Origin of the sequence: Salipiger marinus, from assembly GCF_900100085.1 — a bacterium.
Taxonomy (GTDB): domain Bacteria; phylum Pseudomonadota; class Alphaproteobacteria; order Rhodobacterales; family Rhodobacteraceae; genus Salipiger; species Salipiger marinus.
Genome location: NZ_FNEJ01000019.1, coordinates 56158 through 107155, shown reverse-complemented (window position 1 = coordinate 107155; position 50998 = coordinate 56158). Strand labels below are relative to the sequence as shown.

The 50998-nt window shown below is 67.6% G+C and carries 45 protein-coding genes, 1 tRNA gene and 1 pseudogene (1 of these 47 cut by a window edge); 17 read left to right on the top strand and 30 right to left on the bottom strand.

Features of this window, described 5'->3' with window-relative positions; genetic code table 11:
• Positions 1-287, top strand: a pseudogene (locus BLR51_RS27810) (hypothetical protein); the annotation flags it as partial.
• Between the two features lie 6 nt (positions 288-293).
• Here the strand turns inward: BLR51_RS27810 and BLR51_RS19210 are convergent.
• From BLR51_RS19210 to BLR51_RS19195, 4 genes are all read right to left on the bottom strand, one after another.
• A tRNA-Arg gene (locus BLR51_RS19210) sits at positions 294-370 on the bottom strand.
• A 183-nt stretch (positions 371-553) separates the two neighbouring features.
• Positions 554-3091 (bottom strand): penicillin-binding protein 1A, encoded by a 2538-nt coding sequence (locus BLR51_RS19205; RefSeq protein WP_089849998.1) that lies wholly within the window; start codon positions 3089-3091, stop codon positions 554-556.
• Between the two features lie 139 nt (positions 3092-3230).
• Positions 3231-4442 (bottom strand): N-acetylmuramoyl-L-alanine amidase, encoded by a 1212-nt coding sequence (locus tag BLR51_RS19200; protein WP_089849996.1) that lies wholly within the window; start codon positions 4440-4442, stop codon positions 3231-3233.
• 65 nt (positions 4443-4507) lie between these two features.
• Complete coding sequence (locus tag BLR51_RS19195; RefSeq protein ID WP_089849995.1) at positions 4508-5653, bottom strand: pyridoxal phosphate-dependent aminotransferase; 1146 nt, start codon at positions 5651-5653, stop codon at positions 4508-4510.
• A gap of 68 nt (positions 5654-5721) precedes the next feature.
• Between BLR51_RS19195 and BLR51_RS19190 the strand changes: the two genes are divergently transcribed.
• The gene (locus tag BLR51_RS19190; protein WP_089849992.1) at positions 5722-7062 is read left to right on the top strand and encodes a M48 family metalloprotease; all 1341 of its coding nucleotides are present in this window, start codon (positions 5722-5724) and stop codon (positions 7060-7062) included.
• The gene (locus BLR51_RS19185) at positions 7062-7871 is read left to right on the top strand and encodes a DsbA family protein (RefSeq protein WP_375342692.1); all 810 of its coding nucleotides are present in this window, start codon (positions 7062-7064) and stop codon (positions 7869-7871) included. The genes BLR51_RS19190 and BLR51_RS19185 overlap by 1 nt, the downstream gene beginning before the upstream one ends.
• Positions 7872-7902: 31 nt before the next feature.
• Here the strand turns inward: BLR51_RS19185 and BLR51_RS19180 are convergent, their stop codons facing one another.
• The 4 genes from BLR51_RS19180 to hemA all read right to left on the bottom strand — a co-directional run bounded on the left by BLR51_RS19180 (position 7903) and on the right by hemA (position 13554).
• Positions 7903-9189 (bottom strand): sensor histidine kinase, encoded by a 1287-nt coding sequence (locus BLR51_RS19180; protein ID WP_089849990.1) that lies wholly within the window; start codon positions 9187-9189, stop codon positions 7903-7905.
• A gap of 5 nt (positions 9190-9194) precedes the next feature.
• The gene (gene ispG, locus BLR51_RS19175; RefSeq protein ID WP_089849988.1) at positions 9195-10331 is read right to left on the bottom strand and encodes a flavodoxin-dependent (E)-4-hydroxy-3-methylbut-2-enyl-diphosphate synthase; all 1137 of its coding nucleotides are present in this window, start codon (positions 10329-10331) and stop codon (positions 9195-9197) included.
• Positions 10332-10458: 127 nt separating this feature from the next.
• A complete protein-coding gene (locus BLR51_RS19170; RefSeq protein ID WP_089849986.1) occupies positions 10459-12084 on the bottom strand; it encodes a helix-turn-helix domain-containing protein in 1626 nt (541 codons plus the stop codon).
• A 246-nt stretch (positions 12085-12330) separates the two neighbouring features.
• Complete coding sequence (gene hemA, locus BLR51_RS19165) at positions 12331-13554, bottom strand: 5-aminolevulinate synthase (RefSeq protein WP_089850015.1); 1224 nt, start codon at positions 13552-13554, stop codon at positions 12331-12333.
• Between the two features lie 245 nt (positions 13555-13799).
• On the opposite strand from hemA, the gene BLR51_RS19160 reads away from it, so the two are divergent.
• Positions 13800-15173 carry a M20/M25/M40 family metallo-hydrolase gene (locus tag BLR51_RS19160; RefSeq protein WP_089849984.1) on the top strand — a complete coding sequence of 458 codons (1374 nt, stop codon included), beginning with the start codon at positions 13800-13802 and terminating at the stop codon, positions 15171-15173.
• A 216-nt stretch (positions 15174-15389) separates the two neighbouring features.
• Entirely contained in the window at positions 15390-15926 is a 537-nt protein-coding gene (locus BLR51_RS19155) for a hypothetical protein (protein ID WP_089849982.1), read from the top strand.
• Positions 15927-15935: 9 nt separating this feature from the next.
• Here the strand turns inward: BLR51_RS19155 and BLR51_RS27470 are convergent, their stop codons facing one another.
• On the bottom strand, positions 15936-16808 hold the full coding sequence (locus BLR51_RS27470; RefSeq protein WP_089849981.1) for a glycosyltransferase family protein: 873 nt from the start codon (positions 16806-16808) through the stop codon (positions 15936-15938).
• Between the two features lie 82 nt (positions 16809-16890).
• Here BLR51_RS27470 and BLR51_RS19145 point away from each other — a divergent pair, with 82 nt between their 5' ends.
• Positions 16891-17649 (top strand): hypothetical protein, encoded by a 759-nt coding sequence (locus tag BLR51_RS19145; protein ID WP_089850014.1) that lies wholly within the window; start codon positions 16891-16893, stop codon positions 17647-17649.
• Between the two features lie 400 nt (positions 17650-18049).
• Here BLR51_RS19145 and BLR51_RS19140 read toward each other — a convergent pair whose 3' ends face one another.
• From BLR51_RS19140 to fabD, 3 genes are all read right to left on the bottom strand, one after another.
• A complete protein-coding gene (locus tag BLR51_RS19140; protein ID WP_007800270.1) occupies positions 18050-18283 on the bottom strand; it encodes an acyl carrier protein in 234 nt (77 codons plus the stop codon).
• 223 nt (positions 18284-18506) lie between these two features.
• Positions 18507-19244, bottom strand: coding sequence for a 3-oxoacyl-ACP reductase FabG (fabG, locus tag BLR51_RS19135; RefSeq protein WP_089849979.1), 738 nt, complete (start codon positions 19242-19244; stop codon positions 18507-18509).
• Positions 19245-19363: 119 nt separating this feature from the next.
• Complete coding sequence (fabD, locus tag BLR51_RS19130) at positions 19364-20305, bottom strand: ACP S-malonyltransferase (RefSeq protein WP_089849977.1); 942 nt, start codon at positions 20303-20305, stop codon at positions 19364-19366.
• Positions 20306-20465: 160 nt separating this feature from the next.
• On the opposite strand from fabD, the gene BLR51_RS19125 reads away from it, so the two are divergent.
• The 4 genes from BLR51_RS19125 (at position 20466) to BLR51_RS19110 (ending at position 25378) form a co-directional block, all read left to right on the top strand.
• Complete coding sequence (locus BLR51_RS19125) at positions 20466-21662, top strand: cytochrome b/b6 domain-containing protein (RefSeq protein ID WP_089849975.1); 1197 nt, start codon at positions 20466-20468, stop codon at positions 21660-21662.
• Positions 21663-21806: 144 nt separating this feature from the next.
• Positions 21807-22841, top strand: a complete 1035-nt coding sequence (pyrC, locus tag BLR51_RS19120; RefSeq protein ID WP_089849973.1) for a dihydroorotase — start codon at positions 21807-21809, stop codon at positions 22839-22841.
• 172 nt (positions 22842-23013) lie between these two features.
• A complete protein-coding gene (locus BLR51_RS19115; RefSeq protein WP_089849972.1) occupies positions 23014-23697 on the top strand; it encodes an orotate phosphoribosyltransferase in 684 nt (227 codons plus the stop codon).
• 193 nt (positions 23698-23890) lie between these two features.
• Positions 23891-25378 (top strand): replicative DNA helicase, encoded by a 1488-nt coding sequence (locus tag BLR51_RS19110; protein ID WP_089849970.1) that lies wholly within the window; start codon positions 23891-23893, stop codon positions 25376-25378.
• Positions 25379-25457: 79 nt separating this feature from the next.
• Here BLR51_RS19110 and BLR51_RS19105 read toward each other — a convergent pair whose 3' ends face one another.
• The 10 genes from BLR51_RS19105 to iscR form a co-directional block, all read right to left on the bottom strand.
• Complete coding sequence (locus BLR51_RS19105) at positions 25458-26678, bottom strand: cysteine desulfurase (RefSeq protein WP_089849967.1); 1221 nt, start codon at positions 26676-26678, stop codon at positions 25458-25460.
• Positions 26671-27258: a YIP1 family protein gene (locus tag BLR51_RS19100; RefSeq protein WP_110506217.1), complete on the bottom strand. Its 588-nt coding sequence runs from the start codon at positions 27256-27258 to the stop codon at positions 26671-26673. Before BLR51_RS19100 ends, BLR51_RS19105 begins: the two co-directional genes overlap by 8 nt.
• Positions 27255-27743 (bottom strand): YIP1 family protein, encoded by a 489-nt coding sequence (locus BLR51_RS19095; RefSeq protein WP_089850009.1) that lies wholly within the window; start codon positions 27741-27743, stop codon positions 27255-27257. Before BLR51_RS19095 ends, BLR51_RS19100 begins: the two co-directional genes overlap by 4 nt.
• Positions 27743-29020, bottom strand: coding sequence for a SufB/SufD family protein (locus BLR51_RS19090; protein ID WP_089849965.1), 1278 nt, complete (start codon positions 29018-29020; stop codon positions 27743-27745). The genes BLR51_RS19095 and BLR51_RS19090 overlap by 1 nt, the downstream gene beginning before the upstream one ends.
• A gap of 2 nt (positions 29021-29022) precedes the next feature.
• Complete coding sequence (sufC, locus tag BLR51_RS19085; protein WP_089849963.1) at positions 29023-29775, bottom strand: Fe-S cluster assembly ATPase SufC; 753 nt, start codon at positions 29773-29775, stop codon at positions 29023-29025.
• Positions 29776-29794: 19 nt separating this feature from the next.
• Positions 29795-30394 carry a hypothetical protein gene (locus BLR51_RS19080; RefSeq protein ID WP_230796843.1) on the bottom strand — a complete coding sequence of 200 codons (600 nt, stop codon included), beginning with the start codon at positions 30392-30394 and terminating at the stop codon, positions 29795-29797.
• Between the two features lie 84 nt (positions 30395-30478).
• Positions 30479-30673, bottom strand: coding sequence for a hypothetical protein (locus BLR51_RS19075; protein WP_230796844.1), 195 nt, complete (start codon positions 30671-30673; stop codon positions 30479-30481).
• Positions 30674-30686: 13 nt separating this feature from the next.
• The gene (gene sufB / locus BLR51_RS19070) at positions 30687-32207 is read right to left on the bottom strand and encodes a Fe-S cluster assembly protein SufB (RefSeq protein WP_089849958.1); all 1521 of its coding nucleotides are present in this window, start codon (positions 32205-32207) and stop codon (positions 30687-30689) included.
• 49 nt (positions 32208-32256) lie between these two features.
• Positions 32257-33300, bottom strand: a complete 1044-nt coding sequence (locus BLR51_RS19065; RefSeq protein ID WP_089849956.1) for a cysteine desulfurase family protein — start codon at positions 33298-33300, stop codon at positions 32257-32259.
• A gap of 169 nt (positions 33301-33469) precedes the next feature.
• Positions 33470-33931 carry a Fe-S cluster assembly transcriptional regulator IscR gene (gene iscR / locus BLR51_RS19060; protein ID WP_089849955.1) on the bottom strand — a complete coding sequence of 154 codons (462 nt, stop codon included), beginning with the start codon at positions 33929-33931 and terminating at the stop codon, positions 33470-33472.
• Between the two features lie 164 nt (positions 33932-34095).
• On the opposite strand from iscR, the gene BLR51_RS19055 reads away from it, so the two are divergent.
• The 3 genes from BLR51_RS19055 to BLR51_RS19045 are packed head-to-tail and all read left to right on the top strand — an operon-like array spanning position 34096 to position 35576.
• On the top strand, positions 34096-34749 hold the full coding sequence (locus BLR51_RS19055; protein ID WP_089849953.1) for an alpha/beta hydrolase: 654 nt from the start codon (positions 34096-34098) through the stop codon (positions 34747-34749).
• Positions 34750-34764: 15 nt separating this feature from the next.
• On the top strand, positions 34765-34995 hold the full coding sequence (locus tag BLR51_RS19050) for a hypothetical protein (RefSeq protein WP_089849951.1): 231 nt from the start codon (positions 34765-34767) through the stop codon (positions 34993-34995).
• Positions 34992-35576: an HD domain-containing protein gene (locus BLR51_RS19045; RefSeq protein ID WP_230796847.1), complete on the top strand. Its 585-nt coding sequence runs from the start codon at positions 34992-34994 to the stop codon at positions 35574-35576. The genes BLR51_RS19050 and BLR51_RS19045 overlap by 4 nt, the downstream gene beginning before the upstream one ends.
• A 3-nt stretch (positions 35577-35579) precedes the next feature.
• Here BLR51_RS19045 and BLR51_RS19040 read toward each other — a convergent pair whose 3' ends face one another.
• Positions 35580-36470 carry a LysR family transcriptional regulator gene (locus tag BLR51_RS19040; RefSeq protein WP_089849949.1) on the bottom strand — a complete coding sequence of 297 codons (891 nt, stop codon included), beginning with the start codon at positions 36468-36470 and terminating at the stop codon, positions 35580-35582.
• Between the two features lie 123 nt (positions 36471-36593).
• Here BLR51_RS19040 and BLR51_RS19035 point away from each other — a divergent pair, with 123 nt between their 5' ends.
• Positions 36594-37400 (top strand): VOC family protein, encoded by an 807-nt coding sequence (locus BLR51_RS19035; RefSeq protein WP_089849947.1) that lies wholly within the window; start codon positions 36594-36596, stop codon positions 37398-37400.
• Here BLR51_RS19035 and BLR51_RS19030 read toward each other — a convergent pair.
• The 7 genes from BLR51_RS19030 to BLR51_RS19000 form a co-directional block, all read right to left on the bottom strand.
• The gene (locus tag BLR51_RS19030) at positions 37397-38635 is read right to left on the bottom strand and encodes an Hsp70 family protein (protein ID WP_089849945.1); all 1239 of its coding nucleotides are present in this window, start codon (positions 38633-38635) and stop codon (positions 37397-37399) included. The genes BLR51_RS19035 and BLR51_RS19030 overlap by 4 nt on opposite strands.
• 79 nt (positions 38636-38714) lie before the next feature.
• Positions 38715-40013 carry a DEAD/DEAH box helicase gene (locus BLR51_RS19025; protein ID WP_089849942.1) on the bottom strand — a complete coding sequence of 433 codons (1299 nt, stop codon included), beginning with the start codon at positions 40011-40013 and terminating at the stop codon, positions 38715-38717.
• Positions 40014-40471: 458 nt separating this feature from the next.
• Positions 40472-41866, bottom strand: a complete 1395-nt coding sequence (gene lpdA / locus BLR51_RS19020) for a dihydrolipoyl dehydrogenase (protein WP_089849939.1) — start codon at positions 41864-41866, stop codon at positions 40472-40474.
• A 138-nt stretch (positions 41867-42004) separates the two neighbouring features.
• A complete protein-coding gene (locus BLR51_RS19015; protein ID WP_089850003.1) occupies positions 42005-42586 on the bottom strand; it encodes a DUF924 family protein in 582 nt (193 codons plus the stop codon).
• 135 nt (positions 42587-42721) lie between these two features.
• Entirely contained in the window at positions 42722-44023 is a 1302-nt protein-coding gene (locus BLR51_RS19010) for an MFS transporter (RefSeq protein WP_089849937.1), read from the bottom strand.
• Between the two features lie 238 nt (positions 44024-44261).
• Positions 44262-45311 (bottom strand): tRNA preQ1(34) S-adenosylmethionine ribosyltransferase-isomerase QueA, encoded by a 1050-nt coding sequence (queA, locus tag BLR51_RS19005; protein ID WP_089849935.1) that lies wholly within the window; start codon positions 45309-45311, stop codon positions 44262-44264.
• Between the two features lie 5 nt (positions 45312-45316).
• Positions 45317-48544 carry a YhdP family protein gene (locus BLR51_RS19000; RefSeq protein WP_089849933.1) on the bottom strand — a complete coding sequence of 1076 codons (3228 nt, stop codon included), beginning with the start codon at positions 48542-48544 and terminating at the stop codon, positions 45317-45319.
• A 147-nt stretch (positions 48545-48691) separates the two neighbouring features.
• Between BLR51_RS19000 and BLR51_RS18995 the strand changes: the two genes are divergently transcribed.
• From BLR51_RS18995 to BLR51_RS18985, 3 genes are all read left to right on the top strand, one after another.
• Entirely contained in the window at positions 48692-49156 is a 465-nt protein-coding gene (locus tag BLR51_RS18995) for a peroxiredoxin (protein ID WP_089849931.1), read from the top strand.
• Entirely contained in the window at positions 49153-49968 is an 816-nt protein-coding gene (locus BLR51_RS18990) for a ferritin-like domain-containing protein (RefSeq protein WP_089849929.1), read from the top strand. The genes BLR51_RS18995 and BLR51_RS18990 overlap by 4 nt, the downstream gene beginning before the upstream one ends.
• A gap of 197 nt (positions 49969-50165) precedes the next feature.
• Positions 50166-50998: the 5' portion of a M23 family metallopeptidase gene (locus tag BLR51_RS18985; RefSeq protein ID WP_089849927.1), read on the top strand. The gene runs 469 nt beyond the window's last position; only the first 833 of its 1302 coding nucleotides appear in the window; its start codon is at positions 50166-50168; its stop codon lies off the right edge, out of view.

Below are 50998 nucleotides of genomic sequence, written 5' to 3'. Positions count from 1 at the left end.
GGTCCCACAAGGCGGCGGCGCAATGGTTCAGCCGCGCCTGCTCAGACGCCGGGCTCGCCGAGCTGAGCGCGCACGGGATCCGGAAACACCGGGCCGCGATCTTCAAGGAAAACGGCGCAACCAACGAACAGCGCATGGCGATCTTGGGTCACGAGACCGAGGCGGAGGCCACCAGATACAGCCGCTCGGCAGACCTGCGAAAGATCGTTTCCGGAACAGAAGTTCCAACTCGGTCCGATCCAAGTTCCAACTCGGTCGAATTATCCAAGGAAATCAAGGGCCGTTAGGGGAAGTGGTGCACCCGACAGGATTCGAACCTGTGGCCTCTGCCTTCGGAGGGCAGCGCTCTATCCAGCTGAGCTACGGGTGCCGGTGCGCGTCCTCTTAGGGCAAAGCGCGGCGGGCTGCAATCGCAAATCGCCTCGGCCCCCCGGCTTTCGCAGAAGGCGCCGCCCGCCCTTCTTCTTGGTGGAAATATCCCGGGGGGAGCCTGCCGCAGGCAGGCGGGGGGCAGCGCCCCCCAGCAACCCCTCCAAAGAGCGCGGCTCGGGGCTCAGTACAGCCCGCCCGAGCTCAGCGTGCCGAAGCTGGCCTTCGGGCCCACCACCGCCTTGCGCCCGGTGGAGGTGGTGACCTCTCGCGAGCGGGTGGTGCCATCGGGCTGGATCAGGTCGAAATTGCCCGACATCGCCCAGCCCCCGTCAAGCTGCACGCCGAACATCGGCTCTTGACCGCGACGGAAGCATTCGGCCACCACATTCGCCCCCGAAGCGCCTTCGCCCAGACGGGCGCCGGTGAAGCGGTCGATGTTGATGAACTCGCAGGCCTCGGGCACCTTGAAATCGGTGCCGCCGTATTTCTCCACGGCCTTGGTCATGAAGCGCTGGAAGACCGGGCCGCACATGGTGCCGCCATAGGCATGTTCGCCCAGACTGCGCGGCTGGTCGAAGCCGATATAGCAGCCCGCCACGATGTTGGAGGTGAAGCCGATGAACCACACGTCCTTGGCGTCGTTGGTGGTGCCGGTCTTGCCCGCCGTGGGCACCGGCAGATCGATGACGCTTGCCGCCGTGCCGCGCTGCACCACGCCCTGCATCATCGAGGTCAGCTGATAGGCGGTCACCCCGTCCATGATGCGGTCGCGGTTGTTGCGGATGGTCGGGCCCTTGCCCGGCGGCAGGTTAGGATCGGCGCAGTCCACGCAGACCCGTTCATTGCCGCGCTCCGCCTCGTGGTTGTAGACGGTGCGGCCATAGCGGTCCTGCACGCGGTCCACCAGCGTCGGCTCCACCCGTTCGCCGCCATTGGCGAACATCGCATAGGCAGAGATCATCTTGTAAAGCGTGGTCTCGTCCGCCCCCAGCGCATTGGCCAGCACCCGGCCCATATGGTCATAGACCCCGAAGCGTTCGGCATAACGCCCGACCGTGTCCATGCCCACTTCCTGCGCCAGACGGATGGTCATCAGGTTGCGCGACTGTTCGATCCCGGTGCGCAGCGGCGTCGGGCCGTAATACTGGTTGGAGGAGTTCTGCGGGCGCCACACGCCCTGCGGCGTGTCGATCTCGATCGGCGCGTCGATGATGATGGCGGAGGGCGCATAGCCCGAATCCAGCGCCGCCGCATAGACGAAGGGCTTGAAGGACGAGCCCGGCTGGCGCAGCGCCTGCGTGGCCCGGTTGAACACCGAATCCTGATAGCTGAACCCGCCCTGCATCGCGATGACCCGGCCGGTATTGACGTCCATCGCCATGAAGGCGCCCTGCACCTCCGGCACCTGCCGCAGCGACCAGCGCAGGAAGGCCCCCGAACCGTCCTCGGTCATCTCGCGCACATGCACCACGTCGCCGCGTTCGAAATTGTCGACGAAGCTGCCGCGCATCCACGCGATGTCGTTGCGCGGCACCACCGAGGGCTTGGCCTCGGTCGCCTCCACGCCCTCGATGCCAAGCCGCATCTGCTGGTCGCCCACCTCCAGCACCACCGCCGGGCGCCAGACGCCGCGCAGATCCACGTCGCGGGCCACCGCCGCCTCGGACAGCGCCGCGCGCCAGTCCGCCTCCGATCCCAGCCGGTCCTCGGGGATGGTGATCCCGGTGCCGGTCCAGCGGCCCCGGCTGCGGTCATAGTCTTCCAGCGCCAGCCGCAGGCTGCGCGCCGCTTCCACCTGCATTTCGGGATCCAGCGTCGCGCGCACCGACAGGCCGCCCGAGAAAAACTCGCCCTCGCCAAAATCCTGCGTCAGCTGGCGGCGGATCTCGTCGGTGAAATAGTCGCGCGGCGGCAGCGCCTTCTGGTAGGGATCGTAATCGCCGTTCTGCACCGATTTCAGCGGCTGCACCACTTCGGTCTCGTAGGTGGGCTCGTCGATATAGCCGTTTTCCAGCATCTCGCGCAGCACGTAGTTGCGCCGCGCCAGCACGCGTTCCTTCTGCCGCACCGGGTGGTAATCCGACGGCGCCTTGGGCAGCGAGGCAAGGAAGGCCGCCTCATGCGGGGCCAGTTCCATCAGCGACTTGTTGAAATAGGTCTGGGCGGCGGCGGTCACGCCATAGGAGTTCTGCCCGAGGAAGATCTCGTTGAGGTAAAGCTCAAGGATCTTCTCCTTGCTCAGCGTTTCCTCCAGCCGGGCGGCAAGGATGATCTCCTTGATCTTGCGCTCGGCCTGACGGTCGCCCGACAGCAGGAAGTTCTTCATCACCTGCTGGGTGATGGTCGAGGCGCCGCGCACGTCGCGGCCCCGCGACTTGACCGCATCAACCGCCGCAGCCCCGATGCCGCGCAGGTCATAGCCCTGATGCTGATAGAAATTCTTGTCTTCCGCCGAAATGAAGGCCTGCTTGACCATGTCGGGGATCTGGTCGGCGGGGGTGAACAGGCGGCGTTCCTGCGCAAATTCGTCGATCACCTGCCCCTCCTGCGAATAGATGCGGGAGATGGTCGGCGGCGTATATTGCGCAAGGCTTTCATGGCTGGGCAGGTCTCGGCCATAGACCCAGAAGATCGCGCCCATGGACAGCGCAATCATCATGGCCCCCAGCGTGAGAACGCTGAAGATGGCTCCGAATATCGACAGAATGAACCTGATCACGCGCGATGCCCCTTTGGATTGCCGCTCCCCTTATACCGCAGCGGGGCCTGCGTCAAAACACAAGGGCGCGTGACCCCGGCAAGGCGCCGCCGGTGACCGGGTCGCCTCGTCGGGCGCAGGCCTCACAACCTGCGCGGCCTTACTGCCGGCGCAGCCGGGCCAGCGCCGCATCCTCCACCGCCCATGCGGCGATGCCGTCGCGCAGGCCCGCCGCCATGCGGGCACGCCATGCCGGATCCTGCAGATTGCGCAGATCCTCTTCGGTGGACAGGAACCCCACCTCCACCAGCACCGAGGGGATGTCGGCGGCCTTCAGCACCGAAAATCCCGCCTGCCGCAGCGGGCGCTTGTGGACCTGCCCCACCGCGCCGCGGATTCCCGCGACCAGATGCTGCGCCAGCGCAAGGCTGCGCGGCGCATTGTCGAGCCGCGCCAGATCCATCAGCACATTCGCCACCCGGTCATCGGATCCCGACAGGTCAAGCCCCGCCAGCAGATCGTCGCGGTCATGCCGTTCGGCCAGCGCCGCCGAGGCCGCGTCCGACGCATCCTCTGCCAGCGTGTAGACCGTGGCGCCATGGGCGACACCTTCCTCGATGGCATCGGCGTGCAGCGACAGGAACAGGTCGGCGCGCATCTGATGCGCCATGGCCACCCGCGCTTCCAGCGAGACAAAGACATCTTCCTCGCGCGTCAGCACCGCGTCAAAGCCCGCGCGGCGCAGCATGTCGCGCAGATCGCGCGCAAAGGCCAGCATCAGCGCCGCTTCGGTATGGCCCGCGCGTTCGGCGCCGGGATCAATGCCGCCATGGCCCGGATCCAGCACCACCCGCAGCGGTGCCGCCGGATCGCGCCGGGGCGGCGCCACGGCGGCGGGCGCGGGCAGATCCCATGCCGGATCGCGCAGCGCCCCCGACCGGGCCGCCATGTCGGTCAGGCTCGCGGGGCTCAGCGCCACCTCCAGCGCGGCGCTGCCGGTGCTTTCGGTGACGCGCATGCCCGCGCGGTCCAGCACCATCGGCCCGTCCAGCTCGGCCACCAGCCGCGACCAGCCCTCGCGGAACGGCCCCATGCGCAGCGCCGTCACCGCGTCTGACCGGTCCATGGCGTCGGCATCGGCCCCGGTCCAGTCCACCTCGCGGAAATCCACCACCAGCCGGGGCGGATCGGTCAGGGTGAAGGCGCGCCAAGGCACACCCTGACTCAGCGTCAGGGTCAGATCGGTGCCCCGCCCCATGAAACGGTCCCGGACCTCTCCGGCCACAAACTGCGCCTGTCCGCCCATCTGCTGCGCGCCCGCCATCGGGGCCAGCGCAAGGCAGACCAGCAGCGCCGCCACGATCCGGATCATCCTGCCACCGCCTGTTGTTCTGCTCTGACGACTTAGCCTAGCAGCGGCGCCACAGATTCGCATCCTCAGCCGCGCGTTTCCATGAAGCGGCGCAGCCGGTCCAGACCTTCCTCGATTTCCGCCGTGCCGCGCGCATAGGAAAAGCGCAGCGTGCCCGCGCCGCGCACGGGGTCGAAATCCAGACCCGGCGTCACCGCCACCCCGGCCTGTTCGAGGATCTCTGCCGCGAAGGCCCGGCTGTCCTGTGTCAGATGGCTGACATCGGCATAGATGTAGAAGGCGCCGTCCGGGGGCGCGATGCGGTCGAAGCCGGCCTGCGGCAGCCGTTCCAGCATGAGCGCGCGGTTGCGGGCATAGACGGCAAGGTTCGCGTTCAACTCCTCGGGGGCGTCAAGCGCCGCCAGCGCCGCCACCTGACTGGCATTGGAGGCGCAGATGAACAGGTTCTGCGCCAGCCGTTCCACCTGACGGATCTGGGCCTCCGGCACCACCAGCCAGCCCACCCGCCAGCCGGTCATGGAGAAATACTTGGAAAAGGAATTGATGACGCAGACATCGTCAGAGACCTGCAGCGCCGTCACCGGTTTGTGGTCATAATCGATGCCGTGGTAAATCTCGTCCGACAGGAAGGCCGCGCCGCGCCCCTGCGCCGCCCCCACCAGCGCCGACAGTTCCGGCAGGCCCAGCATGGTGCCGGTGGGATTGGCCGGAGAGGCGACCATCACCCCGTCATAGTCGATCCCCGCCAGATCCTCGGGCACCAGCTGATAGCGGTTGGCGGCGGTGGTCTGGATTTCCACCGGGGTCAGATCCATCGCCTTGAGGATCTGGCGGTAGGACGGATAGCCCGGCGCCCCCAGCGCCACCCGCTGCCCGGCATCGAACAGCGCCGAAAACGCAAGGATGAACCCGCCCGAGGATCCGGGCGTCACCACCACGCGCGCCGGATCCAGATCGACGCCATACCAGTCCGCGTAAAGCCGCGCGATGCGGGCGCGCAGCGCGGGCAGACCCAGCGCCACGGTATAGCCCAGCGACTCGCGCTCCATCGCCTCTGCCAGCGCCTGACGGGCGGCGGCGGGCGCAGGGGACGAGGGCTGGCCCACTTCCATATGGATGATGTGCCGACCCGACGCTTCGGCGGCACGGGCCGCTTCCATCACATCCATCACAATGAAGGGATCAACCGCCCCCCGGCTTGAGTTTCGCATTCCGCTCTCCCATGGTGACCCGGATTTCCGCCTGAGCCGCGGATACCGGACGAACCAAGGGAGGGTCAATGCCGGCACCCGCTGTGACACGCCGCCTCCTTGGCGCCGCTCTGGTTCTGCTGATGCTGGCGGCGGCCCTGCCCGCCCGCGCGGCGGTGCTGCTGCGCGACGCCGATCTGGAACATGCGCTGGGGCAGATCGCGGCCCCGGTTCTGAGCGCTGCAGGGCTGAGCCCGTCGCAGGTGCGCATTCTGGTGATCCGCGACGACAGCCTGAACGCCTTTGTCGCCGATACGAGCCATATCTTCCTCAATTCCGGGCTGATCATGCGGCTTGGCAATGCCAAGCAGCTGCAGGCGGTGATCGCGCATGAGGCCGCGCATATCACCGGCGGCCATATCAGCCGACGGCTTGGCAACCAGCGCGCGGCGCAGAACGCGGCCCTGCTGGGCGCGCTGCTGGCAGCGGCGGCGGGCGGCGCCACCGGTTCCGGCGAGGCGGCGATGGGGCTGATGATCGGCACGCAGTCCAGCGTGATGCGCAATTTCCTGAGCCACACCCGGGCCGAGGAAAGCTCTGCCGACATCGCCTCGGTCCGCACGCTGGTGCGGGCGGGGATCGATCCGCGCGGCGCCGTCGAGGTGCAGGAGATCTTTCGCGGGCAGGAGGCGCTGAGCGTCGGGCGGCAGGATCCCTATATGCAGACCCATCCGCTGACCCGCGACCGCTTCCGCACGCTGGAGGGGCTGGTGGCCGCGACCCGCGCGCCCGAAGCCAATGACGCTACGGCGGATTACTGGTTCCACCGCAGCCGGGGCAAGCTGTCGGCCTTTCTGCGGGCACCGGGCTGGACGCTGCAGCGGCTGGGAGACAGCGGTGCCGCCGATATCGCGCATATGCGCGAGGCGGTGGCGCAGCATCGGCAGGCCAATCTGGGCGGCGCGCTGTCGGCGATTGATGCCGCCATCGCACAGCGCCCGAACGATCCGTTCTACCGCGACCTGAAGGCGCAGATCCTGCTGGAATCGCGCCGCGCCGCCGATGCTGCCCGCGTGGCGACCGAGGCGAGCCGCCTTGCGCCGCGCAACGCGCAGATCCTCAGCGGGCTGGGCCGCGCCCAGCTGGCCAGCGGCAATGCCGCCGCCGCCGTGCAGACGCTGGAAACCGCGCGGGGCCGCGATTTTGCCGATGCGCGCATCCTGCGCGATCTGGCCACCGCCTATGCCAAGACCGGCAATCCCGGCATGGCCTCAGAGGCCACGGCGCAGCGATATGCGCTGGAGGGCAAGCTGAGCGATGCCGCCATCCATGCCCGCCGCGCGCTGGACCTTTTGCCGCGCGGCTCTGCCCCGTGGCGGCGCGCGCAGGATGTGCTAGACGAGGCGGATCGCGCCAAAAAGAAACGCTGATGCGCCCGATCCGGGCCCTGACCGACGGAGACACGATGCCCTTTCGCCTTGCCCGCCCCGCCACAGCCGCGCTGATCCTTGCGGCAGGTCTTGCCGCCCCGACAGCTCAGGCGCAGGAGTTCGATCCCGCCAGCATGACCCCCGCGCAGCGCGAGGCCTTTGGCGCCGAAATCCGCGCCTATCTGCTGGACAACCCCGAGGTCATCATGGAGGCGGTGGCCGCGCTGGAGGCCCGGCAGGCCGACCAGCAAAGCGCCGCCGACAGCGATCTGGTGGCCGCGCATCGCGACGCGCTGATGGATGACGGCTATTCCTTCGTGGGCGGCAATCCCGAAGGCGACATCACCGTGGTGGAGTTTTCCGACTACCGCTGCGGTTACTGCCGCCGCGCCTTTCCCGAGGTGGAGGAACTGATCGCCAGCGACGGCAACATCCGCTTCGTGCTGAAGGAATTCCCGATCCTTGGCGAAGGCTCGGTTGCCTCGTCGCGCTTTGCCATCGCCACGCAGTTGGAGGCGGGCGGTGACGCCTACAAGCAGGTGCATGACGCCCTGATGGTGCTGGAGCAGGATCCGACCGAGCCGGTGCTGCGGCGGCTGGCCGAGACGCTGGGGCTGGACGCGGATGCGATCCTTGCCCGGATGAGCGATCCGGAGGTGGAGCGCCGCATCCGCGAAACCCGCGCGCTGGCCGAACAGCTGCAGATCAACGGCACGCCCAGCTTCGTGATCGGCGACCAGATGCTGCGCGGTTATGTGCCGCTGCAGGGCATGCGCCAGATCGTCGAGGATCAGCGCGACGCGGGCTGAGGCGCCCGCGCCGTCCCGGCCCGGCTTTGGGTCAGGACGGCGCCTCGGGCAGGATCAGCCGCACCCGCGTGCCCTTGCCAAGGGTCGAGGACAGTTCGATCCGGCCCCCCGACTGTTCGGCAAAGCCGCGCACCATGGCCAGCCCCAGCCCGGATCCCTGCCCCACCGGCTTGGTGGTGAAATAGGGCTCCAGCACCAAGGGCAGCACCTCGGACCGGATGCCGCTGCCGCCATCGCCGATCTCGAACGTCACCTCGCCACGGCCCGCCTGCGCCCGCAGCGTGATCTCTCCGCCGCAGGGCAGCGCGTCGCGGGCGTTGCGCACCAGTTCCATCAGCGCGGCGGTCAGCTTGGACGGATCGGCCTGCACCGGCGGCAGGCCGCGCGGCAGATCGCAGCGCAGCCGGTGGGTCGGATGCAGCAGCGGCCCCGCCAGATCCGCGAGCTGCCGCGCCACCTCTGCGGGGGTGACCCGGGCAGGCTGCAGCCGCGCGCGGCTGGACAGGGTCAGAAGCCGCCCGGTCAGTTCGGCGCCGTGCCGCGCCGCCTGTTCGGCGGCCTCCATCAGTTCCTCGCGCTCGTCCTTGCCTTCGGTCAGGCGCGCCAGTTCCATATTGCCCAGAACGGCGGTCAGCAGGTTGTTGAAATCATGCGCCACGCCACCGGTGAGCTGTTCGAAGGCGCGGCGGCGCGCCGATTGCAGCGCCTGCTCTGCCCGCGCGTCCAGCACCTCGCGCAGGCGGGTGACGTCCATCGCGACCTTGACGAAGTACAGAAAGCCGAAGCCGATCATCAGCGTCAGGCCCAGCGTGTCCAGACTGCCCGGATCGGTCAGCCACAGCCAGCCCACCCGCGCGGTGCAGCCGGTGGCGATCAGCCCCAGATCCACCCGCAGCAGCAGCCGCAGATGCGACCGGATCGACAGGGTGTTGAGCACGGAGACAAACAGCAGGCCCAGCGAAAAGCTGTGCAGCGCGGGCGTGGCCTGCACCCAGAGCAGCAGCCCCCCCGCCATGTAGATCAGCCCAGACAGCACCATGGTCGCCATGGGCAGGACCAGCAGCCGGGGCGGACCCCGGTCCGGCAGCGTCTCCACCGCCAGAAAATGCAGGCTGCGGGTCACCAGAAACAGGCCATACCAGTAGATCATCAGCTGCTGGCCGTAATGCACCGCCAGCAGCGCCACGACGCTGCCCAGCATCAGCCCGCTGACCAGCAGTTCCGACGGGCGGAACCGCTCCAGCCTGCGGAACAGGGTAAAATCCCGCAGCCGGTCTTGCGGCGGAACGAGACCCGGAATGAAGGTCCCGTCCGCCATCTTCCCTACTCCGCAGCGTGCCGGGCCTTGGCGGCTTCGGCTTCCTCAAGCGCGGCTGCGCGTTTTTCGACCTCACTCACGATGTGGTCGACCATCTGGTCGTTGGACATCTTGTGGCTGGCCTTGCCCGCCAGATAGACCATGCCCGACCCGGCCCCGCCGCCGGTGAAGCCCACATCGGTCATCAGCGCCTCGCCGGGGCCGTTGACCACGCAGCCGATGATCGACAGGCTCATCGGGGTCTTGATATGCTCCAGCCGACGCTCCAGCACCTCGACGGTCTTGATGACGTCAAAGCCCTGCCGCGCGCAGGACGGGCAGGAGATGATGTTGACGCCGCGATGGCGCAGGCCCAGAGATTTGAGGATCTCGAAGCCGACCTTCACCTCTTCGACCGGATCGGCGGACAGCGAGACGCGGATCGTGTCGCCAATGCCCATCCACAGCAGGTTGCCCAGCCCGATGGCGGATTTGATCGTGCCGGAGGTCAGACCGCCCGCTTCGGTGATGCCCAGATGGATGGGTTTGTCGGTGACCTCGGCCAGCCCCATATAGGCCGCCGCCGACAGGAACACGTCCGACGCCTTTACCGAGATCTTGAATTCGTGGAAATCGTTGTCCTCGAGGATGCGGATGTGATCCAGCGCGGATTCCACCATCGCCTCGGGACAGGGTTCGCCGTATTTCTCCAGCAGGTGCTTTTCCAGCGAGCCGCCATTCACCCCGATCCGCATCGAACAGCCATGGTCGCGGGCGGCGGCGATGACCTCGCGCACGCGTTGCGGGCTGCCGATATTGCCGGGATTGATGCGCAGGCAGGCGGCGCCCGCCTCTGCCGCCTCGATGCCGCGGCGGTAATGGAAATGGATGTCCGCGACGATGGGCACCGGGCTTTCGCGCACGATCTCTTTCAGCGCGCGGGCGCTGGCCTCGTCAGGAACCGAGACGCGCACGATGTCGGCCCCCGCCTCTGCGGCGCGCTGCACCTGTGCCACGGTGGCGGCGACATCGGTGGTGGGCGTGTTGGTCATGGTCTGCACGCTGATCGGCGCATCCCCGCCCACCGGCACCGAACCCACCATGATCTGGCGGGACGTGCGCCGCGCGATGCTGCGCCAGGGTCGGACCGGGTTATGACTCATCGCAAAAGGCCCCTCCACGGGCAGTAGTTCCGTTCCCGCACAGCATAGGCCCGTGGCCCCCACAACACCAGAGGCCCGGGATCGCCCCCGGGCCCTGTGACGCCACGCTTGCGTGAACGCGGGCGTGTCAGTCGACGCGCAGCGCCGTTTCGGAAAGCTCCGCAAAGACCCGTTCCAGATCCGCGTCGCTGGTGGCATCCGCCACCTCATAGGTCTTGGTCAGGTGATCCACCGACAGCGCGAGATTCGAGGTGACGGCACCGCGGGCCCCGGCTGGGCCATAGGTCTGGCCATTGACCGCAAAATACACCGCACCGGATTCGCCCACGCGCAGCGTGGCGGGATCCTGCGTGGCGGGCACCACCCATGTCTCGCCAGCCGCCATGGTCTTTTCAAAGATCACCGACCCGTCGGCAGAGCGCACCCGCACCCATGCCGGACGCACGGCGATCATGGTCACGCCGGGCGCGCCATCCTGCAGCACCTTGGGCATGCCCGGTTCCGCGCTGGCGACCTGCTCGGCGGGGCGGGACTGCGCCAGCACCGGCTCCAGCTGCGCCATCAGCCGGACCAGATCGCGGTCGGCCTGCGGATCGGCCGGGCTGTAGGCCGCCTGCAGCACCTCGGTGTCCAGCGGCAGATCGCTGGTCACGGTGCCGCTGGGGCCGATCGGGCCATAGGTGCGGCCTGCCATCGCCAGATAGACGGCACCGGATTCGCCCACGTTCAGCAGCGGCCCCTGTTCCCCTGCGGGCACGGTCCAAGTCTCGCCCGCGTTCATCACGCGTTCATAGATCACGCCGCCATCGGTGCCGCGCACGCGCACCCATGCCGGACGCACGGCCACCAGCGTGATCTCGCCCGAGCCGGGCAGCGCCGGGGCGCCATCGACGCGGGCCAGCAGCGCCTCGCTACCATCCGGAGAGGCGACGGGCTGCGGCATGCGCTGCCGCACCGCCTGCGCAAAGGCGCCCACGGTCGACGGATCAAGCGAAGAGATGGGCGCATCCCGTGCCACCAGCACCGGCACGTCCAGCGCCTGCGGGCGGTAGAGCCGGTCCATCGCTTCGGCGGTGGGCGGGGTGAAGGGACCGGCACCGCTGGCAGCGGCAACCTGGTCGCCCTCGACCTCGGGGCCAGCGGCGGCGGGCTGCACCGGATCAAGATCGCTCAGCACCAGCGGGGTCTGGTCGACGGGGGCAAGCTGCACCCGCTGCACTTCGCGCAGCACCGCATAGCCGCCATAGCCGATGCCGCCGATCAGCGCGACCAGCACCAGCAGCGAGCCGATGGCGCCCGGTTCGATCCGCGAAAAGAACGACTCGCCTGCCGGAGCAAAGGGCATGCGCGGGTTGGCGAAGGGGTCGCGTGCCGCCGGGCGCGGCAGCGGCTCTGTCTGACCCTTGCGCATGGTCGAGGCGCGGTCGGACATGCCATGCGCCACGGCAAAGCCGCTTTCGGCGCAGAACTCCGCGTAGCATTCATCGGGATCCATGCCCAGATAGCGGGCGTAGGACCGCACATAGCCCGCGATGAAGCCGGGAGTGTCAAAGGCCGAGGGGTCACAATTTTCGATCGCGGCAATGTAACTTGCCTTGATCCGCAATTCGCGCTGCACGTCCAGCAGGGACTTGCCCAGCGTGGCCCGTTCGCCCCGCATGACATCGCCCAGCTTCAAGGTGAAATCGTCAAAACCTCGCGGGCCGTCACCGGCCATGTCTTCAGACTTGCGAGGGGATTTACGCCCGATCATGCGATCCGCCTTCTTTGCCGACATCCCAGAGGTCTAAGCCTGCCCAATCACGGGTCCGCGATTCGAGTCGCGGCCTTTATTGAGGGAACGTTAGCATATCACAACTGAAATTACAGAAGTTCGCCCCCTTATCGGCGTGGTTCTGCCCAGCCTGCACGGGTTTTCTGCAGCCAGACGCCGCAACGCAGCGCGGCCTTCTGGATCCCGCCGGAAGGCCGCGAATTAGGAAACCGTTAGCGCCGAGACTCAGGCGCTCAGCTCCTGCCGGTTCAGGGCGCAATGCGACCACAGCGCGTCCATGGCGCGGACCAGCTTGTCCATCTCCTCGGGGCCATGCACCGGCGAGGGGGTGAAGCGCAGCCGCTCCGTGCCGCGCGGCACGGTGGGGAAGTTGATGGGCTGCACATAGATGCCGTAGCCGTCCAGCAGCATGTCCGACAGCTTCTTGGTGTGCACCGGATCGCCCACGATCACCGGCACGATATGGCTGCCATGATCGATGATCGGCAGGCCCATGCCCTTCAGCCGCAGCTTGAGGATCTTGGCCTGCGTCTGGTGCCGCGCGCGCAGCGTCTGGTCACGCTTCAGATGCGCGATGGAGGCGGCAGCCCCCGCCGCGATGGCAGGCGGCAGCGAGGTGGTGAAGATGAAGCCCGGCGCATAGGAGCGGATGGCGTCGCACATCTTGGCCGAGGCGGCGATATAGCCGCCGAACACGCCAAAGGCTTTGCCCAGCGTGCCGTTGATGATGTCGATCCGGTGCGCCAGCCCGTCGCGTTCGGCCACGCCGCCGCCGCGCGGGCCATACATCCCTACGGCGTGAACCTCGTCCAGATAGGTCAGCGCGTCGAATTCCTCCGCCAGATCGCAGATCGCGGCGATGGGGCCAAAATCGCCATCCATGGAATAGACCGATTCAAACGCGATCAGCTTCGGCGCCGCAGGGTCATCCGCCGCCAGCAGCGCGCGCAGATGGTCCAGATCATTGTGCCGGAAGATGCGCTTGGCCCCGCCATTGCGCTTGATGCCTTCGATCATCGAGGCGTGGTTCAGCTCGTCGGAATAGATGATGAGGCCGGGAAACAGCTTCGGCAGGGTCGACAGCGTGGCATCATTGGCGATGTAGGCCGAGGAAAAGACCAGCGACGATTCCTTGCCGTGCAGATCGGCCAGTTCCGCCTCCAGCCGCTTGTGATAGACCGTGGTGCCGGAAATGTTGCGCGTGCCGCCGGATCCCGCGCCGGTGGCATCGATGGCCTCGTGCATCGCCTCCAGCACGACAGGGTGCTGGCCCATGCCCAGATAATCGTTGCCGCACCACACGGTGATGGAGGTTTCGCTGCCATCGGGGCGGCGCCATGTGGCATGGGGGAAGTTGCCGTTCTTGCGCTCGATGTCGATGAAGGTGCGGTAGCGCCCTTCGACATGAAGACGGTTCAGGGCTTCGTCGAGCTTTGCGGTGTAAGTCACCGGCATCTCCTTCCTTCATCTGGCCCGCGACGTTGCGCGGTGTCTGCGGATTTCGGCGCCGCATTCACGTTTGCGAATACCTAGCGACGATGGCGCCGCATGTCCACGCTTTAGACCGAGACTAAGCGTCGCGGCTTTGATGTGTATCAAGACCTTCGGCGCAGCCCGCCTGCCCCGCGCCCGGCTCTGGACAGGGCGGACGCGGCTGGTAGGGTCACCGCGACCAAAAGAAGGAGCCCTCCCCCATGTCCCTCGACACCGTTCTGGCCCGCATCGACGGCGAGATGCCCGCAGCCCTCGACCGGCTGATGGATCTGCTGCGCATCCCCTCCATTTCCACCGACCCCGCCTACAAGCAGGCCTGCGACAGCGCCGCCGACTGGCTGGTGGCGGATCTGGCCAGTATGGGCATCGCGGCGGAAAAGCGCCCCACCCCCGGCCACCCGATGGTGGTGGGCCATGTGGACGGCCCCGGCCCGCATATCCTGTTCTACGGCCATTACGACGTGCAGCCGGTCGATCCGCTGGACCTGTGGGACCGCGATCCCTTCGATCCCGCGCTGGAAGAGACCGCCAAGGGGCAGGTGATCCGCGCCCGCGGCGCCTCGGATGACAAGGGCCAGCTGATGACCTTTCTGGAAGCCTGCCGCGCCTGGAAGGGCGTGCATGGCAGCCTGCCCTGCAAGATCACCTTCTTCTTCGAGGGCGAGGAGGAAAGCGGCTCGCCGTCGCTGGTGCCGTTCATGCAGGAGAATGCCGCAGAGCTGAAGGCCGATCTGGCGCTGATCTGCGACACCGGGCTGTTCCAGTCCAAGGCCCCCGCCATCATCACCCGCCTGCGCGGGCTTCTGGGGCAGGAGGTGACGATCCGCGGCGCCAGCAAGGATCTGCATTCGGGCATGTATGGCGGCGTGGCGATGAACCCGATCCGCGTGCTGACCCGCATCCTTGGCGGGCTGTTCGACGATAAGGGCCGCATTCAGGTGCCCGAGTTCTACGAGGGCGTGCCCGACCTGCCCGCCGAGATCGCGGCGCAGTGGCAGGCGCTGGATTTCGACGCCGCAGCATTTCTGGGCGATGTCGGCCTGTCGCAGCCTGCGGGCGAATCCGACCGCAGCCCGATCGAAATGATCTGGTCGCGCCCCACCGCCGAAATCAACGGCATCCGCGGCGGCTATGCCGGAGCGGGCTTCAAGACCGTGCTGCCCGCCGAGGCCTCCGCCAAGATCAGCTTCCGGCTGGTGGGCCAGCAGGATCCGCTGGCGATCCGCGAGAATTTTCAGGCTTGGGTGCGCGCGCAGGTGCCCGCCGATTGCAGCGTGACCTTCACCGATTACAGCGCCTCCGCCGCGTCGGAGATGGGCACCTCGCATCCCGCGTTTGAGCAGGCGCGCGCGGCGCTGGCGCAGGAATGGAACCAGCCCGCCGCCTATGCGGGCTGCGGCGGATCGATCCCGATCGCGGGCTATTTCCAGCAGATCCTTGGCATGGATGCCATGCTGGTGGGCTGGGGCAAGGATGACGACCAGCTGCATTCCCCCAACGAGAAATACGACCTCGAAAGCTTCCACAAGGGCATCCGCAGCTGGGCCCGGGTGCTGGACGCCGTCTCCCGGTAATCTCTGTGGCGGGGCCCAGCGGCCCCGCCCGCCCTGCGGCCCACATCAGCCGAAGCCCGCAAGGTCCGAAAATCCTGCGGAAAACTCGTCGAAAATGCCCGCGAAGAAACCCGGATCAGGCCTTATTCGCCGCCATAATTCGCCACAATCCTCCGACAAAGGTTAACGGAACCCGGCAGCCTTGTCCGGCGGCAGCGATTGGTCAGGGAGCAGGCCATGCAGAGATACGCGTTTCGCAAGCTGACCCATGACGACTTCATGCTGCGCGTGCAGCGGGTTGATCCACATTTCGCCCATCACGGCCACAGCGCGCCACGCACCCCCCGCAGCACCCTGCCCGTGCTCTCGCCGCTTCTGGGGTTTGGCTGGTTCTGGGTGGTCTTCACGCTGGCCCGCGATCCCGACCGCATCCGCGCCAGCCTGATGCAGGGCAGCCTGCCCAGCCAGCACCATGATGTCATCCTTGGCACGCTGGCCGCCATGCTGGCGGTCTCCGGCGTGATGATCCTGATCCATGGCCTGCGCTGCGTCCTGCGCCGCGGTCCCGCCCGCCGCAGCTCCGGCGGGCTGCTGGCGGGGGTGCTGGTGGCGGGCGCGCTGCTGCATACCCCCGGCCCGGTGCGCAGCCAGATCCTTGCGCTGGCCGAGGCACAGACAACCGGCGCAATCGCCGCCACGGAGGCGAGGCTGCGCAATCTGCTGCCCGGTCCGTCACAGGACGCCACCCTCTATCTCAGCGCCCTGGAGCCCTGAGCGCGGCGCTCAGACCATGCCGAAGAACCGCTCCGGCAGCAGATATTGCTGCCGGTAGTCGGGCAGGTCGAACTGCCAGAAGCCCGTCTCTCCCCGCGCGCGCCAGCTGCGATGCATCCGGCGGCGCACCCAGCCCAGATCGAACCCCTCCTGCAGCGGCAGGTCGGCAAACCCATCGAACAGCGCGCGATCCTCGCCGCGCGCCTGCGCGAACCAGTGCCGCCCGATCGCGGCCTCCTTCACCGCCACCCCCGCCGCCGCCGCCACGGCATTGCGGCGGTCCATCACCTCGGCATAGGTGGCGAAATCGCAGTATTTCAGATGCAGCAGATAGAGCGGATCGGGCGTGTGCAGCTTGCTGGCTTGGGTAAAATGCCCGCCCCGCGCGATCTTGGTGCCCAGCGACAGGATGCAGGGCTTGGAATAAAGCGGCGCCAGCCGCACGTGACGGCGCGGGCCAAGGATGACCTCCGTCACCGGATCGGGCTCCAGCTCGGGGCGGTGGATCACCTCCAGCCCCAGCGGTGTCAGCACCCGCCGCCCCGGCTGGTCCGCCAGCCAGTCCAGCAGCGATCCCTGCGCCGGATCCAGCACCACAAGCTCGTCGACATCGCCAACGATGACATGGGCGTAATAGCCGCGCAGCCCCGCCACCAGCCCGTTCAGCAGCCGCCAGCGCTTCATGTCGAAATTGGGATGCGGATCGCCGGGCAGACCGATGATGTTGCAGCCCGCCGCCAGCGCCGCCACCTCGGCCCCGCGCCCGTGATTGAGGACGTAACAGTTCTCGCGCCCCAGCAGCCCGCCATAATGGCGCAGCCATGCGCGCAGGAAAAAGACGTCGTCGCGCACCATGGTCACCGCCGCGGCCACCGTCTGCATGCCCTCTCCCCGGCTTGCGGCCCCCGGTCAGGCGGGCCAAGATCGCCCGAGCCTGACCCAGCCGCCGCCCAAGGACAAGCCCATGATCGCGCCCGACTTCCCCGAAACCGGCTGGCAGCTTGCCCCGACCGGTGCGCGCCTGACCCGGTTTCAGGTCTTTGGCGAACGCTCCACCGGCACGAATTTTGTCAAGCGGCTGATCGGGCGCAACACCGCGCTTGCCCCCACCGAAAGCTTCGGCTGGAAACACGGCTTTCCGCAGATGACCGTCCTGCCCGGGGATCTGCTGGTGGTCTGCACCTTCCGCCATGCTGCCGACTGGGCCAGATCCATGCATGCCAGACCATGGCACTGCCCGCCCGAGATGCAGGCCCTGCCCTTTTCCGACTTCCTGCGCGCCGAATGGCGCAGCATCGCCGACCGCCCCCGCTATTTCCCGCAGCTTGCCGCCGAAGGCGGCGAGGGCCAGCCGCTGCAGCAGGACCGCCACCCGCTCAGTGGCCGCCCCTTCGCCAATCTCTTCGCCCTGCGCCGCGCCAAGCAGGAGGCGCTGCTGGGCTTCCTCCATCGCGGCGCCTCGGTGCTGCTCTGCCGGCTTGAATCGGTGCAGGCGGCGCCGGAAAGCTTCCTGCACGGCCTGCGCCACGGGCTGGCGCTGCCCGCCGCCCCCTATCGCCCGGTCACCAGACGACTCGGCACCCGGTTCCGCCCCGCCGTCACGCCGCGCCCGGACACCCCGCCCGCGCTCGCACCCGAGGATCTGGCCTTCCTGACAGGCCATCTCGACCTCGCAACCGAAGCCGCCCTCGGCTACCGCTACACGGCTTCATCTTGCCCCTAAACTCCGGGGGAGTCTGCGCCTCCGCGCAGACGGGGGCAGAGCCCCCTTGCACGTTCCAAGTCTGCCTGTGGCAGACGGGGCAGAGCCTCCTTGCACATTCGCTGTCTGCCTGTGGCAGACGGGAGGCAGAGCCCCCTGCACGCTCCCTGTCCGCCTGTGGCAGACGGGAGGCAGAGCCCCCTGCACGTTCCCTGTTTGCCTGTGGCAGACGGGGGCAGAGCCCCCTGCATGTTCCCTGTCCGCCTGTGGCAGACGGGGGCAGAGCCCCCTGCACGTTCGCTGTCCCCCTGTGGCAGACGGGGCAGCCCCTCTCACCGCTGACACACAGACCGCTGCCCCCAAACGCAAGAACGGCGCCCGAAGGGCGCCGCTCGTGAAATCCGCGAGGGATCGGAAGGCCTCAGGAGGCTTCCTTGATGAACTTGACCGCGTCGCCGAAGGTCTGGATGGTCTCGGCGGCGTCATCGGGGATCTCGATGCCGAACTCTTCTTCGAAGGCCATCACGAGCTCCACGGTGTCGAGGCTGTCAGCGCCCAGATCGTCGATGAAGGAGGCGCTCTCGGTCACCTTGTCCTCTTCGACGCCCAGATGCTCTACCACGATCTTGCGCACGCGATCAGGGATATCGCTCATTCTTAAGTCCTCACATGTCTCCGGGTCATTCGACCCATCTCTTGCCCTCGCCCCACCGGGGTGGCTGCTCCATCCGCCCGGGCTCCGGACGGCTCAGACCCGGCAGAACCGGGAGCGGCCTCGTGGCACGGCACCCGCACCTACCCGGCCTCATTCCTTTGCGCGCCTATAGCATACGGATGCGGGATGGCAAATGCTTTCCACCCGCCCGCCTGCGGGCGGCTTACAGCATCGCCATGCCGCCGTTCACATGCAGCGTGGCGCCGGTCACATAGGCCGCTTCGGGGCTGGCCAGATACAGCACCGCCGCCGCGATCTCCTCGGCATGGCCCATGCGGCCCGCCGGGATCTGCGCCATGATCGCGGCTTTCTGCTCGTCATTAAGCTTGTCGGTCATCGCCGTCTCGATGAAGCCCGGCGCCACCGCATTGGCGGTGATGCCCCGGCTTGCCACCTCATAGGCCAGCGATTTGGTCATGCCGACCAGACCGGCCTTGGCGGCGGCATAGTTGCCCTGACCGGGATTGCCCGTGGCGCCGACGATGGAGGAGATGTTGACGATCCGCCCCCAGCGCGCCTTCATCATGCCGCGCAGCACCGCCTTGCAGAGCCGGAAATTGGCGGTCAGGTTCACGTCCAGCACCTGCTGCCATTCGTCCTCGGACATGCGCATGAACAGGTTGTCGCGGGTGATGCCCGCATTGTTCACCAGAATGTCGACGGCACCCATGGCCTCGGCGGCGCGTTTGGGCAGGGCGGTCACCGCCTCGGCATCGCCCAGATCGCAGGGCAGCACATGGGCGCGGCTGCCAAGCTCTTCGGCCAGCGCCTGCAGCGGCGCCTCGCGCGTGCCCGACAGCGCCACCGTGGCGCCCGCGCCGTGCAGCGCCTTGGCGATGGCGCCGCCAATGCCGCCGGAAGCCCCGGTGATCAGCGCGCTTTTCCCAGTCAGATCAAACATGGCTGCGTGGTCCTTTCAAACGATGCGGGTCTGGCCGCAGGGGATCTTCTGCGGCGGGTCTGGCCGCATATGGCATCGCGCAGGCAGCGGGGCAACCTTGCCCGCCCGCCCGCGCCGGATCAGCCGGCAAGCGCTGCTGCTGCGGCGCGCACCTCGTCGGGCGTGCCGATGCTGCGCTGCACGCTGTCGCGGCGGATGCGCTTGACCATGCCCGACAGCGCCTTGCCCGCACCGATCTCCCAGAACTCGGCCACGCCCTCGGCGGCCATCACCTCCACCGACTCGCGCCAGCGCACCGATCCGGTGACCTGCTGCACCAGCAGCTCGCGGATCTGCTCGGGCGTGCTGACGGGGGCCGCCAGCACATTGGCCACCAGCGGCACCTCGGGTGTGCTGATCGTCACCTCCGCCAGCGCCGCCGCCATGGCCTCGGCGGCGGGCGCCATCAGCGCACAATGGAAAGGCGCGCTGACCGGCAGCAGCAGCGCGCGCTTGGCGCCGCGCGCCTTTGCGATGTCCAGCGCCCGCTCCACCGCCGCCTTGTGGCCGGAAATCACCACCTGCGCCGGATCGTTGTCATTGGCGGCCTCGCAGATCTCGCCCTGCGCCGCTTCTGCCGCCACCTCGCGCGCCGTGGCGAGATCAAGCCCCAGCAGCGCCGCCATGGCGCCCACGCCCACCGGCACCGCCGCCTGCATCGCCTGCCCGCGCAGCCGCAGCAGCCGCGCGCTGTCGGCCAGCGCCAGCGCGCCCGCTGCGGTCAGGGCGGAATATTCGCCCAGCGAATGCCCGGCCACAAAGGATGCCGCCGCGATGGTCACGCCTTCGCTTTCCAGCGCGCGCATCGCCGCCATCGAGGTCGCCATCAGCGCGGGCTGGGCGTTCTGCGTCAGCGTCAGCGTCTCGATGTCGCCCTCCCAGATCAGCCCGGACAGGTTCTCCCCCAGCGCCGCGTCCACCTCGTCAAACACCGCCTGCGCGGCGGGATAGGCCTCGGCCAGCGCCCGGCCCATGCCGATGGTCTGCGCCCCCTGACCGGGGAAAATGAAGGCTCGCGCCATGTGTCTCTCTCCTCAACTGCCGCTCCGGGCTCTTGGGGGCGCTGCATACAAGCCCCCAGCCCCCCGCGCAACGCCCGCGCACCGCTGCTGTGCGCTGACGGAGATTGCCCGCAGCCCGGTTTGCCCCGATCTGTGCCCCGCGCCAGCCAAGGACTCCGCCATGACCCTGACCAATTCCCCCCGCCGCTACGGCACCATCGCCCGCAGCCTGCACTGGATCACCGCCACCGGCATCCTCGTGATGTTCCCGCTGGGCTGGGCCGCGCATCTGGCGCCATGGCAGACCGAGGCGGAGCTTGCGCTCAAGGCGCAGCTGTTCTCCATCCACAAGACGCTGGGCGTGGCGCTGATCCTCGTGGCGCTGCTGCGGGTGCTCTGGGCGCTCAGCCAGCCCCGGCCCGCGCCGCTGCATCCCGGACGCCGGATCGAGACGCTGCTGGCCGAAACCGTGCACTGGGCGCTTTATGCCGCCCTGATCCTCGTGCCGCTGTCGGGCTGGATCGCCCATGCCGCCACCACCGGCTTTGCCCCCATCCTCTGGCCCTTCGGGCAGGATCTGCCCTTCGTGCCGAAATCCGACGCGCTGGCCCATGGCGCGGCCACGGTGCATCTGCTGTCGCAATGGCTGCTCGCGGCGGTGCTGGGGCTGCATGTGGCGGGTGCTGTCAAACACGCGGTCATCGACCGCGACGCCACGCTGGCCCGCATGTGGCGCGGTACGCCCGCAGGCCAGCCCGCCCCCCATCGCGGCCTTGCCGCCATAGCGCTGGCGCTGGCGCTCTGGGGGGTGGTGCTGGGCGGCGGTGCGGCAGCCGGGCTTTACAGCACCGACCGGCCCGATCCCGTCCCGGCGCTCGCCGCCGCCCCCTCCGACTGGCAGGTGACCGAAGGCGCGCTGGCGCTGCGCCTGCGCCAGATGGGCCGCGAGATCGAGGGCGAGTTTTCCAGCTGGACCGCCGCCATCACCTTCGAGCCGCGCGACAGCGAAGGCCCGGCGGGCGAGGTCACGGTGGTGATCGCCATCCCCTCGCTGACGCTGGGCTCGGTCAGCCAGCAGGCCATGGGCGCGGATTTTTTCGCCGCCGACAGCTTTCCCACCGCCACCTTCACGGCAACTCTGCTGCGCCGCGCCGAAGATTACCTTGCCCGCGGCACCCTGAGCCTGCGCGGGGTCGAACAGCCGCTGGACCTGCCCTTCACCCTGCGCCTCGACGGGGACAAGGCGGTGATGCTGGGCAGCACGGTGATCGACCGCCGCAGCTTCGGCATCGGCGAGACCATGTCCGACGGGGACCAGCTGGGGTTCGAGGTGGCGGTGGACGTGGCGCTCAGCGCCACCCGCGCGCCCCGGCCCTAGCGTTTCCTTCGGCCCCAAATATCCCGGGGGACTCCGCCGCAGGCGGAGGGGGGCAGCGCCCCCTGCCCCCGTCTCCGCCCGCGCCCCGCCCGGGTCCGCGCAAGCCTCTGGATCGGCCCTGCGGCGCGTGGTAACGCAGACGTCATGACAAAGATCACGCTTCGCCGCCCCGACGACTGGCACCTGCATCTGCGCGATGGCGCAATGCTGGCCGCCATGGCCCCCGAATCCGCCCGCCATTTCGCGCGCGCCATCATCATGCCCAATCTGGTGCCCCCCGTGGTCACCGGCGCCGAGGCGGCCGCCTATCGCGACCGCATCCGCGCCGCCCTGCCCGAGGGCAGCGATTTCACCCCGCTGATGACGCTCTACCTGACCGAGGCCACCGATCCCGACGATCTGGCCCGCGCCCATGCCGAAGGCATCGTGACGGCGGCCAAGCTCTATCCGGCGGGCGCCACCACCAATTCCGCCTCCGGCGTGCGCGATTTCGACAAGGTGCGCCCGGTGCTGGAGCGCATGGCCGAAATCGGCATGCCGCTCTGCGTGCATGGCGAGGTGGTGGATGCGGAGATCGACATCTTCGACCGCGAGGCGGTGTTCATCGACCGCGTGCTTGACCCGATCCGCCGCGCCACGCCGGGGCTGCGGGTGGTGATGGAACATATCACCACCAGACAGGGCGTGGACTATGCCCGCTCGGGCGGGGCAGATCTGGGCGCCACCATCACCACGCATCATCTGGTGCTCAACCGCAACCACATCCTCGTGGGCGGCATCCGGCCGCATTATTACTGCCTGCCCGTCGCCAAGCGCGAGGAACACCGGCTTGCGCTGCGCGCCGCCGCCACCTCGGGCGAGGGCTGCTTTTTCCTTGGCACCGACAGCGCCCCGCATGTGGACGCCGCCAAGGAAAGCGGCTGCGGCTGCGCGGGCTGTTTCACCGCCACCAACACGCTGTCAGTTCTGGCGGAGGTGTTCGAGCAGGACGGCGCGCTGGACCGGCTCGAGGCCTTCACCTCGCTGAACGGTCCGGCCTTCTATGGCCTGCCCGCCAACGAGGCGCGCGTGGTGCTGCAGCGCGGCGAGCCGGTCAGCTACCCCGCCCGGATCGAGACCGGCGCAGGGCCGGTCACCGTCTTCGATCCCGGTTTCCCGCTGCACTGGCGGGTGCTCTGATCCGGCGCGGCGCCGGTGACAAAGTCGGCGGGGGGCTCTGCCCCCCGTCCGCGCGGGGCGCGGCCTCCCCCCGGGATATTTTTCCCAAGAAGAAGCCACAGGCGGCAATCCGGCCTTCTCCGGCGCGCACATTCGGGCTAAGTCGGGCGCGGTCCGAAACAGGAGTAGCCCGATGATCCCCACCTCGCATCCTTCATCCGAAGACATGGCCCGGCTGACTGCCCGCATGTTGTGGGACATCGGCGCGGTGCATTTCATGGGGGAGGAGCCGTTCAAGCTGGCCTCCGGCCTACCCTCGCCGGTCTATATCGACTGCCGCAGGCTGATCTCCTTTCCGCGCATCCGCTCGACGCTGATGGATTTCCTGACCGCCAAGGTGATGCGCGACGCGGGCTTCGAGGCCTTCGACAATGTCGCGGGCGGCGAGACGGCGGGCATTCCCTTTGCGGCGCTGGTCGCCGAGCGCATGGGCCTGCCCATGACCTATGTGCGCAAGAAGCCCAAGGGCTATGGCCGCAACGCCCGCATCGAAGGCGTGATGACCGAAGGCAGCCGGGTGCTGCTGGTCGAGGATCTGACCACCGATGGCGGCAGCAAGCTGTCCTTCGTCGACGCGATCCGCGAGACCGGCGCCACCTGCGGCCATACGGCGGTGATCTTCTATTACGGCATCTTCTCCGAAACCGAAAAGACGCTCGGCGATCACGGCGTGGCGCTGCATTATCTCTGCACCTGGCATGACGTGCTGGCCGAGGCCAAGTCGCGCGGCACCTTCAGCGCCGAGACGCTGACGGCGGTGGAGGCGTTCCTGACCGATCCGCGCAAATGGCAGGCGGAAAACGGCCAGTCCGCCTGAGGCGGCAGGGCGGCGCGACTCGCGGCAGATGTCAAGATTTGGGGGGAGCACAGGACTGTGCTACCCTATCTGTGGCGCGTAGATTTATCCACAGGGTTTTCCCGGCCCTATCCCCGCACTTGTTCCCCTTGGTGGACCACCGCCATCTGGCGTAGGGACGGGGATGGGGCCATCCGGACAAGAGGCAGAGCACATGAACGACGCAAGCATCTTCAATCCGACGGGCGTGGAGATCGAACAGGCCGAAACCATGCCGCATTCGATCGAGGCCGAGCAGCAGCTGCTTGGCGCGATCCTGACCAACAATGACGTCTATGACCGGGTTGCGGCCATCCTTGGCGCGCAGCATTTCTACGATCCCGTGCATGCCCGCATCTTCGAGATCGCGGCGGCGCGGATTTCCAAGAACAACCTCGCCTCTCCGGTCACGCTCAAGGCCTTCATGGAGGAGGACGAGGGGCTGAAGGAACTGGGCGGCCCCGCCTATCTGGCGCGGCTGGCGGGGGCGGCGGTGTCGTCCTTTGCGGTGCGCGATTACGCGCAGATGATCTATGATCTGGCGGTGCGTCGCGACCTGATCCGGCTGGGCCGCGACATTTCCGCCAAGGCGGCGCGGGTCGACGTGCGGTCAGAGCCGCGCGAGCAGATCGTGGAGGCCGAACAGGCGCTCTACAAGCTGGCCGAACAGGGCCAGAGCGAGGGCGGCTTCCAGTCCTTCCTGCGCGCCGTCACCGATGCGGTGAACATGGCCAATGCCGCCTATCAGCGCGAAGGCGGGCTGGCGGGCGTGTCCACCGGGCTGGTCGATCTGGACAAGAAGCTGGGCGGGCTGCACCCGTCGGACCTGCTGATCCTTGCCGGGCGCCCGTCGATGGGCAAGACGTCGCTGGCCACCAACATCGCCTTCAACGTCGCCAAGGCCTACAAGCGCGGGCTGCGCCCCGATGGCAGCGAAGGCACGGTGGATGGCGGCGTGGTGGGCTTCTTCTCGCTGGAAATGTCGGCGGAACAGCTGGCGGCGCGGATCCTGTCGGAAGCGGCGGAGGTGCCGTCGGAACAGATCCGCCGTGGCGACATGACCGAGGCCGAATTCCGCCGCTTCGTCGATGCCGCAAAAAGCCTTGAAGCCTGTCCGCTCTTTATCGACGACACGCCCGCGATTCCCATCGCGCAGCTTGCCGCCCGCGCGCGGCGGCTGAAGCGGACGCATGGGCTGGACGTGCTGATGGTCGACTACCTGCAGCTGGTGCGCGGCACCGCCGAGAACCGGGTCAACGAGATCGCCGAGATCTCCATGGGGCTCAAGGCCATCGCCAAGGAACTGAACGTGCCGGTGGTGGCGCTGTCGCAGCTGAGCCGTCAGGTGGAAAGCCGCGAGGACAAGCGCCCGCAGCTGTCGGATCTGCGCGAATCGGGCTCCATCGAACAGGATGCCGACGTGGTGATGTTCGTGTTCCGCGAGGAATATTACGTCGAACGCGAAAAGCCTTCCGATGACCGGCTGGACGAAATGGCGGCATGGCAGGAGCGCATGGAGCGCCTGCATGGCAAGGCCGAAGTCATCATCGGCAAGCAGCGGCACGGGCCGATCGGGTCGGTGGATCTGTCCTTCGAGGGCCGGTTCACCCGCTTCGGCAACCTCGTGCGGCCTTGGCAGAACGGCGAAGGCGACAATTTCTGAAGAAAAGGCCCCGCAGGACGGGGCCTTTTTTATGCCTCCCCTGCGGGAGCGCCGCCCAAGGGCGGCACGCGGCGGCGGGTCAGCCGAAAAGCTCGTGCGCGAGATCCAGCGCCTCCACCAGCGCGTCGACCTCGGCTTCGGTGTTGTAGAGCCCAAAGGAGGCGCGGCAGGTGGCCGTGAGGCCCAGATGGTCCATCAGCGGCCCCGCGCAGTGATGGCCCGCGCGCACCGCCACGCCTTTTTTGTCGAGGATGGTGGAGATGTCATGCGCATGGGCCGCGCCGTCCAGCGTGAAGGAAAAGATCGCGGCCTTGCCCGGGGCCTTGCCCTGCACGTTCAACCAGTTGAGCCCGTCGAGCCGGTCGCGCGCATAGGCGGCGATCTTGGCCTCATGCGCCGCGACATTCTCCATGCCCAGATCCATCAGGTAATCCAGCGCCACGCCCAGACCGATCTGCGACACGATGCCGGGCGTGCCCGCCTCGAATTTCATCGGCGGGTCGGCATAGGTGATCTGGTCCTTGTGGACCTCGCGGATCATGTCGCCGCCCCCCATGAAGGGGATCATCTCATCCATGCGGGCGCGGCGGATCCAGATCGCGCCAGAGCCGGAAGGACCGTAAAGCTTGTGCCCGGTCACCGCATAGAAATCGCAGCCCAGATCCTCGACATTGACCGGCATGTGAACCGCGCCCTGCGAGCCGTCCACCAGCACCGGCACGCCCTGCGCGCGGGCGGCGGCGCTGATCGTCTTCACGTCCACCACCGTGCCCAGCACGTTGGACAGATGCGTGATCGCCACCAGCTTGGTGCGGGGGGTGATGGCATCGATCACCTTCTGCGGATCAAGCGCGCCGACCGCATCCACATCGACCCATTTCAGCACCACGCCCAGCCGTTCGCGCAGGAAATGCCACGGCACGATATTGGCGTGATGTTCCATCACCGACAGCACGATTTCATCGCCCGCCTGCAGCCGCGGCATGGCCCAGCCATAGGCGACAAGGTTGATGCCCATGGTGGAGCCGGTGGTGAACACCACCTCCTCCTCGTCGCGGGCGCCCAGAAAGCGGGCGACGGTGCCGCGCACGGATTCGTATTTGTCGGTGGCAAGGTTGCTGAGGTAATGCAGCCCGCGATGCACGTTGGAATATTCTTCGGAATAGGCGCGGGTCACGGCATCGATCACCACCTTCGGCTTCTGGGCCGAGGCGCCATTGTCGAGATAGACCAGCGGCCTGCCGTTCACCTGCCGGGACAGGATCGGGAAGTCTTCGCGGATTTTCATCACGTCATACATAACCAGCCATCCTGTCCGGCGTGATCCCCAGCAGGGGAAGAAGAAGCGTCAGCGCCAGCATCAGGCCGACCGTGGCCAGCACCAGCACCAGAATTGCCTTGAGCGGGCTGTTCAGCCCATGCGCCACGTCAAGGAAATTGACCACGATCCACAGCCCGGCCACCAGCGCCGCCATGACCAGAACCGCCGCCAGCGCCCCCGACAGCCCCGCCACCAGCGCCACCCCCAGCTGCGCCAGCGCACGCAGCGCCTGCAGCCAGATCAGCAGCACGGCCACATCCTGCATCCGCCCGGTGCCGCCGACCACCCGGCCCGCCCAAGTCATGAAGAAGATGGTGGCGGCCAGCATCATCGCCAGCAGCGCCGCCATCACCCCCGGGCCAAACCCCAGCGGCATGGCGCCGGCGGTGCCGCCCATGGCCTGCATCCCGCCCACCAGCAGCGCGTTCAGCACCACCACCAGCGCAAAGCCGGTCAGCAGCACCTCGCGCGGCAGGTTCAGCGCCAGAAGCAGCCGCGCCACCTCCTGTGGCGCCGTCAGCGTCTGCGCGGCAAGGCGCAGAAATCCGGATATGGTCATGCCTGACCCTCGCGTTCGGCCACGGTCAGGCTGCGCAGCCAGAACCACAGAAAGATGACGAACCAGAGCAGCCCGACCAGCATCAGCTGCGGCCCCGGCCCCATGAATCCCGCCACCAGCCCGTTGAGCAGCAGCAGCGGCGAGGCGGCCAGAAGGCTCCAGAACAGCGCAAGCCGCGCGCCATAACCGGTGCCACGCCCGCCAAAGACCCGCGCGACCAGATGGCTGAGCGCGGCAAGCCCGTAGAACAGCAGCGGCGCCAGCACCAGCCAGCCCAGCAGGGCGCCCCCCATCAGCGGGTTCGGATCGACGCCGTCCAGATGCGCCTGCCGCGCCTGCGCGGGCAGCTGCGCCACGAAGAACAGCGCGCAGGCGGCCATGATGAACATCAGCGCGCGATCCTCGCGGGGGCCCTGCGCCAGCAGGCGGCGCATGACGGCACCGGGCCCCCGATAGGTCGCGACGATCTCGCGCGACAGCGACATCAGCCGCGACGCCGACCCAGCCACGCCTCGACGCGGGCGTTGATCTCGGCCTGAAGATCTTCGTTCTCGATCTCCATCACCGCCTCGGCGATGAAGGCGATGGTCAGCAGATCCTCGGCGATGCCGCGCGGCAGACCCCGGGCCCGCAGATAGAACAGACCGTCCTCGTCGATGGCGCCAGAGGTGGAGCCATGCGAACAGGCCACGTCATCGGCATAGATCTCCAGCTCGGGCTTGGCCAGAAACTGGCTGTCGCCATCCAGAAGCAGCGACTGGCTGATCTGGTAGCCGTCGGTTTTCTGCGCGCCGGGCTTCACGAGGATCTTGCCCTGAAACACGCCGACGCCGCCGTTGCGCAGCACCTTCTTGAACACCTGACGGCTTTCGCAGTTCACCGCGTCATGGGTGATGAACACCGTGTCGTCATGGTGGAAATCGCCATCGCCCAGACAGGCGCCCGCGATATGCGCCACCGCGTCATCGCCGGTCAGTTCCACCACGCAGTCATTGCGGGTCAGCACGCCGTTCATGGTCAGCGTAAAGGTCTTGAAGGTGCTTTCCGTGCCCAGCCGGGCAAAGATATGCGTGGCCGCGCGGCGGTCATGCTCGCGCCCCTGCACCCGCACATGGTGAAAGCCCGCGCCATCGGCCACGTCGACTTCCATCACCTTGTTCAGGCGCGCGGCGGCGGGGCCGTTTTCCAGCAGCGTGACATCGCCGCCTTCTTCGACCTTCACCACATGGTGCAGGATCACGTCGGACCGCTCGTCGGCATGGCGGTAGATCAGGTTGACCGGCTTTGCCACCTTGCCGGTGACGCGGATCAGCAGCCCGTCGCTGGCAAAGGCGGTGTTGAGCGCGGCCAGCGGCCGCTGCACCGGGGTCTGGCCATGGGTTTCCAGACGGCCATACAGATCCTTGGCCCAGTGGATGTCGGGCGCATCGGCGAGCCGGTCGATGGTCAGCCCCTCCAGCGTCAGATCGTCCGAGGCTTCGGCATCAAACACCCCGTCCACGAACACGATGGACAGCCGGTCGGTGCCGTCGAACAGCGGCACCTCGTCATCGGCGACCACCTTTGCAACGGGCGCCTCTGCGGCCACCAGCGTGTCGGGGCGGGTGTATTTCCAGTATTCGTCGCGCGCCCCGGGCAGGCCCATGGCCCGCACCCGGTCCAGCGCTTCGGCGCGGGCGGGGCCGGACCAGCCGCCTTCGGGCAGGCTGAGCGCGGCCAGCCGCGCCTCTGTCGCGGTCTGTTTCGCTTGCGGCAGCGCCATGGTCACGCCTCCTCCACCAGATCGGCATAGCCGTTCTGTTCGACTTCCAGTGCCAGTTCCGGCCCGCCCGTCTTCACGATGCGGCCATTGGACATGATGTGCACCACGTCGGGTTTGATGTGGTCCAGCAGGCGCTGGTAATGGGTGATGACCAGAAAGCCCCGGCCCTCGTCGCGCAGCGCGTTCACGCCGTCAGCCACCAGCCGCATCGCATCCACGTCGAGCCCGGAATCGGTCTCGTCCAGAATGCACATCTTCGGCTCCAGCATGGCCATCTGCAGGATTTCGTTGCGCTTCTTCTCGCCGCCGGAAAATCCCACGTTCACGGGACGCTTCAGCATCTCGGCGTCGATCTTCAGGCTGGCGGCCTTTTCGCGCACCACCTTCAGGAACTCGGTGGAGGACATTTCCTCCTGCCCGCGCGCCTTGCGCTGTGCGTTCACCGCCGTGCGCAGGAAGGTCATGTTGCCCACGCCGGGAATTTCCACCGGATACTGGAAGGCCAGAAACAGCCCGGCTGCCGCGCGGTCCTCGGGCTCCATCTCCAGCAGGTCGACGCCGTCCAGCGTGGCACTGCCGTCGGTCACCGTGTAGCCGTCCTTGCCGGACAGCACATAGGACAGGGTGGATTTGCCCGACCCGTTCGGCCCCATGATGGCATGCACCTTGCCCGCCTCGACGGTCAGGTCGACACCCTTGAGGATCTGCTTGTCCTCTTCTTCCAGCTTCACCTGAAGGTTCTTGATTTCCAGCATGTTTTTCTCCTTCGTGCGGTCAGGGCCGCACCATCAGCTTCATGATCCCCAAGAGCCGCTTCACCGGGAAGGGCTGGGGGACGATCTCGAACCGGGCCATGCGCCCGGTCATCTGCGGTGGGCCGAGATACTCCTCGACCCGGTGATATTGCGGGCGCTGGCCGTAATCGTCGAACAGCAGCACCAGCGGCGCCTCGGTCAGAAAGGCCGTGGCCAGCGCGCAGCCCTCGCGGAAGCGGCCATCCACCAGCACCACATCGGGCTGGCGGAATTCCGGCAGCGACCAGACCTGCAGCGGATAGTCCGGAAAGCTGCGCCATGCGCTGTCATCGACCGGATGGCCCCATTCCTTGGTCGGCCCGATATCGGACCAGATCACATCTACCTCGGTGCCGGTGGCGGGCGGGTGCTCGGTGAACCAGCGGCGCATCATCTGCGCCCAGTCCATGTCCGACTCCACGGAAAAGACCGTCTTGCCGCGCATCTCCGAGGCCAGCACCGTCGAGCCACCCGATCCGTATTCAAGGATCACCCGCGCGCGCGCATAGACATCGCGCAGCAGCGCCGCCTCCGCCTCGGGCAGGGTCAGCTGCGGGCGCGGCAGGGCGTCGCCACTCACCGGATCACCGCCATGGCGCTGATCCTGCGCGTTCCCTGCAAGCTCATGCTGGCCATCCTCAACACCTTTCCCGGGGCCCGCGCCCTAGCCCGCCGTCACGGCATAAAGCGCCATTGTCACGATCAGCGCGACCCCTCCGGCGGCGCTGGCGGTCAGGATCACCGATCCCCCCAGCAGCCCGCCGCTGCGGCCCTGCCGCTTGCGCAGGCCAAGCCCGAGAAGCAGGCCAAGGAACACGCCCAGACCCACGCCGGCAGATTGCTGCACAAGCTCCTGCATCACGCGCCTGCCCTCAGCCTACCGAGCCTTCAAGGCTGATCGCCACCAGCGCCTGCGCTTCCATGGCAAACTCCATGGGCAGGGCCTGCAGCACCTCGCGGCAGAAGCCGTTGACGACCAGCGCCACCGCCTCTTCCTCGTCCATGCCGCGGCTGCGGCAGTAGAACAGCTGGTCGTCATCGACCTTCGACGTGGTGGCCTCGTGCTCCACCCGGCTCGAATTGTTCTTCACCTCGATGTAAGGCACCGTATGCGCCCCGCATTTGTCGCCGATCAGCAGGCTGTCGCACTGGGTGTAGTTGCGCGAATTCTTCGCCTTGGGATGCATCGACACCAGACCGCGATAGGTGTTCTGCGCCACCCCCGCCGAAATGCCCTTGGACACGATGCGCGAGCGCGTGTCGCGGCCCAGATGGATCATCTTGGTGCCGGTATCGGCCTGCTGGCGGTTGTTGGTGATGGCGATGGAATAGAACTCGCCCTGGCTTTCATTGCCGCGCAGGATGCAAGAGGGGTATTTCCACGTCACCGCCGACCCGGTCTCCACCTGCGTCCACATCACCTTGGCCCGGTCGCCCCGGCAGTCGGCGCGCTTGGTCACGAAGTTGTAGATGCCGCCACGGCCTTCCTCGTCGCCGGGGAACCAGTTCTGCACGGTGGAATATTTCACCTCCGCGTCTTCCTCGATGACGATCTCCACCACCGCCGCATGCAGCTGCGCGGTGTCGCGCTTGGGGGCGGTGCAGCCTTCCAGATAGCTGACATAGCTGCCCTTGTCGGCAATGATCAGCGTGCGTTCGAACTGCCCGGTATTCTCCGCATTGATGCGGAAATAGGTGGACAGCTCCATCGGGCAGCGCACCCCCGGCGGCACATAGACGAAGGAGCCATCGGAAAACACCGCGCTGTTGAGCGTGGCGTAATAGTTGTCCGACACCGGCACCACGGATCCGAGGTATTTCTTCACCAGCTCGGGGTGCTCGCGGATCGCCTCCGAAATCGAACAGAAGATGACGCCCGCCTTCTTCAGCTCTTTCTGGAAGGTGGTGCCGACGCTGACGCTGTCGAACACCGCATCCACCGCGACCTTGCGGCCTTCGGCGGGGGCGGACTCGGCGCCTTCGACCCCGGCAAGGATCATCTGCTCTTTCAGCGGAATCCCCAGCTTTTCATAGGTCGCCAGCAGCTTGGGATCGACCTCGTCCAGCGATTTGGGCTTCTCGGCCATGCTTTTTGGCCGTGCATAGTAATACTGGTCCTGAAAGTCGATCTTGGGATAGCTGACCATCGCCCAGTCGGGCTCCGTCATCTTGGTCCAGCGCTCGAACGCCGCCAGCCGCCACTCGGTCATCCATTCCGGCTCGCCGTTCTTTTCCGAGATCAGCCGCACGATGTCCGGCGACAGCCCTTTCGGGGCGTATTCCATCTCGATGTCGGTGTTCCAGCCGTATTTATAGGTCGAAATCTTCTCGACCGCGTCCACCGTTTCCTGTTCGACACCGTCCTTGACGGTGACATTGTCAAAAGCTGCCATGAGCCTTGTCTCCTGTCGTCGCAGACCGCCCAAAGCGGCCGGCCTGTCCTCACGCGCGAGGCGCGGGGCGTTTCCTGAACTGTCGCAGCCACGCCTCGGCGAAGCGCAGCACATCCTCTTCCGTCGTGTCGGGCCCAAGGCTGACGCGGATCGCCGATCCCGCCACCTCGTCCCCGTATCCCATCGCCCGCAGCACGCGGGAGGCGCGGACCTTGCCACTGGAACAGGCCGATCCCGCCGAAATGGCGAACCCCGCCAGATCCATCTGCATCACCTGCGTCTCGCCCTTCCAGCCGGGGCTGGCAAAACAGGACGTGTTGGGCAGGCGCGGCGCATCTTTCCCGACAAAAATAGTGCCTGTCGCGCCGTCCGCAATCACATTCTCTAGAATGTTTCTAAATTTCTCGACCGGAGCCCAGACTCCCTCCGCCAGATCCCGGGCCGCCGCCTCCGCCGCAGCGCCGAACCCGGCGATGCCGGGCAGGTTCTCGGTGCCCGCGCGGCGCCCCTGCTCCTGCCCGCCGCCACGCATCTGCGCCGCCAGATCGGTGCCGCGCCGCAGCACCAGCGCCCCCACGCCCTTGGGCCCGCCCAGCTTGTGCGCCGATACCAGCACCATCTCCGCCCCCGACCAGCCAAAGGCGAAGGGGATTTTGCCAAAGCCCTGCGTCGCATCAACCACGGCCAGCCCGCCGGGCAGATCCTGCACCACGCCCGTCTCGGAATTGGCAAGCTGCAGCGCCGTGCGCGCGGGATCGGCCACCGTCACGCGCCCCTGCCCGTCCACCGGCAGATCGCCCGCCACCCATGCCGCCACCGCGTCATGCTCGATATCGCCCGCCTGCAGGCCGCGTCCGGCACAGGCCAGCGCCGCCGCCTCGGTCGCACCCGAGACAAAGACCACATCCGCCCCGTCCGCCCCCAGCGCCGAGGCAACCTGCGCCCGCGCCCGTTCGACCAGCGACTTGGCCGCGCGGCCCTCGCCATGCACCGAAGACGGGTTGCCCGTCACGTCCAGCGCCGCGATCATCGCCGCCCGCGCCTCGGGCCGCAGCGGCGCCGTGGCATTCCAGTCCAGATAGACCCGGCTCATGCCCCGCCCCGCAGCTTCCAGCGGCCATAAATATCCCGGGGGAGGTCGCGCGCGAGCGCGGCCGGGGGCAGAGCCCCCCCCTTAAAATGCGGCAGAGCCCCCTCTTCACGAAGCGGCAGCACCCCCCCCTTAAAATGCGGCAGCCCCCCCGCCCCTGCGGCCCCGCGCCTCACGACTCGTCCACCACGGCGAAAAGCGACGGCACCGCCGGACAGGGGGCCAGCGTGTTCTGCACGATGTCCGACAGCCGGGTCTGATGCAGCCAGACATAGACATGCGCCGACAGCGACTGCCAGAGCCGGTTCGACAGCGACTGTGCCCGGCTCCCCGAGGCGCCGCCCGAGGCGCCCGCCCCCTTGTGCATCGCGTCCACCGTCTCGTCGACCGCCGCCAGCACGTCCACCACCCGGATCTCCGAGGTGGCGCGTGCCAGCCGGTAGCCACCGCCCGGGCCACGCACCGACTCCACCAGCCCGGCGCGGCGCAGCTTCACAAAAAGCTGCTCCAGATAGGGCAGCGAGATGTCCTGCCGCCGCGCGATGTCGCCCAGCGTCACCAGATCCCCCGGCGGCTGCAGCGCGATGTCCACCAGCGCCACCATCGCATAGCGTCCCTTGGTGCTCAGCTTCATGCCTTACCTCCTGCGCCGCCGCGCCAACCGATTGACCTTGTGCGGCCGATTGCCTATCTGCAATCGAGCCCGTTCCGCGTCAGAGCGGGACTTAGAACCGTTCTAAGGTGCCCAAGAGAATTCGTCAAGAATATCACGCACCCTGTCAGGAGCCCTTTCATCCCATGCCCGAGGTCATTTTTCCCGGACCCGAAGGTCGCCTTGAAGGCCGCTACCATCCGCAAAAGGACAATGACGCCCCCATCGCCATCGTGCTGCATCCGCATCCGCAGTTCGGCGGCACGATGAACAACAAGGTCGTCTATAACCTGCACTATGCGTTCTACAACATGGGCTTCACCGTGTTGCGGTTCAATTTCCGCGGCGTCGGACGCAGTCAGGGCGAATACGATCAGGGCATCGGCGAGCTGTCGGATGCCGCCTCTGCGCTTGATTACCTGCAGTCGATGAACAACAACTCCAAGCATTGCTGGGTGGCGGGGTTCTCGTTCGGTGCGTGGATCGGCATGCAGCTGCTGATGCGGCGGCCGGAAATCACCGGCTTCGTCTCGGTCAGCCCGCCTGCCAACATGTATGACTTTTCCTTCCTTGCGCCCTGCCCGTCTTCGGGGCTGATCATCAACGGCACCAGTGACCGAGTGGCCCCGCCCGCCGACACCGTGTCGCTGGTCAACAAGCTGAAGGAACAGCGCGGCATCACCATCACCCACGAGCAGATCGAAGGCTCGGATCACTTCTTCAAGGATCCGCACATGAAGCCGATGATCGACACGGTGACCGGCTATGTCAAACGGCGCCTGACCGAAAGCACCCGCTGACCGCCGGAGGGTCTCATGTCACTTGCCGAGGATCTGGCCGACAAGCTGGCCGAGGATACGTTCAAGATCATGCAGGCCAGCGGCGATGACCGCTTCTTCATGGAGGTGGCGGCGATCATCGGCGCCTCCTCCACCACGCTGGAAGAGGCGTTCCTGACCTCGATCCGCGTGCGCATGGCCGAACAGCGCGCCCGCGCCTTCCTGATGGAGCGGGTGACCCAGATGGAACGGGAGGCGGGGCTGTGACCCAGCGGATCGACGCGCAGATGGCCTTTCTGATGGAGGCGGGGCGGCTTTCGGCGGTCACCCGCGCCACCCGTACCGCCGATGGCGCGCGGTTCGAAAACTCCGCCGAACATTCGTGGCATCTGGCGCTGTTTGCGCTGGTGCTGGGCGAACACGCGCCCGAGGGCGTGCAGATCGACCGGGTGATCCGGATGCTGCTGCTGCATGATCTGGTGGAGATCGACGCGGGCGACGTGCCGGTCTTCGGCCATGTCGATGCCGCCGCCACCGCCGATGCCGAAGATGCGGCGGCCACCCGGCTGTTCGGCCTGCTGCCCGCCGATCAGGCTGCCAGCCTGCGCGCGCTCTGGGACGAGTTCGAGGCGAACGAGACCGTCGATGCGCGCTTTGCCAAATCGCTGGACCGCTTTCAGCCCCCCAACATGAACCTTGCCACAGAGGGCGGATCCTGGGTGGATTACGCGGTGACATGGCCGGTGTTCGAGGCCAAGATCGCCCCCCGCATCAGCCATGGCGCGCCGGTGCTCTGGGACTGGCTGGCGCCCAAGGTGCGCGGTTTTCTCGCCCGGCTTGCGGGCTGACGCCTAAAGCCGCTGCCGCAGATCGGCCTCGGCAAAATCGATCAGCGCGCGCAGCTTGCGCGGCAGCCGCGCGCCTTCCAGCCAGACCGCCGACAGCACATGGCCCGGCCCCTCGAACTCGGTCAGCACCGGCACAAGCTGGCCGGTGGCGATGGCCTCGTCCAGCACGAAATCCGGCACCTGCGTCAGCCCCGCCCCCGCCACCGCCAGATCGCGCGCCACCCGCGCGCTGTTGACGTGAAAGGCGCTGGTCACCGGCCAGTCGACCGGCTGGCCGTGGCGCTGGAACTGCCAGCGCGGCCCGCCCCGGCGGTTGCTGTCCAGTAGGAGCGTGTGCCGGTCCAGATCCTCCAGCCGCTCGGGCACGCCCTGCCGCGCCAGATAGGCAGGGGCCGCCACCACCCGGCTGCGGATATGGCCCAGCCGGTGCGCCACCAGCGCCGTGGCGGGTGGTGCCCCCACCCGGAAGGCAAGGTCGATCCCGTCCGAGGCAAGGTCGACAAAGGCATCGGTCAGCTGCAGGTCAATGGTCAGGCCCGGATGCGGCGCGGCAAAGCGGTGCAGCAGCCCGGCCAGATGCGCCTCTCCCAGCGTCACCGGCGCCGCGATCCGCAGCATGCCGGAAAAGCCGCGGCTTTCCTCGCTGACCGCACCCAGAAGCTCCTCCAGATCGTCCAGCAGCGCGGGCGCGCGGGCCAGCATCTGTTCTCCGGCGGGGGTCAGCCCGACGCGCCGCGTGGTGCGCTGCAGCAGCCGCACCCCCAGACGCGCCTCAAGCTCCGCCACATATTTCGAGGTGAGCCGGTTCGACACGCCCAGCCGTTCGGCAGCCGCGGTGAAGGATCCGGTCTGCGCCGTGGCGACAAAGGCCTTGAGCCCGGTCACAAGATCCATGCGCGCCTCATTCGGAACGAAATGGCGAAAGTCATTCCCGACAGTCGCCATTTCATTGGCAAATCACAAGCGCCATATCTCCAGAGACGGAGCGGATCCGCCACAGCCACAGGGAGACCGGCCATGCCCAGCAGCGACGCCCCCATCGAAATCGGTCGCGTGACGCTGACCGTGCGCGACCTTGCCGCCATGAGCACGTTTTATCAGGAGGTTCTGGGGCTGCACCCCATGGCGGGCGATGCCAGCCATGTCAGTCTGGGCGTGGGCGACCGGGTGCTGATCGCGTTGCGCGCCGATCCCGCCGCCCGCCGCGCCTCCCGCCGGGAAGCGGGGCTGTTTCACATCGCCTTTCTGCTGCCCACGCGGCACGATCTGGCGGCATGGCTGCGGCATGTGGCGGAACGCGGCATCCACTGGCAGGGCGCTTCTGACCATCTGGTGAGCGAGGCGATGTATCTCGCCGATCCCGAAGGCAATGGCATCGAGGTCTATGCGGACCGCCCCCGCGCCAGCTGGCGCTGGCAGGGGACGGAGATTGCGATGGACACGCAGCCGCTGGATCTGCAGGCGCTGGCGGCGCGTGCGCAGGCGCCGTGGCGTGGTGCGCCCGAGGGCAGCGTGATCGGCCATGTGCATCTGCAGACCGGCGCGCTGGAGGCGGCGCGGCAGTTCTATACCGAGGATCTGGGATTTGATCTGACCTGCACCTATCGCGGCGCGCTGTTCTTCGGCTCTGGCGGCTATCACCACCATCTGGCGACCAATATCTGGAACAGCTGGGGCGCCGGGCCGCGCGACCCCAAGGCGACAGGGATTGCCGAAATCGAACTGCGCCTTGGGGCGGAGGCGCCCGAGGCGCTGCGCGCCCGGATCGGCACCGATCTGGCCGATCCGTGGGGCATCCGGTACAGGCTGGCCGCCCAGCCCTAGCCGCGCGCCGCCGCCGCCAGCGCCAGCCCGTCGACCACCGCCGTAAACGCCTCTGCCCGGTGCTGCGTGGCGCCGGGACAGACCGTGCCCGCCTCCTCCGCCACCAGCGCCATCAGGCTGGAGCCGCCGACCAGCACGACCGAGGAGATCTGCGCAGGCGAGACCTGCGCCATCATCAGCGTGTGATACATCGCCATGCGCAGCGGCTCGCGCATCTGCACCAGCGCGGCGTTCAGCGTGCCGGGGGTGATGGGGGCGGCTAGGCCCGGTTCGATCAGCCCCATGGCGATCTGCGCCGCCTGCCCGCCATTGGCGTCGATCTTGCCCCGCTCCACCGCGAAGGCAAGGTCATGGCCCAGATGTTCCCTGATGACGCTGGCCAGACGGCGCAGCTTTTCCGGCTCCACCGCAAGGCGCAGCATCTCGGCGATGCTGCGTTCGGTGTCGCGGGTATACAGGAACGGGATCGTGGCCCATGTCGACAGTTCGACAAACAGCGCGTTGGGCAGGGGCAGCAGCCCCTCGCCAAACTCGCGGCGCAGCTCGCTGCCCAGACCCAGCAGCGGCATGGCATGGGTCATCGACACGGCATGGTCAAAATCGGTGCCGCCCAGCCGGATGCCGTGGCTGGCCAGAATTTCCGCCCCCGAGGGCGTGCTGCGAAAGACCGAAAAATCGGAGGTGCCACCGCCGATGTCGACGATCAGCCCCAGCCCCTCTGCGCCGCCATGGCTGGCCCGCGCGGCGGCTTCGGGTTCGAACAGGAAATCCACCTCGGCAAAGCCTGCGGCGTGATAACAGGCGCGCAGATCGGCCTCTGCCTGCGCGTCGCGCGCCTCGTCCTTGGTGTGGAAATGCACCGGACGGCCCGACAGAACCGCATCGAACCGGCCCCCGGCATCGGCTTCGGCGCGGGCCTTCATTTCGGCCAGAAATTCGGTGACGATCTCGGCGAGGCTGCGGCGCCTGCCACCGATCATCCGGCTTTCATGGAACAGCGCGGTGCCCAGCACCGATTTCAGCGCCCGCATGTAGCGCCCGTCCTCGCCCGCGATCAGCGCCTCCGCTGCGGCGGCACCGATGCGCATGGCAGAACGGTCCTCGGGAAAGAACACGGCGGTGGGCAGCGTGTCCGCGCCCGGTTCGATCATCAGGCGCCGGGGCCTGCCCTCCGCCACGATGGCCGCGGCGGAGTTCGAAGTGCCAAAGTCGATGGCAAGCGTGCGGGGGGTCATGACGGGATCCTCTGGCGGCGAGGCGCGTGGCTACACCCGAAGGGGCGCCCGCCGCAAGAGCCTTGTCCCGTCCGCCGCCTCAGGCTGCCGAACGGCCCCGCCGGCGACGCGCGCCGCCGGACTTTTCGCCGGTGAAGGCCGCAGGCGCCTTGGCGCCACCGCGCCGGCCTGCCCCCTGCCCCTGACCGCCCCGGCCATGGCCCTGACCGCCGCGCGGCCCGCGCGAGGGGCTGCTGGGGGCCACGGCCTTCGGCATCACGCCGCTGGCCACGGGGATGTCGATCTTCATCAGCTTCTGGATCTGGCGCAGCAGATCAACTTCTTCGGCGCAGCAGAAGGCGATCGCCTCGCCCTCGCGCCCGGCGCGCGCGGTGCGGCCGATGCGGTGGACATAGTTGTCGGGCACCTCGGGCAGGTCGAAATTGACCACATAGGCCACGCCCGGAATGTCGATGCCGCGCGCCGCCACGTCGGTGGCCACCAGCACGGTGATCTCGCCATCGCGGAAGGCCTTGATGGCGCGGTCGCGCTGGCCCTGGCTCTTGTTGCCGTGGATGGAGGCGGCGTTGAACCCGTCGGCCTTGAGGCCCTTCATCAGCCGTTCCGCGCCATGTTTGGTGCGGGCAAAGACCAGCGTCAGCGCGTCACGGTCGCGCGACAGGATTTCGCGCAGCTTGGTGGGCTTGTCGTTCTTGTCGACAAAATGCACCGACTGGGTGACCTTGTCGGCGGCCTTGCCCGGAGGCGCGACCTGCACCCGCTTCGGATCCTTGAGATAGGCGCGGCTCAGTTCTTCCATCTGCTTGGGCATGGTGGCCGAAAACAGCATGGTCTGGCGCGGCGTGCCAAGGCGCGGCGCGATCTTGCGCAGCGCATGGATGAAGCCGAGATCCAGCATCTGGTCGGCCTCGTCCAGCACCAGATGGGTGACGCTGCCCAGCAGCACCGCCTCGCGCTCCATCAGGTCGATGAGACGGCCCGGGGTGGCGACAAGGATGTCGGTGCCCTTCGACAGCACGCCGATCTGGCGGTTGATGGACTGGCCGCCCACCACGGTCGCGACGCGCAGATGGCCGCCCGTCGTCAGCACGCGCAGGCTGTCGGCGATCTGGTTCACCAGTTCGCGGGTGGGGGCAAGGATCAGCGCGCGGGCGGATTTCGGCGCGGGCTTGCCTTGGGCCGAAAGCAGGTGATGGATCAGCGGCAGGCCGAAGGCAAAGGTCTTGCCAGTGCCGGTCTGGGCCAGACCCAGCACGTCATGGCCCGCAAGCGCCAGCGGGATCGCCTGGCTCTGGATGGGGGTGGGTTCGGTCAGGGCGGCGCGGTTCAGCGCCTCGATCAGGGAGGCCGCGAGGCCAAGAGACTGAAATTCGGACAAGAGTGTTCCTTTGAACCGGCAAGACCCTGCGGCCCGCACCGGCGGAGGTCATGGACACGCGGGCACGAAGCCAGCCGTGGCGCACGAGGTGTGGCAGGACCTCGGATCAGACGGGCGTTTCCCGCGTGACTGGCCTTGCCTGCGAACCCCTGCGTGAATGGGAACCGGAGATGTCTGGGCGCCGCTATGCCCCTCGGGGCATGGCTTGCTCACGCGGCAGCGCGGCGCACCCCGTTCAAGTGGGGCATGGGCGGCACAATGTCAAGGAGAATGGCGCCGCAGCGCGGCGGAGGGGGTGGCGCGGCGCAGCAAGCGGGACGCGGGGGCGGAGAGGAGGCAGGGGGCGCTGCCCCCGTCCGCTGACGCGGACCCCCCGGGATATTTGGGGCCGCTGGAAGCGCAAGGCGCAGCGGCAGGAGGGGGGACGGCGGCGCCCGGTGCGCCGCCGTCCCGCAGGATCAGAAGTGGATGGCGCGGCCGTAGGCGTCGAGCACCGATTCGTGCATCATCTCGCTGAGCGTGGGATGCGGGAAGACGGTGTTCATCAGATCCTCTTCGGTGGTTTCCAGCTGGCGGCCCACCACATAGCCCTGGATAAGCTCGGTGACTTCGGCGCCGATCATATGCGCGCCCAGCAGCTCGCCGGTCTTGGCGTCGAAGATGGTTTTCACCATGCCTTCGGATTCCCCCAGCGCGATGGCCTTGCCATTGCCGATGAAGGGGAAGCGCCCGACCTTGATCTGATAGCCCTGTTCCTTGGCCTTGGCTTCGGTCAGGCCCACGGAGGCGATCTGCGGGTGGCAATAGGTGCAGCCCGCGATGCTGGACGGCTCCACCGCATGCGGATGGCCGCCCGCGATCAGTTCGGCCACCATCACGCCTTCATGGCTGGCCTTGTGCGCAAGCCACGGCGCGCCCGCGATGTCGCCGATGGCATAGATGCCTTCGACCCCGGTGCGGCAGTGGCGGTCGACCACCACATGGGTCTTTTCGACCTTCACGCCGAGCTTTTCGAGCCCCAGACCTTCGGTATTGCCGACGATGCCCACGGCGGAGATCACCGTGTCGAACTCCTCGGTCGTGGTCTTGCCGTTCTGTTCGATATGGGCGGTGACCTTGCCCTGCCCCCGGTCCAGCTTCTTGACCATGGTCTTTTCGCGGATGGTCATGCCCTGCTTTTCGAACTGCTTCTTGGCGAATTTCGAGATTTCCTCGTCTTCCACCGGCAGGATGCGGTCCATCACCTCGACCACGGTCGTGTCGGTGCCGAGCGTGTTGTAGAAGCTGGCGAATTCGATGCCGATGGCGCCCGAGCCGATGACCAGCAGCTTTTTCGGCATGCGCTTGGGGGTCAGGGCGTGCTTGTAGGTCCAGACCAGATCGCCATCCGCCTCCAGCCCCGGCAGTTCGCGGGCGCGGGCGCCGGTGGCGATGACGATGGATTTCGCCGAAAGCTCCTCGGTGCCCTTGTCGGTCTTGACCGTGACCTTGCCCTTGGCCGGGATCGAGGCTTCGCCCATGAAGGCGGTGACCTTGTTCTTCTTCAGCAGATGCGTGACGCCGGAATTGAGCTGCTTGGCCACGCCGCGCGAGCGTTTGACCACGGCATCAAGATCATAGCCGATCTTTTCGGCGGTCAGGCCGTATTCCTTGGCCCGCGCCATGTAATGGTAGATTTCCGAGGAGCGCAGCATCGCCTTGGTGGGAATGCAGCCCCAGTTGAGGCAGATGCCGCCCATATGCTCGCGTTCCACGCAGGCCACCTTGAGGCCAAGCTGGGCGCCACGGATGGCGGCCACGTAGCCGCCGGGTCCGGCGCCGATCACGATCATGTCGAAGTCTTGCGAAGCCATGGCTCTCTCCCGCCGTGTCAAAGTGGTTTGACGTTAAACCATCCTCCGCGCGGCTTCAACGCGTTGCGGCAGGGCGCGGGGCGGCGGAGGGAAAAAGACCCGGCCACGCAGGTGGCCGGGTCGGGATTCGCGCGGCGATCAGGCGGCTTCGGCCTGCAGGCGGCGCACCGTGGCGCCATAGCCGCCATCGCTGAGATAGCCGGATTCCGCCGCCGTGGAGGGGCGGGAGAGCGCGGCGTTGCGGGTGGGGAAGCGCCCGAACTTGCGGATCACCTCGCGATGCGCGCGGGCATGCAGCAGGTTGGAGGCGCCGGTCTGCGGCATCCGTTCCTTCATCAGGCGGATGCAGCGGTCCTGATCACAAAGGTTTTCCGAATGCATCAGCGGCAGGTAGAAGAACTGCCGCGCGGGCTCGTCGATCCGCAGATCCCAGCCGCGATGGATCGCCTGCTTGGCCGCGGCCAGCGCCACCCCGTCGGAGGCAAAGGCGCGCGCGCTGTCGCGGAACATGTTGCGGGGGAACTGGTCCAGCAGCACGACATAGGCCAGCGCGCCGGTGGGATGGGTCAGCCACAGGCCGAAGCGGCCCTCCATCGCCGCCTCCCATGTGGTCAGAAACCGGTCACGGACCGTGGCGTCCAGCGCCTCCTCTGCCACATACCATTTCGCCTCTCCCACCTCGTCGAGCCAGAACGAGAGGATCTCCTCGGGCGATTTCACGTTGTCCACCTGTCCGGGTCCTTTTTTGCAATGCCTGATGGTCGTCATGGAAAGTTTACAGTTTTCCAAGCCAACATCAGAAGTCACGTTTTCTGTCAATTGCGACAGAACCTGCGACGGACCCCGGCCAAGGCGCTACTGGCCGGGCTGCGCGCGGGTATTTTCGGCTTCGGCGGCGGCTTCGGCGGCTTCTGCGGCGGATTCCGCCGCCTCGATCGCCACTTCCTGCGCCACTTCCAGCGCAACCGGCGAACCGGTGGGCGCCACCGGCGTATAGCTGCTGGTTTCTTCCACCGAAGGGGCCGCGCGGCGGGTCATCCGCCAGCCCGCATAGGCGGTCAGCCCCAGCATCAGCACGGCGATCAGCACGAAATAGCCGCCCGGGCCCATCAGTTCCATCATGTAGCCGGTGATGATCGGGCCCGCGATGGCGCCGCAGCCGTTGATGAACAGCAGCCCCGCCGAGGCGGAGGCCATGTTTTCGGACTTCAGGAAGTCGTTGGTATGGGCAATGATCAGCGAATAGAGCGGGTTGGAGGCGCCGCCGATCAGGAAGGCCGCCGCCAGCAGGACCGGGAAATTGCCGCCCGCCGTGACCGCGACCACCGCCGCGATCCCGCCCACCGCCGCCACCATGGCGACCAGCTGGCGGCGGTCCATGCGGTCCGACAGCCAGCCCAGCGGATATTGTGTGATGAGCGCGCCCACATAGAAGCTGGCGACGAAGATCGAGATCTCGCCCAGCCGCAGCCCGGCTTCGGAGCCATAGACCGCCGCCATGCCGAACTGCGCCGAGAACACGCCGCCCAGCAGGAACATGCCGGTGACGCCCAGCGGCGAGACGCGGTAAAGCTCGCGCAGGCTCATGGGTTTGGTGCTGTCAAAGGCCGGTGTCGGCGAGATCGACAGCAGAATCGGCGCGAAGGCGATGGACACCAGCACCGAGGGAATCACGAACAGCAGAAAGCCCGAGGGGTCGGGGATCAGCAGGATCGCCTGCGCCGAGATGATGCCGACCATCTGCACGATCATGTAGGCCGACAGCGCCTGCCCCCGGTTCTCGTTGGTCGAGGCGTTGTTGAGCCAGCTTTCGGCGGTGACATAGACTCCGCAGAAGCAGAAGCCGATGATCATGCGTTCGACCATCCAGACCGCCGGATGCGGAAAGGCGGGATAAAGGATCAGCACCGCCGAGATGAACGAGCCCAGCGCGGCGAAGACCCGCACATGGCCGACGCGGCGGATCATCCCCGGCGTCATGCGCGACGCGACAAGGAAGCCCGCGAAATAGCCCGACATGACCAGCGACATGGACAGGGCGGAAAAGCCCGCCTGCCCGCCCCGGACCCCCAGCAGGGAGCCCTGCAGACCGTTGCCGACCATGAGCAGCATGATGCCCAGAAGCAGGGCCCAGGAGTTTCTCAGAACCTCGCGCATGTCTGTCTCCGTTTGCAAGCGGGCCGCAGGTTTCCCCGAATCCGGGGCTGTCCGCCCTCAGGCCTGCCTGTGCCCGCGCCCCGGCGCAACCCCGAACTGCCCGCAATAGCAGCATCGTGCAAAGCGGGCGCGGCAGCGGCGCGGGCGGGACGGAGCGCAGGGCGGGGAAAAGCCAGCGCGCGTCGCATCTTGGCCGTTTTGCCCTCCGGCGGCGCTGCGGATCCGCCGCGTGGTGCTGTCAGGGGATCAGCAGCGAGGCATCGCCATAGGAAAAGAAGCGATACCGTTCCGCCAGCGCATGGGCATAGACCCGGTCGATCCGCGCCTTGCCCATGAAGGCCGCCACCAGCATCATCAGCGTGGATTTGGGCAGGTGGAAATTGGTCATCAGCGCGTCGGCGGCGCGGAAGGTGAAGCCGGGATAGATGAAGATGTCGGTGACGCCCTGCCATGGCACGACCTGCCCGCTGTCGCGCGCCGCCGTCTCGATCAGGCGCAGCGCGGTGGTGCCTACCGGGATCACCCGCCCGCCCGCCGCCTTGGTCGCGGCGATCTCGGCGGCGGCCGGCGCCGTGACCTCGCCCCATTCGCCATGCATGCGGTGGGTGGTCACGTCCTCGACCTTGACCGGCAGGAAGGTGCCTGCCCCCACATGCAGCGTCACATGGGTGAAGCTCACGCCGTGCGCCTCCAGCGCCGCAAGCAGGGGCGCGTCGAAATGCAGGCTGGCGGTCGGCGCGGCCACGGCGCCGGAATGCCGGGCCCAGACGGTCTGGTAATCGGTCTTGTCCTGCTCGTCGGCGGGGCGTTTGGCGGCGATATAGGGCGGCAGCGGCATCGCCCCGGCCCGCGCCAGCGCCGCGTCGAAATCCTCGCCCGTCAGGTTGAAGCGGAACAGGCCCTGCCCGTCCTCGCGCCCCGCCAGCGTGGCGGACAGCTCGTCCGACAGCACCACCGTCTCGCCCTCGCGCAGCTTTTTCAGCGGCTTGACCAGTGCGGCCCAAAGCCCGCCGGGGCGCGGCTCCAGCAGGGTCAGTTCGATCTGCGCCGCCGTGTCGCCCTGCGCGCCATGGCGGTGCCGCAGCCCCGACAGCCGCGCGGGAATCACCCGCGTGTCGTTCAGCACCAGCCGGTCGCCGGGGCGCAGCCAGTCGGGCAGGTCGCGCACCACGGCATCGGTGAGGCACGCGCCTTCCGCCACCAGCAGGCGCGCGGCGCTGCGCGGGCTGGCCGGGCGCGTGGCGATCAGATCCTCCGGCAGCGGAAAGTCGAAATCCGAAAGCAGCATCGCGGTCAGTTCCCTTGGTCTATCGTGGGGGGCGGGCGGCGGAAGATGTCACGGAACATGCCGGGGGTGAAGACCGAAAGCGGGTTCACGCTGACCTGCGGCTGGGTCATGGCGCCGCGCAGGTTGAAATTGAACCCGATCAGCCCCTCGCCCTTGCGGGCAAAGACCCGCCCGAGCCCGTTCAGGATATAGATCGGCGACAGCACCCCCTGCAGATCCATCATGCCGGTGCCCAGATTGGCATAGCCGTCCATCGAGATGCCCATGGACGGGCCCACCGCACTTGCCCGTGTCAGGGTGATAAGGTCGGGGGTCATGCGGAACCGCGCCTCCACCTCGTTGAAGAAGATCCCCGGCCCGTTCAGCTGGTCGAGGATGCCGACGATGCTCAGCCCGTCCAGCAGCGCCACCGCCACGTTGTTCTTCTGCAGCCGCGCGCCTTCGATGCGCAGAAGCCCGTCATAGGTGCCCGCCTGCCCCGTCACCGGCACCAGCGTCATGTCGAAAAGACCGTCCTGCACGTTCTGGAAAATCCCCGCGCCTTTCAGCACATCGCCCGCGTCGCGGCTGCGGATCCGAAACGCGCTGGCGCCGTTGCGCGGCACCACATCGCCGCTGATGGGGGCCCGCCCGCCGACACGCCCGGTAAAGCTGCCGGTCAGCCCGCCCGACGTGTCAAAGCTGCCCTGAAACCCCTCCACCGCGATGTTGTCCGTCACCTGCAGCCGGTCCACCGCCACCTCGACCGGGCCGCCCGCCGCGCCGCCACCGCCCCCGCCCGCGCCAAGCGGGGCGCGGCGCATGTCCAGCAGCGCGCCGCGCAGCGCCACGGCGGGCACGGCATTGCGGCCCCGCCCGGTCAGCACCGCACCGCCCTGCAGCCAGTCGCCCGCCTGCAGCACCGGCAGCGACAGCCGGTCAAAGCTGCCATCGGCGTTCAGCGTGACCGAGCCTTCGGCGCGCAGCCCCGCCGCCTGCAGCGCCAGCCGGTCCACCGTCACCGGCGCGCCCAGACGGCCCGCCACCTCCAGCGTGCCGGTGCCGCCTTCGGACAGCCGCCAGCCGATCTGCGGCAGCGCCACCCCCAGCCCCGCCAGATCGGAGCGCAGCGCAAAACTTGGCACCTCGCCCGGGGGCAGGTCGATGCCCACCCGGCCCACGCCCTGCCCCGAAAAGGTGCCCGCAGGCAGGCCGATCCCCAGCGCGCGGGCCACCGCATCGGACAGCACCACATCGCCTTCGACCCGGCCCGCCATCCCCGGCGCCAGCGGCTGCGTCCATGTGCCGGTGAAGGGCACGCCGGACAGATCGGCGCTGCCGGTGATCGCCACCTGCGTGTCATCCACCGCCACATCCAGCCGCTCGGCCTGCAGCACCCGGCCGGGCACGATCTGGTCGCTTTGCACATCGCGCAGCACGGCGGTGGCGCGGACCGTCACCGCCTCCCGCGGGACATGCGGCTCCAGCGGCAGCACCACCTGCCCGGTGATCTCGGCACTGCCCGATCCCAGCGTGACGGGCTTGTTGGCCTTGGTCAGGATCTCCAGCGGCGGCTGGTCAAGATAGGACAGCGCCGCCACCAGCGGGCCGCGGGCCACCACATTGACCTCGCCGACATTGGGCCGCTCGCGCAGGTCGGGGATGACAAAGCTTGATCCCGACGCGTCGATCTCGCCGCCTTCGGGCGGGATCAGGCGGCCCCTGTCCACCGTGGCGGAAAGACGGTTCTGATAGAAACTGACCTGCCCTTCGGCCTCCATCAGCCGCGGCAGCGAGGGCGAATAGCTCAGCTCCACGCCTTCGATGCGCATGTCCAGATAGGGCTCCAGCGTGCCGCCCGGCTCCAGCCGCAGCGACACCAGCGCGTCGCGCAGCCGCCCGGCATGGATGTTCTCGGCCACCCATCTGCGCGTGGGCGGCAGGGCGCTGGCAGGCCAGACCGCAAGGATCTGCTCGGGTGTGGCGCTGTCGAGCCGGGCATCCACCGCCAGCCGCCAGCCGCCCTGCTCTGCGGCCAGCACGCCGCTGGCGCGCAGCGGCAGCGCGGCATCAGCGATGCGCAGACGGCCCAGTTCAAAGCGGAAAGGCGCAAAGCTCAGCCGCCAGTCCAGTTCCGCCCCCGCCAGTTTCAGCGGCGTGGCAAAGACCCCCGCCGGATCCGCTTCCAGCCGGGAGATGCGGAACTGCCCCACCATTTCCTGCGGCATGCCGCGGCGGATGTCGCCCAGCACCGCGCGGCCATCGGTGACCAGCGTGCCGAACCGGCTGGTGACCGAGATCTCGTCGAACTGCAGCGTGGCGGTGGCCGGATCATAGGAGAAATAGCTGCGCGCGCCCTCGAACCGGATCGGGCGGGTTTCGGGGCGCGGCTGCAGCACGCCCTTGCCGATCTGCAGCGTGGCGCTGAGCGCCCCCAGCGCGCCGTCCGCCGCCATCTCGCCGCGCAGCGCGCCAGAGATCGGCGCGCGCAGCCCGTTCAGCCATGCCAGCGCCGGGCTCTGGCTGGCGATGTCCTGCGCCGCGAGCCCTTCAAGGTTCATGCCGAACCGCGCGCTGGTCTGCCCGATCAGGCTGTCGGCATTCAGCGCCAGCGTCGCCGCCACATCGCCCTGCCCCAGCAGCGCCACATCCCCCGACAGCCGCAGCGACCCCGCGTCGCGGGTCAGTTGCAGCCGCCCGCCATCCGCCGTCCAGCCGCGCCCGGCCCGCGCATCCTCATACCGGATGGTCAGCGCCTCGGCGGCCACCAAGGACAGCCCCGCCAGCCGCGGATCGGCGGCAAGCTGATCCAGCTGCGCGATGATGGTGGGCAGATCGGGCGCGGGCGTGTCGGCGGCGAAGACATCCCCCAGCGCCAGCCCGATGCGGCCTTCCTCGTCGCGGCGCATGGTCAGCATGGCGCCGGTCAGCCGCACCTCGCGCAGCTCATACTGGCCCAGCAGCAGCCGCGTCGGCGCCAGCCCCACCTCCAGATCGGACAGCACCGCGATCTGCGCGCCGGTCGGGCTGCGCACCGCCACATCGCTCAGCGCGATGCGGGTCAGCCCCTCGCCCTGCAGCTGCAGGCGCAGATCGCCGAAATCAACCTGAAAGCCGGGCAGCGCCACGGCCAGCCGCGACTCGATCTGGTCGCGCAGCCAGACGGGCGCCGACATCGTGCGCCCCATCGCATACCACAGCATCCCCGTGGCCAGCGCCACCAGCAGCACGACCCCCAGCAGGCAGCCTTTCATCAGACGCCAGTGCCAGCGGCGGCGCGGGCTAAGTTTTACAGGAGAAGGGTGGTCCGTCACTGGAAATGCCGTCTTTCGCGGTTACACTTGCTCCCATCCGTTCTAGCCCATAGGCCGGAACTTGCGACCCAAGTGTTGGAGCTTCCCATGTCCGAGATCACGTCCGAATTGGCCCCCGATTTCACCCTGCCAGCCACGGGGGGCGAGACGGTCACGCTGTCCGCGCTGCGCCCTGCGCCGGTGGTGCTGTTTTTTTATCCGCGCGACGACACCTCGGGCTGCACCGTGGAAAATCAGGATTTCACCCGCCTGCTGCCCGAGTTTGATGCCGCCGGTATCCGGGTGTTTGGCATCTCTGCCGACAGTCTGGAAAGCCACGAAAAATTCATGCGCAAGAAGGCGCTGACCGTGCCGCTGCTGTCCGACGAAGGCGCCACGGCCTGCGCCGCCTATGGCGTGTGGAAAGAGAAAAGCATGTATGGCAAGACCTTCATGGGGATCGAACGCTCCACCTTCCTGATCGACGGCGAGGGGCGCATCGCGCAGGCATGGCGCAAGGTGAAGGTGCCCGGCCATGCCGAGGCGGTGCTGGAGGCGGCAAAAGCCCTATGACCAGCCTTGCAGAGATGGCGGTGGACGTTCTGACCACCGCCGATGGCCGCGAAAAGACCGCCAAGTCGCGCGCCCATGCCGCCGCGTGGTTCGCCGCGCGCGCGGCGGGCACGCCGCTGCCGGTGGGGCAGGCCACGCCGCCGCTGCGCCCGGCCCGCCCCGAGGCGCCAGCCCTGCTGGACCCGCGCGAGGTGCCCAAGCGCAAGCCCGGCAGCCCGCAGGGCCGCATCGCCCTGCTGCATGCGGTGGCGCATATCGAACTCAACGCCGTGGATCTGCACTGGGACATTCTTGCGCGCTTTACCCATGTGCCGTTTCCGCCCGGATTCTATGACGACTGGGTGAAAGCCGCCGACGAGGAAAGCAAGCATTTCAACCTGATGTGCGACTGTCTTGAGGCGGAGGGCAGCTTTTACGGCGCCCTGCCCGCCCATGCCGGGATGTGGCGCGCCGCCGAAGACACCGCTGAGGATCTGATGGGCCGCCTTGCCGTGGTGCCCATGGTGCTGGAAGCGCGCGGGCTCGACGTGACGCCGGGCATGATCGAACATTTCCGCAAGGCGGGCAACAGCGGCGCCGTTGCCGCGCTGGAAACCATCTATGCCGAAGAGGTGGGCCATGTCGCCTATGGCTCCAAATGGTTCCATTTTCTCTGCGGCAGGCACGATCTGGATCCGCGCGACGTGTTCCACAAACTGGTGCGCACCTATTTCCACGGCAACCTGAAGCCGCCTTTCAATGACGAGAAGCGCGCCGAGGCGGGGCTGCCCCTGGATTTCTACTGGCCGCTGGTCGAGTCGGCGGACGCCTGAGCAGACATCATGTTTCTGTCATAAATGCGTGATTTCGGCGGATTCTCGCCGCCTAGGCGCGGATCTGCCGTCACTTCCGCGCCACAGGTCCAAAATTCTTGCGTAATGCCCTCTGTCTGATACTGCCCTTTTCCCAAGGTGCCGGAGTTTTTGGGGAACCGAGCACCGAAGGTAGGGACGGAACAAGGGACAGACAGGTGCGAACGCGGCTCGCGATACGACTCCATGCAATCATGGAGCGCTTCTTTCCGGAACGTCGGCTCTTTCTTAGATCGGACTCCGACACTCGTTTCATCCGCCTGAGGCCGGGCACACAGGCTCTGGCCTTTGCGGGAGGAGGCCTTCTTGTCTCCTGGACCATCATCGCCACCGCGATCCTGCTGATGGACAGCATCAGCGCCGGGAATTTCCGCGAACAGGCGCGGCGCGATCAGGTGACCTACCAGCAGCGTCTCAACGAAATCTCCCGCGAACGCGACCGCCGCGCCGCGGAAGCGCTGGCGGCGCAGGAGCGGTTCAACACCGCGCTGACGCAGGTGTCGGAAATGCAGTCGCAGCTTCTGGACAGCGAAACCCGCCGCCGCGAACTGGAAACCGGGATCGACGTGATCCAGACCACGCTGCGCACCGCGATGAAACAGCGCGAGGATGCCGCAGGCCGCGTCGCAGCGCTTGAGGCGGAAACGCAGGACGGCACCGCCACCGCCGCCGAAGCCGACGGCACCATGGACCTTCTGTCCGAGGCGCTGGCCCGCACCGCGCAGGAGCGCGATCAGGTGGTGGCCGACGCGCAGGACGCGCTGGTGCGCGCCGACCAGATGGCCACCGACCTCAAGCTGATGGAAGAAAAGAACGACCTGATCTTCCGCCAGCTTGAAGAGGCGATGACCGTCTCGGTCAAGCCGCTGGACAAGATGTTCACCTCCGCAGGCATGGATCCCGACCGCATCATTTCCGAAGTGCGTAAGGGCTATACCGGTCAGGGCGGCCCGCTGACCCCGCTGACCTTCTCGACCCGGGGCGAGGAACC

Excerpts from the sequence above, each read along its gene's own strand:
- BLR51_RS18995 (WP_089849931.1), top strand. The coding sequence starts at position 48,692 with ATGTCCGAGATCACGTCCGAATTGGCCCCCGATTTCACCCTGCCAGCC.
- BLR51_RS19100 (WP_110506217.1), bottom strand. The coding sequence starts at position 27,258 with ATGACCATATCCGGATTTCTGCGCCTTGCCGCGCAGACGCTGACGGCG.
- BLR51_RS19035 (WP_089849947.1), top strand. The coding sequence starts at position 36,594 with ATGCCCAGCAGCGACGCCCCCATCGAAATCGGTCGCGTGACGCTGACC.
- BLR51_RS19030 (WP_089849945.1), bottom strand. The coding sequence starts at position 38,635 with ATGACCCCCCGCACGCTTGCCATCGACTTTGGCACTTCGAACTCCGCC.
- BLR51_RS19010 (WP_089849937.1), bottom strand. The coding sequence starts at position 44,023 with ATGCGCGAGGTTCTGAGAAACTCCTGGGCCCTGCTTCTGGGCATCATG.
- BLR51_RS19200 (WP_089849996.1), bottom strand. The coding sequence starts at position 4,442 with ATGATCCGGATCGTGGCGGCGCTGCTGGTCTGCCTTGCGCTGGCCCCG.
- BLR51_RS19065 (WP_089849956.1), bottom strand. The coding sequence starts at position 33,300 with ATGAGCCGGGTCTATCTGGACTGGAATGCCACGGCGCCGCTGCGGCCC.
- BLR51_RS19040 (WP_089849949.1), bottom strand. The coding sequence starts at position 36,470 with ATGGATCTTGTGACCGGGCTCAAGGCCTTTGTCGCCACGGCGCAGACC.
- BLR51_RS19000 (WP_089849933.1), bottom strand. The coding sequence starts at position 48,544 with ATGAAAGGCTGCCTGCTGGGGGTCGTGCTGCTGGTGGCGCTGGCCACG.
- BLR51_RS19160 (WP_089849984.1), top strand. The coding sequence starts at position 13,800 with ATGTCCCTCGACACCGTTCTGGCCCGCATCGACGGCGAGATGCCCGCA.
- pyrC (WP_089849973.1), top strand. The coding sequence starts at position 21,807 with ATGACAAAGATCACGCTTCGCCGCCCCGACGACTGGCACCTGCATCTG.
- lpdA (WP_089849939.1), bottom strand. The coding sequence starts at position 41,866 with ATGGCTTCGCAAGACTTCGACATGATCGTGATCGGCGCCGGACCCGGC.
- BLR51_RS18990 (WP_089849929.1), top strand. The coding sequence starts at position 49,153 with ATGACCAGCCTTGCAGAGATGGCGGTGGACGTTCTGACCACCGCCGAT.
- ispG (WP_089849988.1), bottom strand. The coding sequence starts at position 10,331 with ATGAGTCATAACCCGGTCCGACCCTGGCGCAGCATCGCGCGGCGCACG.
- BLR51_RS19125 (WP_089849975.1), top strand. The coding sequence starts at position 20,466 with ATGACCCTGACCAATTCCCCCCGCCGCTACGGCACCATCGCCCGCAGC.
- iscR (WP_089849955.1), bottom strand. The coding sequence starts at position 33,931 with ATGAAGCTGAGCACCAAGGGACGCTATGCGATGGTGGCGCTGGTGGAC.
- BLR51_RS19145 (WP_089850014.1), top strand. The coding sequence starts at position 16,891 with ATGATCGCGCCCGACTTCCCCGAAACCGGCTGGCAGCTTGCCCCGACC.
- BLR51_RS19050 (WP_089849951.1), top strand. The coding sequence starts at position 34,765 with ATGTCACTTGCCGAGGATCTGGCCGACAAGCTGGCCGAGGATACGTTC.
- BLR51_RS19115 (WP_089849972.1), top strand. The coding sequence starts at position 23,014 with ATGATCCCCACCTCGCATCCTTCATCCGAAGACATGGCCCGGCTGACT.
- sufB (WP_089849958.1), bottom strand. The coding sequence starts at position 32,207 with ATGGCAGCTTTTGACAATGTCACCGTCAAGGACGGTGTCGAACAGGAA.
- BLR51_RS27470 (WP_089849981.1), bottom strand. The coding sequence starts at position 16,808 with ATGCAGACGGTGGCCGCGGCGGTGACCATGGTGCGCGACGACGTCTTT.
- BLR51_RS19055 (WP_089849953.1), top strand. The coding sequence starts at position 34,096 with ATGCCCGAGGTCATTTTTCCCGGACCCGAAGGTCGCCTTGAAGGCCGC.
- sufC (WP_089849963.1), bottom strand. The coding sequence starts at position 29,775 with ATGCTGGAAATCAAGAACCTTCAGGTGAAGCTGGAAGAAGAGGACAAG.
- BLR51_RS19170 (WP_089849986.1), bottom strand. The coding sequence starts at position 12,084 with ATGATCGGGCGTAAATCCCCTCGCAAGTCTGAAGACATGGCCGGTGAC.
- fabD (WP_089849977.1), bottom strand. The coding sequence starts at position 20,305 with ATGGCGCGAGCCTTCATTTTCCCCGGTCAGGGGGCGCAGACCATCGGC.
- BLR51_RS19190 (WP_089849992.1), top strand. The coding sequence starts at position 5,722 with ATGCCGGCACCCGCTGTGACACGCCGCCTCCTTGGCGCCGCTCTGGTT.
- BLR51_RS19090 (WP_089849965.1), bottom strand. The coding sequence starts at position 29,020 with ATGGCGCTGCCGCAAGCGAAACAGACCGCGACAGAGGCGCGGCTGGCC.
- fabG (WP_089849979.1), bottom strand. The coding sequence starts at position 19,244 with ATGTTTGATCTGACTGGGAAAAGCGCGCTGATCACCGGGGCTTCCGGC.
- BLR51_RS19140 (WP_007800270.1), bottom strand. The coding sequence starts at position 18,283 with ATGAGCGATATCCCTGATCGCGTGCGCAAGATCGTGGTAGAGCATCTG.
- BLR51_RS19105 (WP_089849967.1), bottom strand. The coding sequence starts at position 26,678 with ATGTATGACGTGATGAAAATCCGCGAAGACTTCCCGATCCTGTCCCGG.
- BLR51_RS19095 (WP_089850009.1), bottom strand. The coding sequence starts at position 27,743 with ATGTCGCTGTCGCGCGAGATCGTCGCGACCTATCGGGGGCCCGGTGCC.
- BLR51_RS19180 (WP_089849990.1), bottom strand. The coding sequence starts at position 9,189 with ATGGCGGACGGGACCTTCATTCCGGGTCTCGTTCCGCCGCAAGACCGG.
- BLR51_RS19155 (WP_089849982.1), top strand. The coding sequence starts at position 15,390 with ATGCAGAGATACGCGTTTCGCAAGCTGACCCATGACGACTTCATGCTG.
- queA (WP_089849935.1), bottom strand. The coding sequence starts at position 45,311 with ATGCTGCTTTCGGATTTCGACTTTCCGCTGCCGGAGGATCTGATCGCC.
- BLR51_RS19185 (WP_375342692.1), top strand. The coding sequence starts at position 7,062 with ATGCGCCCGATCCGGGCCCTGACCGACGGAGACACGATGCCCTTTCGC.
- BLR51_RS19195 (WP_089849995.1), bottom strand. The coding sequence starts at position 5,653 with ATGCGAAACTCAAGCCGGGGGGCGGTTGATCCCTTCATTGTGATGGAT.
- BLR51_RS19075 (WP_230796844.1), bottom strand. The coding sequence starts at position 30,673 with ATGCAGGAGCTTGTGCAGCAATCTGCCGGCGTGGGTCTGGGCGTGTTC.
- BLR51_RS19110 (WP_089849970.1), top strand. The coding sequence starts at position 23,891 with ATGAACGACGCAAGCATCTTCAATCCGACGGGCGTGGAGATCGAACAG.